Source organism: Falsiroseomonas sp. HC035 (assembly GCF_050563525.1).
Taxonomy (GTDB): domain Bacteria; phylum Pseudomonadota; class Alphaproteobacteria; order Acetobacterales; family Acetobacteraceae; genus Falsiroseomonas.
Map to the genome: position 1 here is coordinate 1 of NZ_JBNXUN010000025.1, position 41,052 is coordinate 41,052.

Below are 41,052 nucleotides of genomic sequence, written 5' to 3' on the forward strand. Positions count from 1 at the left end.
GCAGCGCGGCCAACGCCAGACGCTGGCGGACGTGGTGTGGCCGGACCTCAGGCGCCGAGCCGCGTGATCGCATCCGCGATCGCCGCATCGGCCGGGGCGATCACCACCTGGCGCAGCCCGGCCGGGTTGCCGGGCTGCGGTGGCGCGGGCTGCCACTGGCACAGGAAGGGGCGGGCGCGCTGGTTCTGGCCGCGCTCGTCGAACCGCACGCCCCAGCCGCAGGCGGTTGCGCCCTCGGCGATGTCGGTGGCCAGGATCGCGGTGCGGATGCGCTCCGCCTCCGTACCTCCGGCACGCGCCGCCTCCGTGCCGCCGGCGCGCGCCATCGCATCCAGCACCACCCGCGTGCCGGTGAAGGTGGCGAGCCCGTGGCCGGACCGGGGCTCGGCGCCGTAGCGGCGCAGATACGCCTCGGCGAAGGCTCGGGCGCCACCGGCCATGCGTTCATTCACCCCGGAAGGCGTCAGGTCCGCGCTCATTGTCCCGGTCAGGCCGGGGCCGATGCTGCGGCCGGTCTCGACCAGGCCGTAGCCATTGGCGGTGCCGATCACCATGCGGGGTCGCCAGCCGACTTCCGCCATGGCGCGGAACAGCAGCGCCTCGTCGCCTGGCGCGCCGGTGTGCAGCACCACTTCCGCATCCACCCCGCGCAGCCGCTGCACCAGGCCGTTGAGGTCGGTGGGCCGCGGGGCATAGGCGGCGCGCTGCACCTGGGTGAAGCCGAGCGCCGCGATGGCGCCCTGCTGCGCCGCGCCGACGGATTGCGACGCCGGCGCATCCTCATGCGCGATCGCCAGCCGCATCGATTGCGGCGGCCGCCCGATGGCCTGCGCCAGCAGCGCCACGCCCGCCACCGCCGTCGCGGCGTAGTCCGTGGCGCTGGGGGAGATCCGGAACACCCAGCGGAATCCGCGTTCGGTCACCGCATCGCCGAGTGCCGCCAGTTCGATGAACGGCACGCCGGCAAGTTCCGCGACCTGGGACGCCGGCAGGGCGATGGACGTGCCGAAGCTGCCGAGCAGCGCCGCGACGCGACCGTCCCCGCGCGTCAGCCGCCTTGCCTCGTTGGTGGCGGTTGCCTCATCCGGTGCATCGGCGCCCAACAGGCGCAGCGTGCGGCCGGACACGCCGCCGGCGGCATTGCGCTCCTCCACCGCCAGTTCGACGCCGCGGAAGCACTCGTCGCCGAACAGGGCGAGCGGGCCGGACAAGGGGAAGATCGCGCCAAGCCGGACTTCCGGCGCCGGGGCCTGCGCCAGTGCCTCGCCGAAATGCGCGGCCAGGGCGAAACCAGCGAGCCCGCCCAGGGCGCGGCGCCCGAATCCCTGCATCCTGCGCGCCTCCTTCGGGCTGCCGCGTAAAGTTTCCCACGTGGCAGGCCGCACGCACAACCCCGTTCCGCCTCGGCCGCCGGCCTTGACGCGCGCCGCCGCCGCGTGGTCCCTCGGGCGCCAAGTGCAAGGAGCCCGCCATGTCCAGCCTGCCCGCCGAGATGACCCAGATCGACCACGGCCAGGGCGGCGGTCCGGAGGTTCTGGTGGTGGGCCGGGGCCCGGTGCCGGCGCCGAAGCCGGACGAGGTCCTGATCCGGACGCAGGCCATCGGCGTCAACCGCCCGGACGTGGCGCAGCGTTCCGGCAGCTATCCGCCGCCGCCCGGCGCCAGCCCGCTGATCGGCCTGGAATGCGCCGGGGAGGTGGTGGCCGTGGGCGAGGCGGTGCGGCGCTACAAGCCGGGTGACAAGGTCTGCGCCCTGACCAATGGCGGCGCCTATGCCGAGTACTGCACGGCGCCGGAGGCCCAGACGCTGCCCTGGCCCAAGGGCTTCGACGCGCTGCGTGCCGCGGCGCTGCCGGAGACCTACTTCACCGTCTGGGCCAACCTGTTCGGCCATGGAAGGCTGGCCGCGGGCGAATCCGTGCTGGTGCATGGCGGCACCTCCGGCATCGGCGTCACCGCCATCCAGCTGGCCAAGGCCTTCGGCGCGACGGTCTATGCCACCGCCGGCAGCCCGGAGAAGGTGGCGGCCTGCCTGGAGCTCGGCGCCGACGCCGCCATCGACTACCGCGCCGAGGATTTCGCCGCCCGCATCAAGGAGCTGACCGGCGGCAAGGGGGTCGACGTGGTGCTGGACATGGTCGGCGCGCCGTATTTCGCGAAGAACATCCGCAGCCTGAAGCTGGATGGAAGGCTGGTGATGATCGCCTTCCTGAACGGGCATGAGGCGGAGAAGGTCGACCTGCGCCCGATCATGGTGAAGCGCCTGACCGTCACCGGCAGCACCATGCGCCCACGCACCACCGCTCAGAAGGGTGAGATCGCGGAAGCGCTGGAGGCCAAGGTGTGGCCGATGCTGGAAGCCGGCCGCGCCCAGCCGCGCATCTTCCGCACCTTCCCGCTGGCCCAGGCTGCGGAGGCACACCGCCTGATGGAAAGCAGCGCGCATATCGGCAAGATCATGCTGACGGTCGGGTGAGTCTCTGGGCGATCTTCGCCGCGGCACTGCTACTGCTCGCGGCCTCCACCCGGCTCAGGGACCGCGGCTGGCGGCGGGCGGGGCAGGGGGCGGCGGTGCTGCTGGCGCTGGCCGGCACGCTGCTGCTGGCCCGCCGGCCCGGAACCGCCTTCCCGCTGCCGGGCTCCCGCCCTCGCCCCTGGTACCAACCCTGAGGCCGTTGCCATGAACCTCCATCGCCTGCTGCTGCAGCGCCAGGCCCAGGGCCGCCCGGTGCGGGTCGCCGTGATCGGCGCCGGCAAGTTCGGCTCCATGTTCCTGCACCAGGCGCCGCGCACGCCGGGGCTGCACGTGCTCGGCATCGCCGACCTGTCCATCCCGCGCATCCGCGCCAACCTCGCCCGCATCCACTGGCCGGAGGAAGCCGGCGCCGCGCCCGATGCCGCGACCGCCGCCCGCACCGGCGCTACCTGGCTGACCGAGGACAGCCTGGCGCTGATCGGCGATCCGCATGTCGAGGTGGTGGTGGAGGCCACCGGCGACCCGGCCGCCGGCCTGCGCCACGCCCGCCACGCCATCCGCAACGGGAAGCATGTGGTGATGGTGAATGTCGAGGCCGACGTGCTGGCCGGCCCGGTCCTGGCGCGAGAGGCCGCGGCGGCGGGCGTGGTGTATTCCATGGCCTATGGCGACCAGCCGGCCCTGGTGGCGGAGCTGGTGGACACCATCCGCACCGGCGGCTTCCAGGTGGTCGCCGCCGGCAAGGGTACCAAGTACCTGCCCGCCTACCACGCCAGCACGCCCGAAACCGTGTGGGACTTCTATGGCCTGACGGCAGATCAGGCGCGGGAGGGCGGGATGAATCCGCGCATGTTCAACTCCTTCCTTGACGGCACGAAGTCCGGCATCGAGGCCGCGGCGATCGCCAATGCCACCGGCCTCGCCCCGCCCGAGGACGGGCTCGCCTTCCCGCCCGCTGGAACCAGCCAGCTGCCGGACCTGCTGCGACCGCGCGAGGCGGGCGGCATCCTGGCCCGCAAGGGGGTGGTGGAGGTGGTGTCCTCGCTCACGCGCGACGGCGCCGAGATCCCGGACAACCTCCGCTGGGGTGTCTATGTGGTGTTCGAGGGCGACACCGAATACGCCCGCCGCTGCTTCGCCGAATACGGCGTCGCCACTGATTCCACCGGGCGTTACGCCGCGCTGTGGCGGCCCTACCATTTCATCGGCCTCGAACTCGGCGTCTCCGTCGCCTCCGCGGCGCTGCGCCGGGAGCCGACCGGCTGTTCGGAGCGCTGGGCCGCCGATTGCGTCGCCATCGCCAAGCGGGATCTGCGGGTCGGCGAGGCCCTGGACGGGGAGGGTGGCGCAACCGTCTGGGGCAAGTGCATCCCCTCGACCCGGTCCAGCGCCCTTGGTGCGGTGCCGATCGGGCTGGCGCATGGCGTGACCCTGGCACGGGCGGTGCCGCAGGGGGCGTTGGTGACGGAAGCCGATCTGCGGCCGCGGCCGGCAGGGGCGGAACAGGCGCTGGAGATGCGCGCCGCCTTGCAGAGCGTGTCCAAAGATTGACCCTACGTGAAATGTCAGCGTCCTGTGGCCGCAGCGGGCTGGTCCCGGCGCGGCCTGGACGTCTAGGTTAAGCGGCAATGCCCATGGCTTCCGCCTTCCGGCTGCTTTTCGCAGCCGTCATCCTGTTCGGCGGTGCCTGGCCCATCACCAAGGCTGCGCTCGCGGACGCATCGCCGCTGTGGTTCGGCACCGGACGCTCCGCACTGGCCGCCCTGGGCGCCGCGATGCTGCTGGCGGCGCTCGGCCGGCTGCGGCTGCCGGCGGCGGAGGATCGCACGGCCGTGCTGTTCCTCGGCCTGTTCCAGTTGGGCGGCTTCTTCGCGCTGACGCACCTGGCGGTGGCGTTGGTGCCGGCCGGGCGCACTGCGGTGCTATCCAACGTGGTGACCTACTGGCTCATCCCGCTTTCGGTGCTGGTGCTGGGGGAGAAGGTCTCCACCATGCGCTGGGTTGCCGCAGGGCTGGGGCTGGCGGGGGCGGGGGTGCTGATCGGGCCCTGGTCCGTGGATTGGTCCGACCGCAGCGTGCTGCTCGGCCACTTCATGCTGGTGCTGGCCGGCCTGCTCTGGACCATCGCCATCATCGCTTCCCGCAAATGGCCGCCGCGCACGCCCATGTTCGACCTGCTGCCCTGGTGCTTCGGCATCGGCGCGCTGATGCTGGCGCCGATGGCGCTGATCGTGGAGCCCGAGGGGGGCGTCGGGCTGAGTTCCTGGCCGCACCTGCTCTACATCGGGCTGTTCGCCGCCCCCATAGGCACCTGGTGCGTGATCGAGGCCGGCCGCAAGCTGCCGGGCGCGGTCGCTTCCGTCGGCTTCCTGATGGTGCCGGCCTTCGGCGTGCTGGTCTCCACGCTATGGCTCGGCGAGCCGCTGGGGTGGGACGTGCTGGTCGGCGGCGGGCTGATCTTCGCCTCCGTCATCCTGGCAGCCCGCGGATGAGGCTCGTCGTCACCGAACAGGGCGAGGGTCCGCCGGTGGTGCTGCTGCACGGGCTGTTCGGTGCCGGGCAGAATTTCGGTACGGTGCAGAAGGCCCTGGCGGCGGATGGCTTCCGGGTGCTGGCGCTCGATCTGCGCAATCACGGCGACAGCCCGCACGGGGCGGAGGTGGGCTACGCCGCCATGGCCGCGGATGTGGCGGAGACGCTGCGGGCGGAGGGCGCCTGGCCCGCCGCCATCATCGGCCATTCCATGGGCGGCAAGGTCGCCATGGCCCTGGCGCTGGCGGAACCCGAGGGCGTCTCCCGCCTGCTGGTCGCGGACATCGCACCCGTCACCTACCCGGCGCCGCAGTTCACCGCCTACCTCCACGCCATGCGCGCCCTGGACCTGCCGCCCGGCCTGACCCGGCGGCAGGCCGATGCGGCGCTGGCGCCCGTTGTGCCGGCCGCGCCGCTGCGCGCCTTCCTGCTGCAGAACCTGTCCTTCGATCAGGACCCGCCGCGCTGGCGCATCGGGCTGGAGGAGATCGCCGCCGGCCTGGGTGACATCGGCGGCTGGCCGGACCTGCCGGGCCGGTATGACGGACCGACCCTGGTGCTGGCCGGCGAAACCTCGGACTACATCCAGCCCGAGCATTGGCCCGTCTTCCAGCGCCTGTTCCCCGCGGCGCGCCGCGAATCCATCAAGGCCGGCCATTGGCTGCACGCGGAGAATCCGCAGGCCTTCCTCGCCTCGGTGCGTCGCTTCCTTCAGCCGTAGCCGAGCCGGACCAGCGTGATTTCCGGCGGCACCCCGACCCTCACCGGCAGGATCGAGGTGCCAAGGCCGCCGGACACCACCAGGTGCTTCGCCTCCTCCACCACATGCCCGTAGGCGTAGCGGTTGCCGTAGCGGGACGGCACGTAGGGCGAGAAGCCCGCCAGCCGCACCTGACCGCCATGGGTGTGCCCGCATAACGTCAGGGCCACCCGCCCCACCGGGACGCTCGGGAAGATATCCGGCTCATGGCACAGCAGGATCACCGGGTCCTGGTCCTGCACCGCGCCGAGAGTCCGGGCCAGGTCGTTGGCGCCGAGGAAGCGGCCGTCATCGGTCTGCCGGAACGCCCACAGGCTGCCGCTGCCGGCGACCCAGAAGCCGCGGCCGCCGAACCCCGTCTTCACGACGGCATTGTGCAGCACGGAAATCCCGGCATCCGCCAGCACCCGCGCGGTGCGCGGTACGCCGCGGCGCAGGCGCTGCACCTGTGGGTCGTCCCACCAGTCATGATTGCCGAGGATGGCGTGCACGCCATGTGGCGCGCGCAGGCCGCGCAGCACGGCGGTGGTTTCCTCCACGGGGATGCCCCGTTGGAGGCCGGGCGTGCCGAATCCGCCGCCGCCGCGATAATCGCCGAGCAGCACCACCAGGTCCGGGTTCAGCGCATTGGTGGCGGCGACGATTTCCGCCACCCGCTCCAGCGGCATCTGCGGCTCGCTGGCGTGCAGGTCGGCGAGCGCTGCGATGGTGATGGGCCGCCCGGCCGGCCAGTTCGGCGGGTTCAGGCGGTACTCGGCAATCGCCAGCCGGTAGGCGGGCTCGATCCAGAAGCCGTACATCCCGGCAGCGCCGCCCAAAACGGTCAGCCCGCCGAGGGTGGTCAGCAGGGCGCGGCGCGTGGTCATCATCGGTGGGTCCGGTTGCAGGCTGGCGCGGGCGGCCAATCTGCCCGGGCATGATGAACGAGGAATTTCCGGCTGATCGAGCCGGTGCACTGCGGCTGCTGGCCGATTTCGCCCCGCGCATGGGAGCGGATTACGCCCGGGGGCGCAACAGTGACCCCGGCCCCGGCCGGCGCCGCGACGTCTCCCGCCTCTCGCCCGCGCTGCGCCACCGGCTGGTGACGGAGGCCGAGGTGGTGGGCACGGCGCTGGCGATGCATGGCGAGGCGGCCGCGCAGAAATTCATCCAGGAGGTGTTCTGGCGCAGCTACTGGAAGGGTTTTCTCGAACTGCGGCCCGCGCTGTACCAGGATTACCGCACGGCGCTGGACGCCGATCTGGCCCGGCTGGACGCCGATGCGGCCCTGCGCGCACGCTACCAGTCGGCGATCTCGGGCCGCACCGGGATCGAAGGCTTCGATGCCTGGGCGACGGAACTGCGGGAGGTGGGCTGGCTGCACAACCATGCCCGCATGTGGTTCGCCAGCATCTGGATCTTCACGCTCAGGCTGCCCTGGACGCTCGGTGCGGACCATTTCCTGCGCCACCTGCTGGATGGCGACGCGGCCTCCAACACGTTGTCCTGGCGCTGGGTCGCGGGCATCCAGACCCAGGGCAAGCCCTACGTGGCGCGGGCCGAGAACATCGCCCGCTTCACCGGCGGCCGGTTCAACCCGGCCGGGCAGCTCGACGAGAACCCGCTGCCGCTGGAGGCGCCGCCGCTGCCGCCGATCCGGCCCCTGCCACCGGCGTCCGCGATGCCGGCGGGCCCGGTCGCGCTGCTGCTGCATGAGGACGATTTGCATCCGGAAGGCCTGCTGCCACCCGGCCTGCAGGTTGCGGCCCTCGCCGGGATCGCAGTGCCGGAAGTCCGCTCGCCGCGCGGCTGCGCCCCACTGGTCGCCCGCCACGTCCGCCAGGCGCTGGCGGATGGCCTCGGCCGCGCCGGCCGGCAACTCGGCCTACAGGGCGATGAACTGGCAGCGGAGGCCATCACCGGATGGGCCGCCGGCCATGGCCTGCCGGTGGTGATGCCGCAGGCGCCGGTCGGCTGGACGGCCGATGCGCTGATCGGCCTCGGCCTGCCGCTGCACATCATCCGCCGCGACTGGGACCAGCGCTGCTGGCCTCTGGCGACGCAGGGCTTCTTCAAGTTCCGGGAGCGGATTTCCGGGCTGATCGCGGCGATGCAGCCTTCGGCACCTTCGGCTTGAGCTTCGCCGCATCCGCCGCCCGCCAAAGATACCAGGCGGCGACGGACCGCCACGGCGCCCAGGCCTCCCCGATCACGGCGAGGTCCTTCGGCTTCGGCTGCGCCTCCAGCCCGGCGGAAACACGCCAGCCCTCCCGCACCCCGAAATCATCGACGGGCAGCACATCCGGCCGGCCCAGCGTGAAGATAAGGAACATCTCCACCGTCCAGCGGCCGACGCCGCGGATGGCGACGAGGCGCTCGATCAGCGCCTCGTCCGATAGCCGCGCCGCGACCTCGGTGGTGGGCACGAGCCCGCCCACCGCCTTTTCCGCGATGTCGCGAATGGCGGCGACCTTGTTGCCCGACAGCCCGCAGCCGCGCATCGCCTCCACCGGTGTCAGCAGCACCTGTGCGGGCGGCGGGAAATCGTGCCCCGGATACAGCGCGATGAAGCGGCCGAGAATTGCCTCCGCCGCGCGGCCATGCACCTGCTGGTGGGTGATGGCGCGGACCAGCGCCTCATACGGATCCCGCACCGCAACCTCCAGCGTGCAGGGGCCGACCTTGCGGATGACGGCCTTCAGCACCGAGTCGCGCCGCAAATGGCGCAGCGCGACAGGCGGAGCAAAGGCGCCAGCCATCAGCGGAAGACCAGGTTCGGCAGCGCCATGGCGATCGCCGGGACATAGGTGATGATCAACAGGCAGCCGAAAATCACGCCGATGAACACCGGCAGGTAGCGCATCATCTTGTCGACGCTGGTGCCGGCGACCTGGGCCGCGGCGAACAGGTTCACGCCGAAGGGCGGCGTGATCATGCCCATCGCCAGATTCACCACCATGATGGTGCCAAAATGCACGCCATCCACGCCGAAGCGCGTCGCGGCTTCCTGCAGCAGCGGCGCCAGCACGATGATGGACGCGCCGGTTTCCACGAACATGCCGATGAAGAACAGGAACAGGTTCACGGCAAGCAGGTAGGTTGCCGAACTGTCGAAGGTCGCGACCAGCCAAGCCGCCGCCGCATCCGGCACGCCCTGCCGGTTCAGCAGCCAGGAGAACACCGCCGCGCAGGCAATGATGAACAGGATGACGCTGCTGCTGATTACCGACTTGCGGAAGATCGGCACCAGGTCGCGCAGCGTGATCTCGCGGTGCAGGAACATGCCGACGATGATCGCATAGGCGACGGCGATGACGCTGGCTTCCGTTGGCGTGGTGATGCCGCCATAGATGCCGCCCAGCACCACTACCGGCATCAGCAACGCGAAGCCGGCCTGCTTTCCCGCCACCAGGAAGGACAGGCGGCCGACACCGTCCTGCTTGCCCCATCCCATGATGCGGCACCAGATGAGCACGGTGGCGATCAACGCGCCGCCGATCATCAGCCCCGGGCCGATGCCCGCCATGAACAGCTCCGGAATGCTGGTCTGCGTCGTCACGCCATACAGGATCATCGGGATGGATGGGGGGATGATGACCCCGAGCTCCGCCGCCGTCGCCTGCAACGCCGCCGCGAAGGCCACCGGATAGCCGGCGCGGACCAGCGCCGGGATCATGATGGCGCCGACGGCGAAGGTGGTGGCGACGGAACTGCCGCTGACGGCCGCGAAGATCATGCAGGTCACGACGCAGGTCGCCGGCAGCCCACCCTGGATGCCGCCGACGATGGAGCGTGCGAATTCCACCAGGCGGCGGGAGATGCCGCCGACCTCCATCAGGTTGCCCGCCAGGATGAAGAACGGGATGGCGGCCAGCGGGAACTTGTCCAGCGAGACGAACAACTGCTGCGCCGCGACGATCAGCGGGAAGGATGTAAAACCCTGGATGCCGACGATGGCGGCGACGCCAATCGCGATGGCGACCGGCACGCTGAGCGCGAACAGCACCAGCATGACGGTGAGCATGGTGAGGCTCATACGGCGGACTCCAGTTCGCTATCGCGCCGATCGAGGAAATGCGCGACGGCGCCCACCATGGCGAACACGGCGCCGACCGGGATCGCGGCGTAGCCCCAGGACATCGAGACCTCGAGCCCCGCCATCTCCTGGAATTTCACTCGCCCGGCCATCAGCCAGCCAAACCAGAACATCACGCCGAGCAGGGACAGGGTGCCGGCCAGCGACGCAGCCTCGATCGCGCGCCGCATGGCGCCGCGGGACAGGCGGTGCGCCATGTCGATGGACACCACCGCGCCGGCGCGCAGCGCGACCGCCAGGCCGACGAAGGCCATCCAGATCAGCGCGGTGCGGACCAGCGCCTCCGACCAGATGGAGGGCGTCTCGGTCGCGAAGCGCGCCACCACCTGCCACAGCCCGGCGCCGAAGGCGATGACCAGCGCGCCGGCCGCGACCAGCGTGGCGAGGCCGGTGACGTAGCGGTCGACCCACAGCACGCCATTGCGCAGCGCCGCGCGGGGGCCGCCGACGTCGCCCGCGCCACTTCCGGCCCACAGCGCCAGCACCACCGTCAGCAGCGTCGCCGCGGCCGTGACCTGCAAGGGCAGCAGGTTCATCGCATTCATCGGAACGTCCCCTCGGACACGAAGAAGGGCGCGGGACAGGCCCGCGCCCCTTTCAAGGCGGCTCGGTCAGGCGCGGCTCAGTTGGCGCGCCAGTCGCGGATGCGGCGCAGCGTCGCGGCGTCCATTGTCCGCTCCCACTCGGCGAACGCCGGGGCGAGGGCGGTTTGGAAGGCCGCGGTATCCACCTGCGTCACCACCGTCATGCCGCGGCTCCGCAGCGTCGCGACGCCGGACTGCTCATCGGCCGTCACGCGGTCCCGGTTCGCCTTCTGCGCGGCGCGGGCGGCCTCGTTGAAATGCGCACGGTCCGCGGCGTTCAGGCGGTTCACCGCATCCGGGTTGCAGATCATGACGGAGGGCGAATAGACGTGGTTGGTCAACGTCATGTAGCGCTGCACCTGGTTCAGGTTGTTCGCCACGATCACCGAGATCGGGTTCTCCTGCCCATCCACCGTGCCCTGCTGCAGCGCCGGCACCAGTTCGGAGAACGCCATCGGGGTCGGCAGCGCGCCGAGCGTGGTGAAGGCGCGCATGTGCACCTGGTTTTCCATGGTGCGGACCTTCAGGCCGCGCAGGTCGGCCGGTGCATTCACCTCGCGCCGCGAATTGGTCAGGTGGCGGAAGCCGTTCTCGGTCCAGATCACGCCCATCAGGCCGCGCGCCGGGAAGCGCGCCAGCACGGCTTGGCCGATCTCACTGTCCAGCACGCCGCGGGCATGGGCGGTGTCGCGGAACAGGAAGGGCACGTCGAAGATGCGGACCTCAGGGACGAAGTTGCCAACCGGGCCGGTGGAGGTGAACAGGCATTCGATGGTGCCGATCTGGGCACTCTCGATCATCTCGCGCTCGTTGTCGTTGCGCTGCGGCACCACGCGGAAGCGGCCATTGGTCAGGCGCTCGAAGGCTTCCTTGAAGGCGGCGGCGCCGGCGCCGGTGTGGCTGTCCAGCGGCAGGGCGTGCTGCACGGTGAACTGCGTCTGCGCCGCGGCCGGTGCGGTACCGATGGTCAGGGCCAGCGGGGCGAGCAGTGCGGAAGCCAGGGCCAGGCGGCGGGACAAGGTCATGTGAAAGGCGTCTCCCCAATCCGGGCGGCCATTCGCGGCGCCCGTTAAGGCAAGTCGTATAGAAGAGTTGGGGGTTGCGCTTCAACCCGGTCCGTTGCGGGGCCGCTTCGGGCGCTACCCGGTTCGGGCCCGGAGCAGCCAGTCGCGGAACTTCCGGAAGGGGGCCTCCCGTGCCCGCGCCTCCCGATACACCAGCCACCAGCCGCTGCCCTTGGGCAGCGTCAGGGGGAAGGGCGCCACCAGCCGTCCGGCGGCGAGGTCGTCGTCGATGTAGGGCCGGATGCCCATGGCCACGCCCAGCCCATCGGCGGCCGCCTGCTGCGCCTGGCCGTAGAATTCGAACACCGGGCCCTGTGCCTGGACATCCGCGACTCCGGCCGCCGACAGCCAGCGCGGCCAATCCTCCGGCGCATGGCCGACGCGCAGCAGCGTCGCCCTGGCCAGCGCGGCGGGCTGGGCCAGGCTTGCCGCCAGGGTCGGGGTGCAGACCGGCAGCAGGTCGGCGCCGAACAGCCGCACCGCGTCCAGCCCGGGCCAGTTCCCGTCGCCCAGGCGGATGCCGCAGGTCCAGCGATCCGAGAACGCCACTGCGGCGCCGCCGGTGGTGATGCGGACCTCCAGGCCGGGTTCGCGGCGTTGCAGGTCGGCGAGCCGTGGGATCAGCCAGCGGATGGCGAAGGTGGGCCCGACACCGATCGTCAGCGCGCCGCCGCCGGCCTGTTCGGCCACCTGCTCGGTCAGCCGCGCCAGGGCATCGAGCAGGGGGGCGAGGCCATCGCGATAGGCAAGACCCGCCTCGGTCAACTCCAGCCGGTTGGCCCGCCGGACGAACAGCGCCACCCCCATGCGCTCCTCCAGCAGCTTGACCAGCCGGCTCACGGCGGCGGGCGTGACATGCAGGGCGGCGGCCGCGGCCACGAAGCTGCCGCCGCGGGCGGCCGCATCGAAGGCCCGGATGCCGTTCAGGAAGGGCGGCTGCACCATCAGGAAAACTCAGGCCAGGCTCAGGAAACGCAGTTTGTGTCCGGTGCGCGGCGGGCGCAATGAAGCGGGCGGAGGCGACCCGGCATGACGCTCGGAACAGTGTTGCTGCTGTGGACGGTGATGGTGGCGACCTCGCTGCTGTCCGGCATCTTCGGCATGGCGGGCGGGCTGGTGCTGGTCGGCGTACTGCTGGTGCTGCTGCCTCTGCCGGCGGCAATGGCGCTGCACGCCCTGACGCAGATCGCCTCCAACGCCTGGCGCGCCGCCTTCCTGATGCGACACGCGCGCTGGCGCATCGTCGCGGCCTACGCCGCGGGCTGCCTGCTGGCGCTGGGCGCCTGGTCGCTGGTGTTGTTCGTGCCGGACAAGCCGGTGGCACTGATCGCGCTGGGGCTCAGCCCGTTTCTTCTCAAGCTGCTGCCATCCGGCACCCGGGCCGACCCGGAACGGCCCGCGCACGGAGTGGCCAGCGGCGTGGCCAGCATGTCGCTGATGCTGCTGACCGGCGTCGCCGGTCCGCTGCTGGACAGCTTCTTCCTCGGCGGCCGGCTGGACCGGCATGGCATCGTCGCCACCAAGGCGGTCTGCCAGGTGCAGGGCCATGCGCTGAAGCTGCTCTATTTCGGCGGGCTGGTGGCGGAGGCCGCGACGCTGGAGCCGCTGCTGGCGGGCGGCGCGGTGCTGGCCTCCATGCTCGGCACGCTGCTCGCGCGGCCGTTGCTGGCGGCGTTGACGGAACGGCAGTATCGGCTCTGGGCCGGGCGGCTGGTCACCGGCATCGCGGCTTTCTACCTGGCCCAGGGCACCTGGCTGCTGATGTTTCCCTGAACCGGAGGACCTGCCATGGACCCCAAGGAAAAACTGATCCTCGACCTCGTCGCCTGGATCGCCGCAGCACCGCGCCCCTATGCCGAGGTGATGGAAGGCTGGCGCACCTCCTGCCCGAGGCTTCCAGTGTGGGAGGATGCGACGGATCGCGGCCTTCTGGCCTGCGAGGCGCGGGATGGCGGCCTGTTCGTGGTGGCGACGACGGCCGGCCGCGCCGCGCTCAGCCCAGCAGCGCCACGCTGAGCCAGCCGACCAGCATCACGCCCAGCAGGGACGGCAGCAGCAGCCGCCAGATCTGCGCCGGCCGCGTGCCATCCGCCAGCAGCCCACAGATCAGGGCGGTAACCGCGAAGGACATGCCGGCGCCGGCGGCGCCTGCGAAGTTGTGCACCGCCGGCGCGAGCAGCGGCGGCAGCCCCGCCGCGTGGCCGAGCGCCGCCTGTACGGGCATCAGCGCGGCGTTCGAGCCGACATTGCTGCCGGTGACCAGTCCGGAAGCGAGCCCCAGCACCGGCACCGCATAGGGCGCCAGCGTGCCGAGGCTGTCCGCCGCCGCGACGGCCAGCGCGCCCGAAATGCCGGACCCGGTCATCCAGCGCGCCAGCACGACGTACAGCAGCATCGCCAGCGCCGGCCGGCGGGCGCGTAGCAGGGCGGACCGGGCCCGCGCGCCACCCTGCGGATGCCGCAGCAGCAGGGCGCCGGCCACCAGCCACAGCACCACCGCCACATGGGTCAGCGGGAAGCCCGGCAGATCCGTGTAGGGCCGGAAGGCCGGCGCGCCAGTCCAGGCGCGGGCTAGCAGCAGCGCCGCCGTCAGACCGAGATAGGGCGCCAGCGCACGGCCGGCCCGGCGCCAGCCCGCCACATCGCGCGGCGGGTCCAGCCGCCACAGCGCCAGCAGCAGCGGCAGGCCGGCGGCGAGGATGCCGACGACCTCGAACGGGACCAGCGCGTGGCACGCCACCAGCAGCGCCGCGATGGCGGCCAGAAAGCCCATCTGCGCCAGCTTCTCAGCCGCCGGCACCACGACGCCGGCGGCGGCGCAGAGCCGCCACAGCACCGGCCCCATCAGCAGCAGCCACGCGGCGTTCGGCCAGGCCGTCAGCGCTGCCACGTCCTGCGCCGGCAGGCCGATCAGCGCCGCGCCCAGCGCGGTGCCCGGACCAAGCCCACCCCAGGGCACCAGGGTCAGCGACAGCAGCGCCATCGCACCCAGGGGCGCGCCCGCCAGCCCCATGCCGCGCAGCGCGGACAGCGCGAAGACGGCGCCGACCGCGAAGCCGGTGACGCTTTCCATGAAGGCGCCCATCAGCAGCGTCGCGACGAAGATGCGCCGTGGCGTGGCGCCCGCGCCCGCTTCCACCGCGGGTCCGGCGACCGCGGCGTGGAACAGCAGCCCGCCGATGACAACGCCGATCGGCATCGCCGCCAGGAAGGCGCCGCGCAGCGTTTCTGCCACCAGGAACGGCAGCGCCGGGCCATCCAGCGAGGCGAGCACCGCCGGCACCGTCGCGGCCAGGGCGGCCAGCACCGCCGGCACCGGCCCGGCGCGGCCGGACAGCAGCAGGCCCACCAGCAGCAGCAGCGGTGCTGCCTGCAGCAACAGCATCATCCACCCATCCTTGTCCGTGGCGGCCCATCGCGCCACCCTGCGGCGGCATGTCGCCACCCCTGATCTATGCTGCCTACGGCAGCAACCTCGACCACGCGCGGATGCGCGGCCGCTGCCGTGGCGCGGAGCCCGCCGGCACGGCCCTGCTGCCCGGCTGGCGGCTGGTGTTGCGGCGCTATGCGGATATCGAGCCGGACCCGCAGGCCACGGTCCCGGTCGGCCTCTGGCGCATCCGGCTCGGCCACCTGCCGCGGCTGGACCGGTTCGAAGGCACGGCGCTCGGCATTTACGAGCGCCTTCGCGTCCCGTTGCCCGAGGGTGGCGAGGCCTGGATCTATGCCGGGCGCCGCCTGCGGCCCGGCCCGCCGGAAGCCTGGTATGTGGAGCATCTGCGGCGCGGCTATCGGGAGTTCGGCTTCTCGCCGGCACCGCTGGAGGACGCGCTCGGCGCCGCCGGCTTCCCCGGCTGAGCCCGCCGCGCCAGCATCGATTCCCGCCGGGTGATGTACAGCGCGGAGCCCACGATCAGCGCCGTGCCGACCGCGAGCCACCGGTCCGGAACCTCGGCGAACAGCAGCACGCCGGTCGCCGCGGCGAAGACCAGCCGGACATAGGAGATCGGCGCCAGCACGCTCGCATCCACCATGCGCAGCCCGGTGATCCACAACTGCATCGCAAACGGCCCGCACAAGCCGCACAGCACCAACAGGCCCAGGTTCCCCCAGCCCGGCCAGGCCAGCCCCGGCAGTGCCACCGGCAGCGACACGGAAACCGAGACCACGCCGATCCAGAACATGATGGTGCCGGTGCGCTCCGTGCGCGACAGCGACTTGGTCGTCAGCATGATGACGGCGCCCATCAGCGCCGAGAACAGGGAGGCCGCAAGCGGCAGCCCGATCTCCACCGCGCCCGCATCGCCCGGCCGGACGATGGCGACGACGCCGCCAAATCCCACCAGCGTCGCGCTCCAGCGCCGCCAGCCCACCTTCTCCCCCAGCATCGGGCCGGCCAGCGCGGTGACGAACAGCACGGAGGTGAAGGACAGCACCGTCGCGGTCGCCAGCGGCAGGCCGGCGAAGGCCAGGTAGTAGGTGTACCAGGACACCACGGACAGCAGGCCGCGGAACAACTGCATCGGCAGCGCCCCGGTACGCGGCAGCGACGGATCGCGGACCAGGGCCGGCAGCGTCCATGCGAGTTGCCCGATCGAGCGCGCCAGCACCATTGTCGCCAGCGGCACGCCCTCGATCGCCTTCACCAGCGTGGTTTCCAGGTTGAAGACGAAGCCGGCCGCGATGGCGAGCAGCGCCGCCTGGGTGAATCGGCTCAACGCCGGCGCGCCTCGGCGATGGACACCACCATGGCGCCGCCGAGGATGATGGCGGCGCCGATCCAGCCGAACAGGTCCGGCACCTCCCCGAACAGGATCCAGCCCGCCGCGGCCACCACGACCAGACGCAGGTACTGGAAGGGCGCGATGGCGGAGGCCTCGCCGTGGCGCAGCGCCTCCGTCACCAGTACGATGATGCCGGGCATCACCGTGGCCATCACCAGCATCAGCGCGATGTCGAGGACATCGAGCGGTACCCAGGCGCGGATCGCCAGCGGCAACATGCCGCCGAAGGTCACCACGCCGACCCAGGCCAGAACCGTCATCGTCGAGTCGGTGCGCGTCAGCGCGCGGCTGGTCAGGGTGATGCCACACCAGGCGATGGCCGCGCCGATGGCGGCCGCCGCACCCAGCGCATCGATCTGCGCGCCCGGCCGCAGCATCACCGCGACGCCCAGAAGCCCCGCGATGGTGCCGAACCAGCGCCAGCGATCGACCCGCTCGCCCAGGATCGGCGCCGCCAGCAGCGTGGTGAACATCACGTTGGTGAAGGACAGTACCGTGCCCGTCGCCATGTCGAGCCGGCTGAAGGAGTAGTAGTACAGGCCCCAGCAGACCAGCGAACTGGTGCCGCGCAGCAGGTGCATCGGCAGCCGCCGCGTGCGGAACACCGCAAGCCCGCTGCCGGCGATGCGCGGCGAGACCCACAGCAACTGGCCGAAGGCGCGGGCGGCCAGTTGCAGCTCCACCGGGATGCCGCGCGTGGTCATCCAGCGGATCATCAGCACCTCCGCCGCGAACAGCACGGCGGCGGCCGACATCAGCGCCGCGCCCTTGAGGTTGCCACTTCGGTCCGGGCGCATTGACGCGGGGCTGGTCCTGTCTAGCCTGGACCCCAGGGTGGGCTGGCCTCGGCGCGTGGCGCAAGGGCGCAGGGCGCATGCCAGGGGCGCAAGCCAGGGAGCGATGACGATGGTGCAGGACCCGATCCTGATCTGGGGCGCCGGTGCCATCGGCGGCGCGGTAGGCGCGCATCTCATGCGGGCGGGGCATCCGGTGGTGTTCTGCGACGTCGCGGCGGACCACGTCGCCGCCATTGCCGATCCGGCGCGCGGCCTGGTCATCGAGGGCCCCGTCGCGCAGCTTCGCGCCACCGCGCCGGCCGCCACGCCAGCTGCGGTGCAGGGCGTGTTCCGGCGCGTCTTCCTCTGCGTGAAGACGCACGACACCGAGGCCGCGTGCCGGCAACTGCTGCCGCATCTGGCACCCGACGGCTATGTGCTGTCGCTGCAGAATGGCCTGTGCGAGCGCGTCATCGCGCAGATCTGCGGCGCCCAACGCACCCTCGGCGCCTTCGTCAATTTCGGCGCCGACTGGCTGGAGCCGGGCCGCATCCTGTACGGCAACCGTGGCGCGGTGGTGGTGGGCGAGCTCGATGGCACGACCACGCCACGCGTTCAGGCGCTGCACGCGCTGCTGCGCGACACCTTCGAGCCTGATGCCGTGCTGACGCCGAACATCTGGGGCTATCTCTGGGGCAAGCTGGCCTATTCCAGCCTGCTCTACGCCCAGGGCCTGGCGGAAAAGGGCATCGCCGATACGCTGGCCCGCACCGAGTTGCTGCCGCTGGTCCGTGCCCTGTGCGGCGAGGTGATCGCGGTGGCGCGGGCGGAAGGCGTGACGCCGCTTGGCTTCAACGGCTTCGCGCCCGACGCTTTCGGGCCCGGCGGGACGGAGGAGGCGGCGCGCAGGTCCATGCGGGCGATGGAGGCCTTCAACCGTCCCAACGCCAAGACGCATTCCGGCGTCTGGCGCGACTTGTGGGTCCGCCGCCGCGCCACGCCGGCCGATGCGCAGATCGGCGCGGTGCCGCCGATCGGTCGCACGCATGGCCTGGCCTGCCCGACGCTGGAGCGCCTGATCGCCATGATCCACGAATGCGAGCGCGGCACGCGCCCGATGTCCGACGACAACCTGACGGAGCTGATGCGGTGAACATCCAATTCGAGGGCGTGGTGGTTGCCGTGACCGGCGCGGGGCACGGCTATGGCCGCGCCATCGCGCGCGGATTTGCCCGGCTTGGCGCCCGGGTTTTCGCCTGCGACCTCTCGGCCGAGGAGTTGAAGGAAACGGCCGAAACGGAAGGCAGCATCACCACCGCCGCCTTCGACCTGACCGCCAAGGGCGCCGCCGCCGGCTGGATCCGCGACATCGAGACCGCCGGCGGCGTGCCGGTCGGCGTGCTGGTCTGCAATGCCGGCGGCGTGCGCGGCCAGTCCAACCGCCCGATTGAGGAGGTGCCGGAGGAAGACTGGCACGCCATCTTCGACATCAACGCGCACAGCGCCTTCAACCTGGCGAAGGCGGTGGCGCCGGGCATGAAGCGCGCGAAGGCCGGGCGCATCGTCACCATCAGCAGTGGCGCTGGGCTGAAGGCGAGCCTCACCGGCATCCAGGCCTACTGCGCCAGCAAGCACGCGCTGGTGGGACTGACGCGGCAATTGTCGCGCGAATTCGGCCCGTACGGCATCACGGTGAACTCGGTCGCCCCCGGCTTCGCGCTGTCGAACGCCGCGACGATCCGCCAGTACGAAAGCTACGGCGCGGCCGGCCAGAAGGCGCTGCTGGAGCGCATCGCCATGCGCCGGCTGGGCGAGCCGGAGGATATCGCGAATGCGGTGATGTTCCTCGCCTCCGCCCAGGCCGGTTGGATCACAGGGCAGGTGCTGCCGGTCGATGGCGGCACCTGACGGCGGCGCGTGATCGGCGTAGCATCGTTCCGCCCTTGGGCGGAGGATGCGCGCTTGGCCCGGATTTCCATCGCCGATGCCGAGGTGCGGGAGCCGGTCCTGCCCTCGCTGACCGCCATGAGCTTCCTGGTGACGCTGGATGCAGCCGCGACGGAGCCCCTGACCGTCGCCTATCGCACCGAGGAGGGCGGTGGTCCTCACCCCGCCCTCGGCTTCCGGGAAGTCCTCCTGATCGACGGGACCTGGATCCGGAACGACAGCGGCAGCGCGCGGCAGTACGACGCCTTCTATGCTGATTTCGTGCATGCCAGCGGCACCCTGACCTTCGCGCCTGGCGAGACCAGCCAGACCATCGAGGTGATGGTGCGCTCGGGCCCCTTCCTGCCGGATGATCCCTACGAGACATTCCTGGTGGTGCTCGACCAGCCGATCGGCGGCAGCATCCTCGATGGCGAGGCGATCGGTACGATCATCGACTCGACCGTGCCGCTGGATGGTCTGCCCACCATCAGCCTGACCGATGCGGAAGGGTTCGAGCCCGTCGGATCCGCGCCTCTCGCCATGGGCTTCCTGATCTCGCTGAGCCACGCCTCGGCGGATCCGGTCACCGTTTCCTATGCAACAAGTGACGGCAGTGCGGTCGCGGGCGACGACTTCGTCGCCACGACCGGCATGCTGACCTTCGCACCCGGGCAGACGATCCGCAGCATCGATGTCGACATGCTGGGCGATGCCCGCACTGAGCAGGTCGAGCGCTTCACCCTGACCCTTTACGATCCCATTAACGGCCTGCTTGGGCGTGACGTGGCAACTGGCCACATCCTCGAGATGCCGCGGGCGCCGCAGCCGCCGGAGGGTGATTATTTCAGTGTCACGCGCGCCGGCATGCCGAGCTATCCCTCGGCCGAGACCTATTCCGGCCCGGTCGGACACCTGGATTACGCCTGGCTCGGCACCGATCTGCCCGAGGTGGTGGCCGGCACGCTGCGGGACGACTTCATGAGCCTGCTCGGAGCGGATGATGCGGCCAACGGCCTGGATGGCGACGACGTCCTCGATGGCGGCGCCGGCTCGAATTTCCTGTCCGGCGGCGCCGGGCACGACGTTTTCTTCCTGGACGGCCGCGGCGGCGAACTGACCTGGAGCACGATCGCGGACTGGACCTCCGGAGAGCAGGTCAGCCTCTGGGGCTGGCGGCCCGGGACCAGCCGCATTGTCTGGCGCGATGCCGATGGCGTGGTCGGATACCAGGGGGTCACCCTGCACGCCGACCTGGACGCCGATGGCCGCATCGACGTGTCCGTCACCTGGGCCGGCGTGACGCGGGAAGACCGGCCGGTCGCGCAGGAATCGCAGGGATTGCTCTGGTTCGCCTAGCGATCAGCGCGGCGGGCGCTGGCCCTGCTGGCGGGCCCGGTCGCGCGCCGCGGCCTCCGCGGCCTGCCGGCGCAGGCGCTCGGTCCGCGTCAGCGGCACGCCGTCGGTCGAGGTGGGGGAGGACAGGTCCTGCCGCATGTCCCAGGTCTGGCCATGCACCGCGCCGCCGGTCGGGCCGTTGATCGGCGAACTCTGCGCCACGGCCAGGCCCGGCGCAGACAGGAAAAGGATCATCGCGAGTCGCAGCATTCCGACAGCCCCATCTCAATTAAGAGTAGGCTATCACGATTGAGGAACGTTTCGCCAATCTCAAGAAAGCCGCTCCAGCAGCCCCGCGAACAGCCGTGCCCGCGGCACCAGGCTGCCGATCGCGATATGCTCGTCCAGCGTGTGCGCCCCGGCCCCCGCCACGCCCAGTCCATCCAGCGTCGGGACGCCCATCGCGCCGGTGAAGTTGCCGTCCGACCCGCCGCCGGAGGATTGGTGCGCGATGTCGAAGCCCAGCCCCTGCGCGATCTCCCGCGCCAGGCCGTACAGCGCCATGGTGCCGGCATCCGGCTCCCACACCGGCCGCGTCACGCCGCGCTTCACCTCCAGCCCCACATCCGGCGCCGCCGCCTTCAGCGCCAGCATGCGGGTGACTCCGGCATCGAGGTCCGGCTGGCGCTTGGCCATGCTCAGCACTTCCGCGTCGCAATGGGTGGCCACGCAGTTCACCCATTGCCCGCCATGGATGACGCCGGCGGAGAAGGTGCAGTCCTCCGTCGTCATCGCCTCGATCGCCAGCACCTGACGGCACATCTCCCGGATCGCGCTGCGGCCCTCGCCCAGCGTTGCGCCGGCATGGCTCGGCCGCCCGGTGGTGCGCAGGCTGAAGCGGGCGATGGCGTAGCGGCCGGTCACCACGCCGCCATCCGGCCGCGCCGGTTCCGGCACGAGCACATAGCGGGCGCGCGACGCCTCGGCCTCGATCAGGTCGCGGGTCGAGGGGCTGCCCACTTCCTCGTCCGGCGTCAGCAGGAAGGTGACGGGTAGAGGGGTGGCGCGGCCGGCGCGGCGCAACTGGCGCAGGGCCTCCACCGCCAGGTAGGTGCCGCCCTTCATGTCGAAGATGCCGGGGCCCCAGCAGGTACCGCCATCCCGCCGCCAGGGCAGCTTTGCCAGAGTGCCGATGGGATGTACCGTGTCCAGGTGGGCCAGCACCAGGATGCCGGGCGTGGTGTCGCCGGACGGGTGCGGGAAGCGGGCGCGGACGCAGTCGCCAAAGCCCATGCGGCCAGCAATTCGCTCCACCCGCGCGCCCATCAGCGCCAGGTCGCGGCCGGCCAGGTCCATCATGCGGTTTACGGCGGCGGCGTCGAAGGTGGGGCTTTCGCATTCCACCCAGCGGCGCAGGCCCTCCAGCATCGACTCCGCGTCGAAGGACAAATCCATGGGGGCGGCGGTCGGGCTCGGGGCGTCCATTGGCATGCTGTCTCCGGCAAGGGGTGCAGCCTGCGGGAAGCCGGGCGCCGAAGGCAAGATGGCGGCTTCGCCGCAGGCTGTTAGTATCGCCGCCATGAGCGATAGCCACACCCCCACGATCGGCACCCCGCGATCCCGCCTGGTGCCGCAGGCCGGCCCCGCCGCCTGGCGTGCCGCCGACCTCCGCCCTTCCGACTGGATGATCCCGGTGGGGTCGGAGGACGTGGCCGAACTGGAACAGGCCTTGGCCGCGCTTGGCGGCCGCGCGCCGGCCACGGCGGCGGAGGCGCCGCTGCCGCGGCTCGGCGCCGTGCTGCGCGGCGCCGGCGCGCGCCTCGATACCGGCCGCGGCTTCGTCGTGCTGCGCGGCCTGACGCTGGACAAGGCGGGCGACCGCCTGGGCGAGGCGCTGGCCGAGCCGCTGCTGATGGCGCTCGGCACCCATCTCGGCCGGCCGCTGCCGGGGGAGGGTGGCGCGGTGCAGCGGCAATCGAGCCCCGCCGGCAGCGCCCTGCGCTGGCGCTTCCACGCCGATGCGGCGGATGTCGTAGCGCTGCTGGTGCTGCGCCAGCCGCCGGATGGCGACCCGGCCATGCTGGTCGCCGCCGCCACCGTGCACAACGAGATGATGAAGCGTGACCGCGGGGCGCTCGAGATCCTGCACCGGCCGTTGCCGCATGCCGCACCGGGCGGCGCGGTGCTGGACCTGCCGGTGTTCAGCACCGCCTCCGGCGCCTTCGTCGGCCGCTACTCCCGCGACGCGATCGATGCGGCGCAGCGCCTGCCGGAAACGCCCCGCCTGACCGGCGCGCAGATGCAGGCGCTGGAATTGCTGGACGCGATCTGCGCCGAGCCCGGCCTGGCACTGCGGCTCGATGTGCGGCCGGGCGACGTGCTGCTGTTCAACCCGTTGCAGGTCTGGAAGCGCCGACCGGAGGCTTTGGAAGAACCCGCGGCCGGCGAGGCGGCGGCGACGCGGGAGGCGCTGCGCCTGCTGCTGCTGACCGAAACCTCCCGCGCCCTGCCGCAGGGCCTGCTGGCGCTGAGCACCGGCCGGCCGGAGGATGCGGCGCCCGATGCCGGCGTAACCCCGCCCGCCGCCGGCGCCACGATGGTGGGTGGCTGAGCCGATGCGCATCCTGGTGGTGAACGCCAACACGACGGAGGCGATCACCGAGGCCTGCGTCGCCGCCGCCCGTGCCACCGCGGCGCCCGGCACCGAAATCATCGGCGCAACGCCCGGCTTCGGCCCGGCGGTGATTTCGACGCGGGTGGAGAACGCCATCGCCGGGCATGCGCTGCTGGCGACGCTGGCGGACCATGCCGGGCAGGTGGAGGCCGCGATCCTCGCCGTCAGCCACGACACGGCGCTGGAGGCGGCGCGGCAGATGATGCCCTGCCCGGTGATCGGCATGACGGAAGCGGCCTGCCTCACCGCCTGCCTGCTCGGCGGCCATTTCGGCGTGCTGACGCTGGGGCAGGCGCGACCCTATGAGGAACTGGTCGCGCGGCATGGCCTGGCCAGCCGCTGCGGCGAGGTGCGCGGCCTTCCGCTGACGCCACAGGAATCCTTGCGCGACCCGGCGGCGGCGCGCGCCCTGGTGCTGGAAGCCGCGGCCGAGATGGCGGCGCGCTGCGATTCAGTGGTGCTGGCCGGCGCGGCGCTGGCCGGCATGGCGGCGGAGTTGCAGGACCGCGCGATGGTGCCGCTGCTGGACGGCATCGTCTGCGCCGTGAAGCTGGCCGAAGCGCTCGTGCCGCTCGGCCTGCCCAAGCCGCGCGCCGGCAGCTACGCGGCGCCGCGGGGGCGTGAGGCGCTGGGCCTGTCGCCCGCGTTGACGCGGCTTCTGCACGGCGGCTGAAACTTCTTCCTCCACCGGACGTTGCCACGCCGTCACGGAGGGTTCGGCATGCGGCTGGGTGGTGGGCGCGAAAGCGGCAATGTCGAGGATCGGCGCGGCCGTGGTGTCGGACGCGGCGGTCTCGCCGTAGGCGGCGGGCTTGGTGGCGTGGTGCTGGTGGTGCTGGCGCTGCTGTTCGGGATCGACCCCTCCGTCATCCTCCAGGGCGATCCGGGGCTCCAGCAAGCGCAGGTCCAGCAGCGCCAGGGCGCGCCCGGCGCGCCGGCGCAGGATGACGGTGCGCGCTTCGTCCGCCGCGTCCTCGCCGAGACCGAGGATGTCTGGACCCCGTTGTTCCGCGAAGTCGGCCGCAGCTACGAGGCACCGACCCTGGTGCTGTTCACCGGCGCAGTGCAGAGCGCCTGCGGCACCGCTCAGTCCGCCGTCGGGCCGTTCTATTGCCCGGCGGACCGGCAGGTCTACATCGACCTCGACTTCCTGGCCGAGATGCAGCGCCGCCTGAATGCGCCCGGTGACTTCGCCGCCGCCTACGTGATCGCGCATGAGGTCGGCCACCACGTGCAGAACCTGCTTGGCGTGCTGCCGCGCGTGCAGCAATTGCGCCAGCGCGCCGGGGAAGCCGATGGCAACGCGCTGCAGGTGCGCGTCGAGTTGCAGGCGGATTGCCTGGCGGGGCTCTGGGCGCGCCGCGCGCAGGATGCGCGGCAGATCCTGGAGGAAGGCGACATCGAGGAAGGCCTGGGCGCCGCCGCCGCGGTGGGCGACGACCGCATGCAGCGCCGCGCCGGCGGCCAGGTGCAGCCGGACAGCTTCACCCATGGCAGCTCCGCCCAGCGCGTCCGCTGGTTCCGCGCCGGCCTACAGCAGGGCACGCTGGAAGCCTGCGACACCTTCGCGGCGGAGCGCATCTGACATTCCCTGCCCTCTCTACAGGGGCAAGGTGTTGCGTAAGGGGCCTGGGCGCGGCCTTCCCGAAGCCGCGCAACCTGCCTAGGCTCCGCACATGCCGAAGATCGCCGCCGCCCGCCTCTGGTTCGAGGGCAACTCCTTCACGCCGGTGCCCACGGGGCCGGAGGCTCTGCGGTCCCGTGAGTGGGTCGCGGGCGATGCGGCCCTGGCGCGCTATGCCGGAACCGGCACGGAGCTGGGTGGGCTGGCGGCGTTCCTGGCCGCACGGCCGGATTGGCAGGCCACCATCCTGCGCTGCACCTCCGCCCAACCCGGCGGGCCGCTGACGACCGAGGCCTTCGAGGGCTGGCTGTCGGAGGTGCTGTCAGGGCTGGCGGCCGGTGCGCCATGGGATGGCGTGTACCTGTCGCTGCACGGCGCCTGCGTGGCGGAGCACGAGCCGGCCGCCGACCTCGCCATCATTCGCCGTGTCCGCGCCGCGATCGGCGATACGCCGCTGGCCGCCAGCTTCGACTTCCACGGCAACATGGCGCCCGAGATCGCGACGCTGCTGGACGGCGCCAGCGTTTATCGCAGCTACCCCCATATCGACATGGACGCGACGGCGCTGCGCACGCTGGCGCTGCTGGAACGCCGCATGGCCGGGCCGCGCCTGCATGGCGCCATCGCCAAGCTGCCTGTGGTGCTGCATTCCTTCCACATGCGCAGCGCCGCCGGGCCGATGGCGGAGGTCTGGGCCGAGGCCGCGGCGCTGGAGGATGCGACGGTTTTGGAGGCGGCGCCCTTCGGCGGCTTCTCCTGGGGAGATACGCCGCATGCCGGACCCTGCGGCATGGCCTGGGCGACGACAGCGGAGGCTGCGTCGCGCGCGGCGCGGGCCGTCGCGGATGCCATCTCGGCGCGGCTGCCGAGCTTCGCGGTGACGCTGCCAGGGCCGGGGGCGGCCCTGGCCACCGCGCTCGCCGCGCCGCCTGGCCTGGTGGCGCTGCTCGACCCCGCGGACAACCCGCTGTCGGGCGGCGTCGCCGACACGCCGGACATGCTGCGCGTGCTGATGCAGGCCGGCCCGCCGGTGCCGACCGTCTTCGCCTTCCTGCACGACGCGGCAGTTGTGGACGCGGCGCGCGCGGCAGGGCAGGGCACGCGGATCGATGTGGCGCTGGGTGGGCAGACCACCACGAAATTCGGTCCGCCCGTAGCCGCCACCGTGGTGGTGGAGCGCCTGACGGAGGGCCGCTTCGTCAACGAGGGCCCGATGGAGCGTGGCGCCCCTGTTGATCTCGGCGCCACCGCCGTGCTGCGCTTGGGCGAAACCCTCCGCATCATCGTCACCAGCCGCAAGGAGGCGGCGGTGGACCCTGCCTTCTTCGCGCTGCACGGCATCGACCTCGGCGCAACGCGGCTTCTGGCGAACAAGGCAAAAAACCATTTCCGGGCCGCCTTCGCGGAGCGCTGCGTCGCCATCGTCGAATGCGACTGCCCCGGCCCGGCCGCGCTGGATCTCGCCGCATTGCCGTTCCGGCATGTGCCGGCGGCGTGGCGGAGCTGACAGGCTGCGGACATTCGCCGAAAGCCCTCTCCCCCTGCGGGTTGAGAGGGCGTATTCCGCAGCCCGCTAGATCAGCCGCGCCACCGCGTGCAGATCGGGCGCAACGCCGATGCAGAGCGTGGCGACCTCGTCTGTCGCCTCCAGCAGGTCCGGCACCATCACCGTCATCATTCCGGCCGCGGCGGCGGACCGCACGCCGTTGTGCGAATCCTCCAGCGCCAGGCACCTCGCCGGCGCCACGCCGAGCCGCTCCGCCGCCAGCAGGTAGGGGTCTGGTGCCGGCTTGCCGCGGGCATAGTCGCCGTACGCGATGATGTGGTGGAAGCGTCCCGCCAGCCCATGCGCCGCCAGGTGATGCTCGGCGGTCGCATGGGAGGAGGAGGTGGCGATGGCGCGCGGCAGGCCGAGCGCATCCAGCCGGTCCAGCAGCGCGACCACGCCCGGCTTCAGGAATTCCCGGTGCAGGACCAGCGCCTCGAAATGCCTTACCCAGTCGTCGCGGAACGCCTCCACGGCGAAGGCGTTGCCGAAGGCCGCCAGCAGCAGGGCGCGGTTGCGCGGCCAGGGATTGCCGACCAGCGAGAGGAACAGCGCTGGCGTCATGGCCTGCCCGGCCTCCGCCGCCGCCGCGAAGATCGCCTCCCGGTACAGCGTCTCCGTGTCGAAGATCAGGCCGTCCATGTCGAAGACGAGCGCGGCCGGCTTGTGCGGCAGCGCAAACGCCGGCGGAAGGTCGTCAGTCAAGCCGCGCGCCGGACAGGCGCACCACCTCGCGCCACTTGTCGTTCTCGGCGGCGATGAACGCGGCGAATTCCTGAGGGCCGAGCGGGTTGGGCTCGGCGCCGAAGCCGCGCTGGCGTTCCACGATCTCCGGATTGCGGGAGATCTCGGCGATGGCACTGGCGTAGCGGGCCAGGATCGGTGCCGGCACCCGCGCCGGCGCCTGCACGCCGAACCAGGCCACCGCCTCAAAATCCGGGATGCCGGCCTGCTGCACCGTCGGCACCTCCGGCACCGCGAACCAGCGGTTGCGGCTGGTCACCGCCAGGATGCGGATGCGACCGTCCCGGGCGTGTTCGAGGTAGGCCGGCAGGTTGTCCACGGCGACCTGGATCGTGCCGGACAGCAGGTCCGGCACCACGCCGCCGCTGCCGCGATAGGGCACGTGCGTCATCTCGAAACCGCCGCGCACCTTCAGGTATTCACCCGTCAGGTGGCCGGAGGTGCCGTTGCCCGGCGTGCCGAAGTTCAGCCGGCCCGGGTTCGCCTTCGCATAGGCGATCAATTCGGCCAGTGTCCGCGCCGGAACCGACTCATGCACCATGACGCCATTGGCGACGAGGTTGACCAGCGCGACCGCCGACAGATCCTCCGGCTTGAACGGCATCCGGCTGTACAGGAACTGGTTGATGCTGGCGGTGCCGATCGTGCACAGCAGCAGCGTGTGCCCGTCCGGGTCGGCCTTCGCCACGATGTCGGCGCCGAGGTTGCCGCCGGCGCCGGCGCGGTTGTCCACCACCACCGGCTGGCCGAGCATCGTGGTTAGCCGTTCCGCCAGCAGCCGCGCCGTCAGATCCGTCGCGCCGCCGGCCTGGAACGGCACCACCAGTCGCACGGGCCGCGTCGGCCGCCACGGCGTCTGGGCACCGGCTGCGAGGGCGGGCAGTGCCAGGGTGGTTCCGAGCATGGCGCGGCGGGTCAGGGTCATGTTGCTTTTTTTCGCTGTCATGACCGCCCTTTATGGCGCCGCGCCAGGGGCAGACAACCCTTCCGGGCGGCTATTCCACGCGCGCGCCTGACCGGCGCACGACCTCCCCCCACTTCGTGATTTCCGCCTTGACGAAGGCGTCAAAAGTTTCCGGGCTGGTGCCGCCATCCGGCGTCAGGTTCGGCGCCATGCCGCCAAGGTCGGCCAGGCGGCGCTGCATGTCGGGCTCGCGGATGATGACGTTCATCTCGTCCGAAATGCGCTTCACGATATGCGCCGGCGTGCGCGCGGGCGCCTGCACGCCGAACCAGGCGGTCGCCTCGACGCCGGGCAGGCCGGCCTCCGCCGTGGTTGGCACCTCCGGCATCGCCGGGCTGCGTTCCTTCGTCGTCACCGCCAGGGGCCGCAGCCGGCCGTCGCGCAGGTGGCCGATGACGGAGGGCAGGTTGTCCACGCCGACCTCGACGCGCCCGGCGATGATTTCCTGGAGCATCGGCCCGGCGCCGCGGAACGGCACATGGGTCATGTCGATTCCGGCCTCCAGCTTCAGCAGCTCCCCGGTCATGTGCAGGGATGTGCCGGCGCCGGAGGAGCCGTGGTTCAGCACGCCGGGCCGCGCCTTGGCATAGGCCACCAGCTCCGCCAGCGTGGTCACCGGAAGCTGCGGGGTGACGAAGATGGCGTTCGGCACCCGCAGCATGAGGGCGACCGCGGCCAGATCCTCCGGCTTCACCGGCATCCGCGCGCCGTACAGGGCGTAGTTGATGGCGCCGCCGCTGATCGTCTGCATCAGCAGGGTCAGGCCATCCGGCTCGGCCTTGGCGACCACGTCGTTGCCGATGTTGCCGCCGGCGCCAGGGCGGTTTTCCACCACCACCTGCGTGCCCAGCCGCCGGCCCAGCGGCTCCGCCAGCAGGCGGGCCGCGATGTCGGTGGTGCCGGCCGGCGGGAAGCCGACGATGAGGCGGATGGGGCGCCCCGGCGCCCAGGCCTGGGCGCGGGCGAGGCCCGGCAGGAAGACGGGGGCGGCGAGGCTGGCGCCCAGGATGGCGCGGCGGCTGGGTGACATGGTCCGAAGATCCTCCGATGCACGGCGCGGAAACTTCTGCTCCGCTCTGCCGCTTGCAGCGTGTTCCTGCCGCATTCGAGGCGCAGCTTGCAAGCTGGCCGGTAAATCGCTGACGTTGGGATGATTCCCCCGAACGTCGTCGACTCGGGATGCGGGGGAGGGAAAGGTCTGTCGATGCGGTTCTTGCGGCTCTACATGCGGGTGCTCCGGCTGCTGGGTCCGGATCGATGGATCGCCTATGGGCTGGCTTTCGCCTCCCTGGCCCTGGCCGGCCTGTCCTTCCTGGAGCCGGTGCTGTTCGGCCGGGTGATCGACCTGCTGGCGAGGTCCGAACGCATGTCCGCCGCCTCCCTGTGGGCGGAGGCCCTGGCGCTGCTGGTGCTGTGGGCGGCGGTCGGGCTTTCGGCCATCGGCGCCAATGTCGCGACATCGCTGCTGTCGGACCGGATGGCGCACCGCAACCGCCTGACTGTCATGGCGCGCTACTTCGAACACGTCATGTCCCTGCCGCTGTCCTTCCACGGCGATACGCAATCCGGCCGGCTGATGAAGGTGATGCTGGTGGGATCGGACAATCTGTTCGGCCTGTGGCTGTCCTTCTTCCGCGAGCACCTGACCACCTTCATCGCGGCCCTCGTGCTGCTGCCGCTGACGCTGGTGATGAACTGGCGGCTCGGCCTGCTGCTGATCGTGCTGGTGGTGCTGTTCGCCATCGTCTCGGCCTGGGTGATCCAGAAGACCGAGGTGGCGCAGGGCGAGGTGGAGTCCCTGCAATCGCGCCTCGCCGGCAATGCGCAGGATGCGCTGTCCAACGTCGTGGTGGTGCAGTCCTTCTCCCGGCTGGCGTCCGAGACGCGGCTCTTCGGCGACATCGTGCGCCAGGTGCTGGACCATCAGTTCCCGGTGTTGAACTGGTGGGCCGTGGTCGCCGTGCTGACGCGGGCGGCCTCCACCATCACCGTCATCGCCATCTTCGTGCTCGGCACCGTGCTGCATGTGCGGGGCGAGGCGACGGTCGGCGAGATCGTGTCCTTCATGGGCTTCGCCACGCTGCTGATCAGCCGGCTGGAGGGGGCCGTTGGATTCGTCTCCCGCCTCGTGTTCCAGATGCCGTCGCTGGAGGAGTTCTTCGCCGTGCTCGATGCGCGCTCCTCGGTGCCGGAGAAGCCCACGGCGCTGACGCTGGCGCGGGCGGAGGGCGCGGTGCGGTTCGAGAAGGTCGGCTTCGCCTATCCGGGCGGGCCGGCCATCCTGAAGGATGTCGACCTCGACGCGCCGCCGGGCCGCACCATCGCCCTGGTCGGCCAGACCGGCGCCGGCAAATCCACCGCCATGGCCCTGCTGCAACGGCTGTGGGACCCGTCCGAGGGGCGCATCACCTTGGATGGGCATGATCTGCGCGACCTGACGCTGGACAGCCTGCGCCGCAACGTCGGCGTGGTTTTCCAGGAAAGCCTGCTGTTCAACCGCACCATCCGCGCCAACCTGCTGATCGGCCGGCCAGACGCGACGCAGGAGGATCTGGAACGCTGCTGCCGGATGGCGGAAGCGCATGACTTCATCACCGCCAAGCCGCAGGGCTACGACACGCTGGTGGGCGAGCGTGGCACGCAGCTTTCCGGCGGCCAGCGCCAACGCCTGGCCATCGCGCGGGCGCTTCTGAAGGACCCGCCTGTGCTCATTCTGGATGAGGCGACCAGCGCGCTGGATGCGGCGACCGAAGCCCGGGTCCAGCGCGCGCTACGCGCCCTGATGTCCGGCCGCACCACCTTCGTCATCGCCCACCGCCTGTCCACGGTGCGTGATGCCGAGGAGATCCTGGTGTTCGAGCAGGGGCGCGTGGTCGAACGCGGAAGCTTCGCAGAACTCGTCGCGCTGGAGGGACGCTTCGCGGAGCTGGTGCGGACGCAGCTCACCGGGGCGGAAGCGGCCGCGGCATGAACCGGCGCGGCCACTCATTGGAATGTGATCCGTAACGGTTGCGTCCGCGGGCTGGCGGGCGCGTTGCAGGCTTCAGAACGCCTGTCGCCAAGGAAGCCCGCCATGCCCGCCGAACCGGCTCGCCTGCGTGCCGTCGACCCATCGCCAGCGCCGCAGCACCGGCGCGACCCGTTCAGCCCGCCGGCCGGCGTGCCGCAGTCCCGCCCCATTGCCAAGCCGGAGGAAGGCGAACGCAGGGGCGAGGGGCTGACCGCGATCGGGTCCTTCCTGGTGATCATCGGCGCCGCCGCGCTGGTCGCCTGGCTGCTGTATCTGGCCTTCGGGTGATCCTCGCGCGCATCCTGCCAGGCTGGGGTAAGTCCAGGATCGGAGGATGTGATGGGAGCAAAGCCGGTGATGCTGGTGACCGGCGCCGGGCGCGGCATCGGGGCGGCGGTGGCGAAGCTCGCGGCCGCCCGCGGATACGACCTCGTGCTGACCTGGCGCCACGGGCAGGCGGCCGCGGAGGCGACGGCGGCCGCTTGCCGCGAGGCCGGCGCCACCGTCGAGCTCATCCAGGCCGATGCCGGCGACCCGGCCGCCAACGCCCGCTGCTTCGCCGCGCTGGATTCCCGCTTCGGCCGGCTGGACGCGCTGGTGGCCAATGCCGGCATCACCGGCCCGGCCTCCGATTTCCTCGATTCCACCGATGCCACCTGGGCGGAGGTGTTCCGCGTCAACGTGCTGGGCTTGGCCGCCACCTGCCGGGAAGCGTCGCGGCGCATGGCGACGGGCCATGGCGGGCGCGGCGGCGGCATCGTCGCGCTGTCCTCCCGCGCCGCCGAGATCGGCTCTGCCTTCGAATTCATCCACTACGCCGCGACCAAGGGCGCGGTCGATTCCATGGTGGCTGGCCTGTCCAAGGAACTGGCGGGGCAGGGCATCCGGGTGAATGCCGTGGCGCCCGGCATGATCGACACCGACATTCACGCCAGCGCCGGCATCCCGGAGCGTATCGGCCGCATTGTCCCCAACATCCCGCTGCGCCGCATGGGCACGCCGGAGGAGGTGGCGGAGGTCGTGCTGTTCCTGCTCTCGCCCGCCAGCGCCTATGTCACCGGCGCGATCCTGCCGGTCGGCGGCGGGCGCTGAGGCGGAACACATCGGAGCGAGACCAAACCGGAACGGGTCCGAACTTCGCCTGTCGCGTTTGCAACCCTGACCTCGCTTCGGTATTTCATGCACATGGACATCGCCCGCCGGCCGCTCCTCGCCGCAGCCTTCGCCTTCGCCGCGGCGCCCGCCGCGGCCCAGGTCCTGCGCCCCGCCATCCAGCCTGTCGCCGCGTCTGTCCCTCAGGGGAACGGCCTGACGGCCGGGGAGGCGCTGCTGCGCCTTGTCGACCGCCTGCTGCGGCTGGAGGAGGACGGGCTCGACCCGCGCCACTACAACATCCCGGACAGCACCCTCGCCGCGAGCGATCCCGCCGCTTGGCGTGCCGCCCTGCATGTCTCGGCGGCGCTTGCGTTGCAGGACCTGGTCGCGGGCCGGGTGCGGGAGATGCCGGGGCGCGCCGACCTGCGCCGCAACGCCGCGGCGCTCAACCTCAATGCCTGGATGGCGGAACTGGCGACGACGCCCGACCCGGCCGGCCTGCTGGACCGCGCCGCGATGCTGCCGCGCGGCGCCGCGGCGCTGAAGGCGGAACTCGCCCGGCAGCGCCGCTTGGCCGCGAATGGCGAATGGGCGCAGGTGCCCGGTACCGCCACGCTCGACCCCGGCATGGTGGACCCGGACCGGGTGCCGCTGCTGCGCGCCCGGCTGGCGGCGGAGGATCCGGTGCTTGCCGCCGCGCCCGATGCCGGCGCGCTGTACGACCCGGTGCTGGAAGCCGCGGTGCGGCGCTGGCAGGCGGCGAATGGGCTCGAGGTCGATGGCCGCGTCGGCCCGATCAGCATCGGCCTGCTGAACCGCCCGATCGGCGCGCGCATCGACCAGCTTCGCGTCGCGCTCGATATGCGCCGCGGTGCGCCGACGCCGCCGGCCGAGCGCCGTGTCGAGGTCAACGTGCCGGATTTCAGGCTCCAGGTGATGGAGGGGGACCGGGAGATCCTGGCCATGGCCGTCATCGTCGGCCGGCCGGATCGCGCCACGCCGATGCTGAACGTCCGCCTGACCGCCTTGCAGTTCAACCCGCCCTGGGGCGTGCCGGAGCGCAATGCGCGGGAGGATCTGCTGCCGCGCTTCCGCCGCGACCCGCAGGCGATGATGGAGCGCGGCTTCCGGGTGTTCTCCGTCATCGGCGGGGAACGCGTGGAGATCGACCCGCGGACCATCGACTGGTCCAGCATCAACGGCCAGCGCTTCCCGTACTTCGTGCGCCAGGACGCCGGCGATTCGAGCGCCCTCGGCCGGCTCAAGTTCATCATGCCGAACAACGACGACATCTTCCTGCACGACACGCCCGACCGGCACCTGTTCCGTCGCCCGGACCGCGCCTTCTCCTCCGGCTGCATCCGCCTGGCGGATCCGGACGCGCTGATGGCGACGGTGCTGCAGGGCACCGCGGGCTGGGACGTGGCGCGGGCGAACCGGGCGCTGGCCAGCCGCGGCACCAGCGTGGTCACGCTCGGCCGCAGCCTGCCGCTGCGGCTGCACTACACCACGACGGTGATCGAGGCCGATGGCCGGGTCCGCATCCGCCCCGACATCTATCGCCTGGATGCCGCCTATGCCCGTGCCATGGCGCTGCCCAACCGCGCCGCCATGGCCAGCGTTGCGCGGATGCAGCAGGTTACGGCGCGCTGATGGCCCGAATGTTCGGCTGCCCCTGCTGCCAGCCCGGCGCGGACCTGCCGGAAGGCTTCGTGCCGGATCATCCGGTGGCGCGGCGCGGCGTGATGATCGCGGCCCTGGCAGGACTGGGCGCCAGCGTCGCCGGCCCGGTGCTGGCGCAGGGCGCGACGCGCAGCCTGCGGGTGCGGCGGCAGGTGACCGGCGACAGCTTCAGCGGCGTCTATTTCCGCAACGGCCGCTACGACCGCCCCGCGCTGCGCCAACTGGACTACGTGTTCCGCGACCTGTCCAAGGCCGAGACCACGCCGATGGACCCGCGCCTTTTCGACGTGATGTCCACCGTGGCCAACCGGATGGACAGCGACGAGCATTACGAGGTCATCAGCGGCTACCGCACGCCGGAAACCAACGCGCAGAACGCCAGCCGCAGCCGACGCGTCTCTCAGGTGTCGCTGCACATGTCGGGCATGGCCGCGGATTGCCGGCTGCCCGACCGAAACAGCCGGGAAATGGCGCGACTGGCGGCGGAACTGCGGCTTGGAGGCGTCGGGCTGTACACCAGCAACGGCTTCGTCCACCTGGATTGCGGGCCGGTTCGTCGCTGGTAATCAGGCGGCCAGCACGACCCCTGTGGTCTCGGCCGCGCGCCGAAACCCTTCCTCGATCGACTGCGCCAGGGCATCCACCGCCGGCACGCCAAGGCCGGAATGGTGGCGCAGCAGCAGGATGCCCATGTCCGGCAGCGGCGGAAGGCCCTCCAGCTCGCCAAGCCAGGCAAGCCCCTCCGGCAGGGTCGTGGGCGTGCTGACGGTAAGGGCGAGCCCGGCCAGGGCGACGGTGAAGCAGCCGGTCTGGGTGGCCGAATTGTAGGTCACCCGGCTGCTCCGCCCCGCGCTGCGCAGAGCTTCGAGCGCCGCTTCGCGCCAGGCGCAGGCGAATTCCGGCCGTGAGGGATGCATGTTGGGGCGGGACAGTGCCAGCGGCAGCGGGTCCCGCCGGTGCAGCCCATGGGTCGGGCTGCCGACCCAGCGCAGCGGTCCGCGCCAGACCCGCTGCGCCGTGACGCCTGGCGGTTCCTGCCCCTCGCTGACCAGCGTCAGGTCGAGATGCCCCTGCCGGAACTGCTCCACCAGCACATCCGAATTCAGGCAGGTGACGTCGAGTTCGACGGCCGGATGCGCCTCGGCGAAGCGCGCCAGGATGCCCGGCAGCCAGTTCAGCGCGTAGTCGTCCGGCGTGCCGAGCCGCACCGAGCCGACCATCGGCGGCGCGCGGAAATTGCCGACGATCTCGTCGTTCAGCGCCAGCAGGGCGCGGGCGCGGTCCAGCAGCCAGGCGCCCTGCGGTGTCGGCTGTACGCCCTTCGAGGTGCGCACCAGCAGTGGCTGGCCCAGCACCTGTTCCAGCCGGCGGATCTGCATGGACACCGCGGATTGCGTACGCCCAACCCGGTCCGCGGCTCGGGTGAAGGACCGCCCCTCCGCAATCAGGACGAAGGCGCGCAGCAGGTCGGGATCCAGGCCGGGGGGAAGGGAAGGCATAAGTGGAGCATCAAGGATGATGATGCGCCTCGTCAAGATTACTCGTTTTACTGATGCGGGTTCCGGACCGATGTTCGCTGCGGATGGTCCAACAGAAGGAACCTCAGCGATGTCCGGCTTCCTGCTTTCCCCCGGCGGCATGCGTCAGGCCGGCCAGGCGAGGCTCCGCCGCGACGTTCCGCAGCAGCGCGGCGGCACATGGCTCGAATGGCTGGCGGTGACGCTGCGGGTCGTCACCACGCGCCGGCAACTGGCCCAGATGGATGACCGGATGCTGAAGGATATCGGCATCACCCGGTCCGAGGCGCTGCTCGAATCCGAGCGCGCGCCCTGGGACATCGGCCTGCCGCCCGGCACGAGGTAGGCCAGGGCGCTTCAGTCGTCCTCGCCGAGCGGCCGGATCTCGACCCGCGCCAGCCCCGCGCCGCGCATGCCGAGTTCCTCAGCGATGCGCGGCGAGACGTCGATGATGCGGCCACGGATATGCGGGCCACGATCCTCGATGACGACGCGCCGGCTCTCGCCGGTATTCAGGTTGGTGACAACCGCTTCTGTGCCCAGCGGCAGGGTGCGGTGGGCTGCGGAGTTGGAGCGAGGGTTGAAACGCTCGCCGTTGGCCATGGTGCGGCCTGTGAAACGATGCGGGTGGTAATAGGAAGCGAGTCCGCGCTGCGGTGCGAAGTCATGCGCCTCTGCGGTGGTTGCGGTCGGCACGGAAAGCCCGCTCAGAAGCAGAGCAAGGGCCATGGGGAGAGGCAGCGGCAGCAGCCGCATCCAGCTCTTCGGCAAGTTCAGTCCTCCTTCACGCCGTCCCTTGCGGGGCGGCCTGGGCGGCATCTTCACCTATCGCGTGTGACAGGCTCACGATCCCCGAGGGCGGTGCCAAGGGTCCGTGGTGCCGGTGATTGTCGGAGCGGCGCACCGGGGGGTGTGACGCTGTGGGGGTCGCCCGCCATGCCTGGGCGGACGGCTCATGAGCCGCAGCGACCGCCGACTGGTCAAGTTCTACCTTGGCTCAGCTCCGGCAGTCGGTGCGATCCGCTCGGATTCGGCCAGCGCCTCGGCAATGGATAGGACAAAAACCTCACGTTCCTCGCGATTTCGTGTCATTCCGCTGAGGTCTATGCCGGTGAGGGCGGCGAGGAGCGGCGCCATGCCGGGCCGGAGCAGGGCCGTTACCAGACCCCGCAGGCGGCCCTGGTCATCCAAGGCGGGGCCACCCGAAAAGCCCATCAGCGCCCCCAGCCGCGCCGCCATGCCGCGTCCGGTCCCCGGCAGCAGCGCATCCGGCAGGCGGACCACGCCGTGCGCCAGCGCCGGCCCGGCATTCGGCGCGCCGAGGGCGACCAGCGCAGCGCCTACGGCGACGGGGCCGACCTCGATGGGCACCGGCCGGAAATGCCCGGGAGCGACGCCAAGTACCGCCAGGTCCATGGCCTGGCTGCGCGCCAGCACGACCGCCGGGACGACAGGTCCGCCATCGCCCCGCTGCGCCTGCACCTGGAGCAGGCCTTCGGGCAGGATATGTGCGTTGGTCAGCAGCCGGCCGGGCGTGACGGCTACCGCGGAGCCAAGCGGAAGGCCGTGCGCCGAGATGGCTGCGAAGCCCTGCACAGCGCCGGCGGCGGAGGTGAGGCGGGCTTCCTCCCCCGGAAGCCGCGCGCACCCGCCAAAGCCGATGGCGAGCACCAGCAGGAGCAGCCACGGGCGGGATCGCATGCCGGATCTTCCATCGAAGCGCCGGGTCGTTCTGGCATTGCGCAGGTGAAGGACGCCTGAAGATCGCGCCATTGATTATTTGCGAATGACTCGCAACTGCGGTATCGGGGATCCCGACAGGCAGGAGCGATTCCATGGCGACAACCGGCCTCCCCAACTGGCCCTGGAGCAACGCGGAGGCGGATGCCCTGCCACCGGCCGAGCGGCTGGCCATCGATGCCACCCGAGCCTGGGCCGCCGCCGAGCGCCGCGGCGAGTCGACCTTGCTGGCACTGCGGCGCTTGCTCTCGACCGAGGATGCCGTCGCCGCGGCCGAGCCACTCGATGCGCTGCTCCGCACCCTGGCGCAGCACCCGCTGACCGTCGGCTGTCCGCTCTGCCCGCGCCTGGTGGGGGAGGAGCCGGCGCTATTGCTGGCCATCGCCTGCGCCCAGCGCGGCCCGCGGCGGGAGGCGCTGGCCTTCCTGCTGCGCCGATTGCCGCCGGCGCAGGCCTATGCCGCCACGGCCGCCGCCATCGCCTTCGGCTGCGCCTTCCGCCGCGCGGGCCTGCGCCTGCGCGACCCCTGGTCGAACTGACCGCGCGCGCCCAGATGGTGCCGCGGCGCTACCCGGATAGGATGCGGTCCTGCGCCCGGGAGAGGACATGGACCGCCGTATCTGGCTGCTGGCCTGGGCCCAATTCGCCTCGGCCACCGGCGCCTACGCCTTCACCGGATTGATCGCGCGGCTGGGCGCCGATCTGGGCGTCAGCCTGGCCACCGCCGGGCAGCTTGCTGCCGTCTATGCCCTGACCTTCGCCATTGCCGGCCCGCCGATCGCGGCCCTGACCGCGCGGGCGGACCGGCGCCTGCTGCTGACCCTGGGGCTCGGCCTGATCGGCGCGCTGAACCTGGCCACGGCGCTGGTGCCGGATTTCGGCACGGCACTGGTGCTGCGCGTCGCCACGGCGCTGGCCGCAAGTCTGGTGCTGCCGGCGGTCGCGGCTTCCATGCTGGTGCCGGTCGAACAGCGCGGGCGTGCCATTGCCACCGTGATGGCGGGGCTGACCCTGGCCTTTTCCCTGGGCATTCCATTGGGCACCGCGATCGGCGGCGCAGTCGGCTGGCGCGGCACCTTTATCTTCTCAGGGCTGCTGGCGCTGAGTGCGGCGCTGGCGGTGCGCGTTGGGCTGCCGGCCTTGCCGAGCACGGATCGTGGTGGCGCCGGGTCGCTTGGCATCGCGTTCAAGCCCGCGATCCTGCGGGTGCTGGGGACCAGCTGGCTGGCCTTCGCCGGGCTGTTCTGCATCGCCGCCTATCTCGGGCCGATCGTCACGGCGACGACGGAAATCGAGGGCTCGGGTATCGGCGCCATCCAGGTCTTCGTTGGGCTCGGCAGCATCCTTGGCATCTGGTTCGGCGGCCGGCTGGCGGAATCAAGCGGGGCGCGGGTGCCGGTGCGGCTGTTCCTGGTGCTGGCGGCGGCGCTGGTGGGTTATTCCCTGCTGCTCGGGCTGCCGCCGGCCCTCTGGCACGCGGTGCCGCTGAGCCTGCTGGTCTTCGCCGGCTCCGCCTCCCTCTTCGCGCTGGCGCCGCTGGTGCAGGCCCGACTGATGGGCCTGGCACCGCAGGACCGCGCCGTGGCGCTGGCGCTGAACGGCGCGGTGATCTTCGCGGGGCAGGGGACGGGGGCCGCCTATGGCGGGGCGATCATCGCCGGCTGGGGCTTGGTCTGGACCGGGCTGGCCGGGTCCATGCTGGCGCTGGCAGGGGCGGTGCTGGCGGTGCGCGCCTTTGCCAGGCCCCCCGCCAAAGCCATCGCCTGACGTTTCGGTGCTTGATCGGCGCGACGCATCATGCGGCAATGGAAAAAATCACGGGAGACGTGACTCCATGAAGCGCCGCACGCTGCTGATCGCGCCCTTGGCCACGCCACTGATCCTGCCCGGAATCGGCCGGGCGCAGGAAGCCTGGCCGAATCGGCCGGTCCGGATCATCGTGCCGTTCCCGCCCGGCGGGTCGAACGACACGGTGGCGCGGATCCTGCAGCCGAAGCTGACCGAACTGCTCGGGCGGCCGGTGGTGGTGGAGAATCGGGCCGGAGCCTCCGGCTCGGTCGGATCGGGTGAGACGGCGCGCGCGGCGCCAGATGGCTACACGTGGCTGCTGGCGAACGACACGCTGGCGACGAACGAGACGCTGATGCAACTGCCCTATCGGGTCATGCAGGCGTTTTCCTTCTGCACCCTGGTCGGCACCTGCCCCTATGCGCTGGTGGCGCACCCGAGCACGCCGTTCCAGACCTTCGCCCAGATGGCGGAGGCGGCGAAGGCACGGCCCCAGACCCTGAATTACGCGACAACAGGCGTTGGCAGCGGCGCGCATATCGCAACCGTGCTGCTGCAGCAGCGTGGCAGCTTCAAGCTGGAACACGTGCCTTATCGCGGCGGCGGCCCGGCGCTGCAGGACAGCCTGGCGGGCCATGTGCCGCTGTTCATGTCCAATATCGTGATCATCCTGCAGCACATCCGGTCCGGCGCGCTGCGCCCGCTGGGCCTTACCCAGAAGACCGACAGCCGCTTCCTGCCCGGCGTGGTGCCCTTCGCCCGCCTGGGCTTCCCGGATTTTGAGGCATTGACCTACTGGCAGCTTGTCGGCCCCGCGGGCATCCCGATGCCGATCCTGGAGCGCATGCAGCAGGCGGTGAAGCAGGTGCTGGGCGAGGCCAACGTCCAGGCCCGTATGGCCGAGCAGGGCGCCGAGATCGTCGGTTCCACCCCGGCCGAGACCGAGGCCTTCGTGCGCGCCGAGATCGAGAAGTGGGGCGCCGTGATCCGCGACAACAACATCCGCGCCGATAGCTGACGCCTTTTCAGGGCTTGGCGAGTGGAGTGCCGCGCCCCTAGGGTCGCGCGTCGAATTCTGGGAGGAAATCTGCAGATGATGCAGCGTCGGACATTGATGGGCGCGGTGGCAGCCGGCCTTGCGGCACCTTCGATCGTGTCGGCGCAGGGCGCCTGGCCGAGCAGGCCGATCCGCCTGATCGTGCCATGGGCTCCGGGCGGGTCCACCGATACGGTGGCGCGGCTGTTTCAGCCGCGGCTGGCGGCAATCCTCGGCCAGCCGGTGGTGATCGAGAACCGCGGCGGTGCCTCGGGCTCCATCGGCGCGTCTGAAATGGCCCGCGCGCCGGCGGATGGCAGCGCCTGGATGCTGGCTTATGACAATGAGGCACCGAACCAGACCCTGCTTCGCCTGAACTACAAGACCCTGGAGGACCTGGTGGCGGTCAGCCTTGTGGCGACCGGGCCACTGGTGATGACGGCGCACAGCTCCACCCCCTTCCAGAACTTCGAGGAGGTGGTGGCCGCGGCGAAGCGGAACCCGGATGCGCTGAACTACGCGACCTCCGGCGTCGGCGGCTTGGCGCATATCTCGACCACGCTGCTGCAGCAGCGCAGCGGCTTCAAGCTGACGCATGTGCCCTATCGCGGCGGCGGGCCGGCCGTGACGGCGGCGGTGGCGAACGAAATCCCGCTGTTCATGACCAACGTGGTCATCGTCTCCCAGCACATCCGGGCCGGGACGCTGCGGCCGCTCGGCGTGACGACGCGGGGCGAGACGCGGCATGTGCCGGGCACCCGTTCCTTCGCGCAGCAGGGCTTCGGGGACTTCGAGGCGCCGACCTGGTGGGCGTTCTTCGGCCGCGCCGGCACGCCACAGCCGATCGTCGACCGGATGCATGCCGCGTTGAAGGAGGCGCTGGCCGACCCGAACGTAAAGGCGCGGATCGAGGAACAGGGCTGTGACATCGTCGCCTCCGATCCGGCCGAGGCACGTCGCTTCGTCGGCTCCGAGATCGAGCGCTGGGCCGCGGTCATCCGGGACAACAACATCCAGATGGACAGCTGACGCTTTTTCCCAGGAAAAATGCAGATCGATGACAGGGGGCGGCCTCCAGGGGCCGCCCCTTTTTCGTCTTTAGGCGAGGGTTTGCCTGGGTTTCCCGGGCATGGGGCAGGGCACCGGGGTCCATTTGACAGGAGCCGGCCCCGCCACTAGAAAGCGCCCACCGACGACGAGGCAGCCACTTGAAAGCGAACGGGTTTCCCGCTAGCTTCTACGGCCCGCCAAGGCGGAGGTAACGGGTTCCTGAGGCTGTCGCTTCTGACGAGGCGCCGGCCGATTGGTCCCACCGC

The 41,052-nt window shown here is 71.3% G+C and carries 44 protein-coding genes; 26 read left to right on the forward strand and 18 right to left on the reverse strand.

Going from position 1 to position 41,052, the window contains the following annotated elements; genetic code table 11:
- Positions 1-47: 47 nt before the first annotated feature.
- The gene (locus tag ACLF3G_RS26865) at positions 48-1,331 is read right to left on the reverse strand and encodes an ABC transporter substrate-binding protein (RefSeq protein WP_430672460.1); all 1,284 of its coding nucleotides are present in this window, start codon (positions 1,329-1,331) and stop codon (positions 48-50) included.
- 140 nt (positions 1,332-1,471) lie between these two features.
- Between ACLF3G_RS26865 and ACLF3G_RS26870 the strand changes: the two genes are divergently transcribed.
- From ACLF3G_RS26870 to ACLF3G_RS26890, 5 genes are all read left to right on the forward strand, one after another.
- Positions 1,472-2,476: an NAD(P)H-quinone oxidoreductase gene (locus ACLF3G_RS26870; protein WP_430672461.1), complete on the forward strand. Its 1,005-nt coding sequence runs from the start codon at positions 1,472-1,474 to the stop codon at positions 2,474-2,476.
- Positions 2,473-2,670, forward strand: coding sequence for a hypothetical protein (locus tag ACLF3G_RS26875; protein WP_430672462.1), 198 nt, complete (start codon positions 2,473-2,475; stop codon positions 2,668-2,670). Before ACLF3G_RS26870 ends, ACLF3G_RS26875 begins: the two co-directional genes overlap by 4 nt.
- A 10-nt stretch (positions 2,671-2,680) precedes the next feature.
- A complete protein-coding gene (locus ACLF3G_RS26880; protein WP_430672463.1) occupies positions 2,681-4,027 on the forward strand; it encodes an NAD(P)H-dependent oxidoreductase in 1,347 nt (448 codons plus the stop codon).
- Between the two features lie 83 nt (positions 4,028-4,110).
- Positions 4,111-4,968 carry a DMT family transporter gene (locus ACLF3G_RS26885; RefSeq protein ID WP_430672464.1) on the forward strand — a complete coding sequence of 286 codons (858 nt, stop codon included), beginning with the start codon at positions 4,111-4,113 and terminating at the stop codon, positions 4,966-4,968.
- Complete coding sequence (locus ACLF3G_RS26890) at positions 4,965-5,729, forward strand: alpha/beta fold hydrolase (RefSeq protein WP_430672465.1); 765 nt, start codon at positions 4,965-4,967, stop codon at positions 5,727-5,729. The genes ACLF3G_RS26885 and ACLF3G_RS26890 overlap by 4 nt, the downstream gene beginning before the upstream one ends.
- Here the strand turns inward: ACLF3G_RS26890 and ACLF3G_RS26895 are convergent.
- The gene (locus tag ACLF3G_RS26895) at positions 5,720-6,637 is read right to left on the reverse strand and encodes a metallophosphoesterase (RefSeq protein ID WP_430672466.1); all 918 of its coding nucleotides are present in this window, start codon (positions 6,635-6,637) and stop codon (positions 5,720-5,722) included. The two genes, ACLF3G_RS26890 and ACLF3G_RS26895, sit on opposite strands and share 10 nt — an antisense overlap.
- 47 nt (positions 6,638-6,684) lie before the next feature.
- On the opposite strand from ACLF3G_RS26895, the gene ACLF3G_RS26900 reads away from it, so the two are divergent.
- Complete coding sequence (locus tag ACLF3G_RS26900; protein WP_430672467.1) at positions 6,685-7,884, forward strand: FAD-binding domain-containing protein; 1,200 nt, start codon at positions 6,685-6,687, stop codon at positions 7,882-7,884.
- Here the strand turns inward: ACLF3G_RS26900 and ACLF3G_RS26905 are convergent.
- The 5 genes from ACLF3G_RS26905 to ACLF3G_RS26925 form a co-directional block, all read right to left on the reverse strand.
- Positions 7,820-8,506, reverse strand: a complete 687-nt coding sequence (locus ACLF3G_RS26905) for a DNA-3-methyladenine glycosylase family protein (RefSeq protein WP_430672468.1) — start codon at positions 8,504-8,506, stop codon at positions 7,820-7,822. The genes ACLF3G_RS26900 and ACLF3G_RS26905 overlap by 65 nt on opposite strands.
- Positions 8,506-9,783, reverse strand: coding sequence for a TRAP transporter large permease (locus ACLF3G_RS26910; RefSeq protein ID WP_430672469.1), 1,278 nt, complete (start codon positions 9,781-9,783; stop codon positions 8,506-8,508). Before ACLF3G_RS26910 ends, ACLF3G_RS26905 begins: the two co-directional genes overlap by 1 nt.
- Positions 9,780-10,388, reverse strand: a complete 609-nt coding sequence (locus tag ACLF3G_RS26915; RefSeq protein WP_430672470.1) for a TRAP transporter small permease — start codon at positions 10,386-10,388, stop codon at positions 9,780-9,782. Before ACLF3G_RS26915 ends, ACLF3G_RS26910 begins: the two co-directional genes overlap by 4 nt.
- 77 nt (positions 10,389-10,465) lie before the next feature.
- Positions 10,466-11,452, reverse strand: coding sequence for a DctP family TRAP transporter solute-binding subunit (locus ACLF3G_RS26920; RefSeq protein ID WP_430672471.1), 987 nt, complete (start codon positions 11,450-11,452; stop codon positions 10,466-10,468).
- Between the two features lie 114 nt (positions 11,453-11,566).
- The gene (locus ACLF3G_RS26925) at positions 11,567-12,436 is read right to left on the reverse strand and encodes a LysR substrate-binding domain-containing protein (protein ID WP_430672472.1); all 870 of its coding nucleotides are present in this window, start codon (positions 12,434-12,436) and stop codon (positions 11,567-11,569) included.
- 84 nt (positions 12,437-12,520) lie between these two features.
- On the opposite strand from ACLF3G_RS26925, the gene ACLF3G_RS26930 reads away from it, so the two are divergent.
- On the forward strand, positions 12,521-13,264 hold the full coding sequence (locus ACLF3G_RS26930) for a TSUP family transporter (RefSeq protein WP_430672473.1): 744 nt from the start codon (positions 12,521-12,523) through the stop codon (positions 13,262-13,264).
- Positions 13,265-13,279: 15 nt separating this feature from the next.
- Positions 13,280-13,507, forward strand: coding sequence for a hypothetical protein (locus ACLF3G_RS26935; protein WP_430672474.1), 228 nt, complete (start codon positions 13,280-13,282; stop codon positions 13,505-13,507).
- Here ACLF3G_RS26935 and ACLF3G_RS26940 read toward each other — a convergent pair.
- Positions 13,485-14,879 (reverse strand): L-lactate permease, encoded by a 1,395-nt coding sequence (locus ACLF3G_RS26940; protein WP_430672475.1) that lies wholly within the window; start codon positions 14,877-14,879, stop codon positions 13,485-13,487. The genes ACLF3G_RS26935 and ACLF3G_RS26940 overlap by 23 nt on opposite strands.
- 47 nt (positions 14,880-14,926) lie before the next feature.
- Between ACLF3G_RS26940 and ACLF3G_RS26945 the strand changes: the two genes are divergently transcribed.
- Positions 14,927-15,349: a gamma-glutamylcyclotransferase family protein gene (locus ACLF3G_RS26945; protein WP_430672476.1), complete on the forward strand. Its 423-nt coding sequence runs from the start codon at positions 14,927-14,929 to the stop codon at positions 15,347-15,349.
- Here the strand turns inward: ACLF3G_RS26945 and ACLF3G_RS26950 are convergent.
- Together ACLF3G_RS26950 and ACLF3G_RS26955 are read right to left on the reverse strand one after the other, a co-directional pair.
- Positions 15,280-16,209 carry a DMT family transporter gene (locus ACLF3G_RS26950; protein WP_430672477.1) on the reverse strand — a complete coding sequence of 310 codons (930 nt, stop codon included), beginning with the start codon at positions 16,207-16,209 and terminating at the stop codon, positions 15,280-15,282. The two genes, ACLF3G_RS26945 and ACLF3G_RS26950, sit on opposite strands and share 70 nt — an antisense overlap.
- On the reverse strand, positions 16,206-17,072 hold the full coding sequence (locus tag ACLF3G_RS26955; RefSeq protein ID WP_430672478.1) for a DMT family transporter: 867 nt from the start codon (positions 17,070-17,072) through the stop codon (positions 16,206-16,208). The genes ACLF3G_RS26950 and ACLF3G_RS26955 overlap by 4 nt, the downstream gene beginning before the upstream one ends.
- Positions 17,073-17,181: 109 nt before the next feature.
- Here ACLF3G_RS26955 and ACLF3G_RS26960 point away from each other — a divergent pair, with 109 nt between their 5' ends.
- From ACLF3G_RS26960 to ACLF3G_RS26970, 3 genes are read left to right on the forward strand one after another with little or no spacing between them, the layout of a single operon-like run.
- The gene (locus ACLF3G_RS26960; RefSeq protein ID WP_430672479.1) at positions 17,182-18,204 is read left to right on the forward strand and encodes a ketopantoate reductase family protein; all 1,023 of its coding nucleotides are present in this window, start codon (positions 17,182-17,184) and stop codon (positions 18,202-18,204) included.
- Positions 18,201-18,959 (forward strand): SDR family NAD(P)-dependent oxidoreductase, encoded by a 759-nt coding sequence (locus ACLF3G_RS26965; protein WP_430672480.1) that lies wholly within the window; start codon positions 18,201-18,203, stop codon positions 18,957-18,959. Before ACLF3G_RS26960 ends, ACLF3G_RS26965 begins: the two co-directional genes overlap by 4 nt.
- Positions 18,960-19,013: 54 nt before the next feature.
- The gene (locus tag ACLF3G_RS26970; protein ID WP_430672481.1) at positions 19,014-20,336 is read left to right on the forward strand and encodes a Calx-beta domain-containing protein; all 1,323 of its coding nucleotides are present in this window, start codon (positions 19,014-19,016) and stop codon (positions 20,334-20,336) included.
- A gap of 3 nt (positions 20,337-20,339) precedes the next feature.
- On the opposite strand, the gene ACLF3G_RS26975 is transcribed toward ACLF3G_RS26970, so the two are convergent.
- Entirely contained in the window at positions 20,340-20,570 is a 231-nt protein-coding gene (locus ACLF3G_RS26975; protein WP_430672482.1) for a hypothetical protein, read from the reverse strand.
- A gap of 75 nt (positions 20,571-20,645) precedes the next feature.
- Positions 20,646-21,806 carry a M20/M25/M40 family metallo-hydrolase gene (locus ACLF3G_RS26980; protein ID WP_430672483.1) on the reverse strand — a complete coding sequence of 387 codons (1,161 nt, stop codon included), beginning with the start codon at positions 21,804-21,806 and terminating at the stop codon, positions 20,646-20,648.
- A gap of 88 nt (positions 21,807-21,894) precedes the next feature.
- Between ACLF3G_RS26980 and ACLF3G_RS26985 the strand changes: the two genes are divergently transcribed.
- From ACLF3G_RS26985 to ACLF3G_RS27000, 4 genes are all read left to right on the forward strand, one after another.
- Positions 21,895-22,926 carry a TauD/TfdA family dioxygenase gene (locus ACLF3G_RS26985; protein ID WP_430672484.1) on the forward strand — a complete coding sequence of 344 codons (1,032 nt, stop codon included), beginning with the start codon at positions 21,895-21,897 and terminating at the stop codon, positions 22,924-22,926.
- A 4-nt stretch (positions 22,927-22,930) separates the two neighbouring features.
- The gene (locus ACLF3G_RS26990) at positions 22,931-23,662 is read left to right on the forward strand and encodes an aspartate/glutamate racemase family protein (RefSeq protein ID WP_430672485.1); all 732 of its coding nucleotides are present in this window, start codon (positions 22,931-22,933) and stop codon (positions 23,660-23,662) included.
- Positions 23,663-23,710: 48 nt separating this feature from the next.
- Positions 23,711-24,574, forward strand: a complete 864-nt coding sequence (gene ypfJ, locus ACLF3G_RS26995; RefSeq protein ID WP_430672486.1) for a KPN_02809 family neutral zinc metallopeptidase — start codon at positions 23,711-23,713, stop codon at positions 24,572-24,574.
- A gap of 91 nt (positions 24,575-24,665) precedes the next feature.
- Positions 24,666-26,120, forward strand: coding sequence for a M81 family metallopeptidase (locus ACLF3G_RS27000; RefSeq protein WP_430672487.1), 1,455 nt, complete (start codon positions 24,666-24,668; stop codon positions 26,118-26,120).
- Between the two features lie 66 nt (positions 26,121-26,186).
- Here ACLF3G_RS27000 and ACLF3G_RS27005 read toward each other — a convergent pair whose 3' ends face one another.
- From ACLF3G_RS27005 to ACLF3G_RS27015, 3 genes are all read right to left on the reverse strand, one after another.
- On the reverse strand, positions 26,187-26,864 hold the full coding sequence (locus ACLF3G_RS27005) for an HAD family hydrolase (protein WP_430672488.1): 678 nt from the start codon (positions 26,862-26,864) through the stop codon (positions 26,187-26,189).
- On the reverse strand, positions 26,857-27,828 hold the full coding sequence (locus ACLF3G_RS27010) for a Bug family tripartite tricarboxylate transporter substrate binding protein (RefSeq protein WP_430672489.1): 972 nt from the start codon (positions 27,826-27,828) through the stop codon (positions 26,857-26,859). The genes ACLF3G_RS27005 and ACLF3G_RS27010 overlap by 8 nt, the downstream gene beginning before the upstream one ends.
- 70 nt (positions 27,829-27,898) lie before the next feature.
- Positions 27,899-28,897, reverse strand: coding sequence for a Bug family tripartite tricarboxylate transporter substrate binding protein (locus ACLF3G_RS27015; protein WP_430672490.1), 999 nt, complete (start codon positions 28,895-28,897; stop codon positions 27,899-27,901).
- 174 nt (positions 28,898-29,071) lie between these two features.
- On the opposite strand from ACLF3G_RS27015, the gene ACLF3G_RS27020 reads away from it, so the two are divergent.
- The 5 genes from ACLF3G_RS27020 to ACLF3G_RS27040 all read left to right on the forward strand — a co-directional run bounded on the left by ACLF3G_RS27020 (position 29,072) and on the right by ACLF3G_RS27040 (position 34,221).
- Positions 29,072-30,838: a glucan ABC transporter ATP-binding protein/ permease gene (locus tag ACLF3G_RS27020; protein WP_430672491.1), complete on the forward strand. Its 1,767-nt coding sequence runs from the start codon at positions 29,072-29,074 to the stop codon at positions 30,836-30,838.
- Between the two features lie 102 nt (positions 30,839-30,940).
- Positions 30,941-31,165: a hypothetical protein gene (locus tag ACLF3G_RS27025; protein WP_430672492.1), complete on the forward strand. Its 225-nt coding sequence runs from the start codon at positions 30,941-30,943 to the stop codon at positions 31,163-31,165.
- Positions 31,166-31,216: 51 nt separating this feature from the next.
- On the forward strand, positions 31,217-31,969 hold the full coding sequence (locus ACLF3G_RS27030) for an SDR family oxidoreductase (RefSeq protein ID WP_430672493.1): 753 nt from the start codon (positions 31,217-31,219) through the stop codon (positions 31,967-31,969).
- A 93-nt stretch (positions 31,970-32,062) separates the two neighbouring features.
- Entirely contained in the window at positions 32,063-33,625 is a 1,563-nt protein-coding gene (locus ACLF3G_RS27035; RefSeq protein ID WP_430672494.1) for a L,D-transpeptidase family protein, read from the forward strand.
- Positions 33,625-34,221 (forward strand): DUF882 domain-containing protein, encoded by a 597-nt coding sequence (locus tag ACLF3G_RS27040; protein ID WP_430672495.1) that lies wholly within the window; start codon positions 33,625-33,627, stop codon positions 34,219-34,221. Before ACLF3G_RS27035 ends, ACLF3G_RS27040 begins: the two co-directional genes overlap by 1 nt.
- On the opposite strand, the gene ACLF3G_RS27045 is transcribed toward ACLF3G_RS27040, so the two are convergent.
- The gene (locus ACLF3G_RS27045) at positions 34,222-35,154 is read right to left on the reverse strand and encodes a LysR family transcriptional regulator (protein ID WP_430672496.1); all 933 of its coding nucleotides are present in this window, start codon (positions 35,152-35,154) and stop codon (positions 34,222-34,224) included. It abuts the gene before it with no gap.
- Positions 35,155-35,170: 16 nt separating this feature from the next.
- Here ACLF3G_RS27045 and ACLF3G_RS27050 point away from each other — a divergent pair, with 16 nt between their 5' ends.
- Positions 35,171-35,518 (forward strand): DUF1127 domain-containing protein, encoded by a 348-nt coding sequence (locus tag ACLF3G_RS27050; RefSeq protein ID WP_430672497.1) that lies wholly within the window; start codon positions 35,171-35,173, stop codon positions 35,516-35,518.
- Between the two features lie 11 nt (positions 35,519-35,529).
- Here the strand turns inward: ACLF3G_RS27050 and ACLF3G_RS27055 are convergent, their stop codons facing one another.
- Together ACLF3G_RS27055 and ACLF3G_RS27060 are read right to left on the reverse strand one after the other, a co-directional pair.
- A complete protein-coding gene (locus ACLF3G_RS27055) occupies positions 35,530-35,928 on the reverse strand; it encodes a septal ring lytic transglycosylase RlpA family protein (RefSeq protein ID WP_430672498.1) in 399 nt (132 codons plus the stop codon).
- 231 nt (positions 35,929-36,159) lie between these two features.
- Positions 36,160-36,873: a S1 family peptidase gene (locus tag ACLF3G_RS27060; protein WP_430672499.1), complete on the reverse strand. Its 714-nt coding sequence runs from the start codon at positions 36,871-36,873 to the stop codon at positions 36,160-36,162.
- A 134-nt stretch (positions 36,874-37,007) separates the two neighbouring features.
- On the opposite strand from ACLF3G_RS27060, the gene ACLF3G_RS27065 reads away from it, so the two are divergent.
- The 4 genes from ACLF3G_RS27065 to ACLF3G_RS27080 all read left to right on the forward strand — a co-directional run bounded on the left by ACLF3G_RS27065 (position 37,008) and on the right by ACLF3G_RS27080 (position 40,765).
- Positions 37,008-37,451: a hypothetical protein gene (locus ACLF3G_RS27065; RefSeq protein ID WP_430672500.1), complete on the forward strand. Its 444-nt coding sequence runs from the start codon at positions 37,008-37,010 to the stop codon at positions 37,449-37,451.
- Between the two features lie 67 nt (positions 37,452-37,518).
- Positions 37,519-38,679: an MFS transporter gene (locus ACLF3G_RS27070; protein WP_430672501.1), complete on the forward strand. Its 1,161-nt coding sequence runs from the start codon at positions 37,519-37,521 to the stop codon at positions 38,677-38,679.
- Positions 38,680-38,746: 67 nt separating this feature from the next.
- A complete protein-coding gene (locus tag ACLF3G_RS27075) occupies positions 38,747-39,718 on the forward strand; it encodes a Bug family tripartite tricarboxylate transporter substrate binding protein (protein WP_430672502.1) in 972 nt (323 codons plus the stop codon).
- 75 nt (positions 39,719-39,793) lie between these two features.
- The gene (locus ACLF3G_RS27080; RefSeq protein ID WP_430672503.1) at positions 39,794-40,765 is read left to right on the forward strand and encodes a Bug family tripartite tricarboxylate transporter substrate binding protein; all 972 of its coding nucleotides are present in this window, start codon (positions 39,794-39,796) and stop codon (positions 40,763-40,765) included.
- Positions 40,766-41,052: the final 287 nt, after the last annotated feature.

Coding starts and splice junctions, on each gene's coding strand:
- ACLF3G_RS26865 (WP_430672460.1), bottom strand. CDS start 1,331: ATGCAGGGATTCGGGCGCCGCGCCCTGGGCGGGCTCGCTGGTTTCGCC.
- ACLF3G_RS26870 (WP_430672461.1), top strand. CDS start 1,472: ATGTCCAGCCTGCCCGCCGAGATGACCCAGATCGACCACGGCCAGGGC.
- ACLF3G_RS26880 (WP_430672463.1), top strand. CDS start 2,681: ATGAACCTCCATCGCCTGCTGCTGCAGCGCCAGGCCCAGGGCCGCCCG.
- ACLF3G_RS26885 (WP_430672464.1), top strand. CDS start 4,111: ATGGCTTCCGCCTTCCGGCTGCTTTTCGCAGCCGTCATCCTGTTCGGC.
- ACLF3G_RS26890 (WP_430672465.1), top strand. CDS start 4,965: ATGAGGCTCGTCGTCACCGAACAGGGCGAGGGTCCGCCGGTGGTGCTG.
- ACLF3G_RS26895 (WP_430672466.1), bottom strand. CDS start 6,637: ATGATGACCACGCGCCGCGCCCTGCTGACCACCCTCGGCGGGCTGACC.
- ACLF3G_RS26900 (WP_430672467.1), top strand. CDS start 6,685: ATGATGAACGAGGAATTTCCGGCTGATCGAGCCGGTGCACTGCGGCTG.
- ACLF3G_RS26905 (WP_430672468.1), bottom strand. CDS start 8,506: ATGGCTGGCGCCTTTGCTCCGCCTGTCGCGCTGCGCCATTTGCGGCGC.
- ACLF3G_RS26910 (WP_430672469.1), bottom strand. CDS start 9,783: ATGAGCCTCACCATGCTCACCGTCATGCTGGTGCTGTTCGCGCTCAGC.
- ACLF3G_RS26915 (WP_430672470.1), bottom strand. CDS start 10,388: ATGAATGCGATGAACCTGCTGCCCTTGCAGGTCACGGCCGCGGCGACG.
- ACLF3G_RS26920 (WP_430672471.1), bottom strand. CDS start 11,452: ATGACCTTGTCCCGCCGCCTGGCCCTGGCTTCCGCACTGCTCGCCCCG.
- ACLF3G_RS26925 (WP_430672472.1), bottom strand. CDS start 12,436: ATGGTGCAGCCGCCCTTCCTGAACGGCATCCGGGCCTTCGATGCGGCC.
- ACLF3G_RS26930 (WP_430672473.1), top strand. CDS start 12,521: ATGACGCTCGGAACAGTGTTGCTGCTGTGGACGGTGATGGTGGCGACC.
- ACLF3G_RS26935 (WP_430672474.1), top strand. CDS start 13,280: ATGGACCCCAAGGAAAAACTGATCCTCGACCTCGTCGCCTGGATCGCC.
- ACLF3G_RS26940 (WP_430672475.1), bottom strand. CDS start 14,879: ATGATGCTGTTGCTGCAGGCAGCACCGCTGCTGCTGCTGGTGGGCCTG.
- ACLF3G_RS26945 (WP_430672476.1), top strand. CDS start 14,927: ATGTCGCCACCCCTGATCTATGCTGCCTACGGCAGCAACCTCGACCAC.
- ACLF3G_RS26955 (WP_430672478.1), bottom strand. CDS start 17,072: ATGCGCCCGGACCGAAGTGGCAACCTCAAGGGCGCGGCGCTGATGTCG.
- ACLF3G_RS26960 (WP_430672479.1), top strand. CDS start 17,182: ATGGTGCAGGACCCGATCCTGATCTGGGGCGCCGGTGCCATCGGCGGC.
- ACLF3G_RS26975 (WP_430672482.1), bottom strand. CDS start 20,570: ATGATCCTTTTCCTGTCTGCGCCGGGCCTGGCCGTGGCGCAGAGTTCG.
- ACLF3G_RS26980 (WP_430672483.1), bottom strand. CDS start 21,806: ATGCCAATGGACGCCCCGAGCCCGACCGCCGCCCCCATGGATTTGTCC.
- ACLF3G_RS26985 (WP_430672484.1), top strand. CDS start 21,895: ATGAGCGATAGCCACACCCCCACGATCGGCACCCCGCGATCCCGCCTG.
- ACLF3G_RS26990 (WP_430672485.1), top strand. CDS start 22,931: ATGCGCATCCTGGTGGTGAACGCCAACACGACGGAGGCGATCACCGAG.
- ypfJ (WP_430672486.1), top strand. CDS start 23,711: ATGCGGCTGGGTGGTGGGCGCGAAAGCGGCAATGTCGAGGATCGGCGC.
- ACLF3G_RS27000 (WP_430672487.1), top strand. CDS start 24,666: ATGCCGAAGATCGCCGCCGCCCGCCTCTGGTTCGAGGGCAACTCCTTC.
- ACLF3G_RS27010 (WP_430672489.1), bottom strand. CDS start 27,828: ATGACCCTGACCCGCCGCGCCATGCTCGGAACCACCCTGGCACTGCCC.
- ACLF3G_RS27015 (WP_430672490.1), bottom strand. CDS start 28,897: ATGTCACCCAGCCGCCGCGCCATCCTGGGCGCCAGCCTCGCCGCCCCC.
- ACLF3G_RS27020 (WP_430672491.1), top strand. CDS start 29,072: ATGCGGTTCTTGCGGCTCTACATGCGGGTGCTCCGGCTGCTGGGTCCG.
- ACLF3G_RS27025 (WP_430672492.1), top strand. CDS start 30,941: ATGCCCGCCGAACCGGCTCGCCTGCGTGCCGTCGACCCATCGCCAGCG.
- ACLF3G_RS27030 (WP_430672493.1), top strand. CDS start 31,217: ATGGGAGCAAAGCCGGTGATGCTGGTGACCGGCGCCGGGCGCGGCATC.
- ACLF3G_RS27035 (WP_430672494.1), top strand. CDS start 32,063: ATGGACATCGCCCGCCGGCCGCTCCTCGCCGCAGCCTTCGCCTTCGCC.
- ACLF3G_RS27040 (WP_430672495.1), top strand. CDS start 33,625: ATGGCCCGAATGTTCGGCTGCCCCTGCTGCCAGCCCGGCGCGGACCTG.
- ACLF3G_RS27045 (WP_430672496.1), bottom strand. CDS start 35,154: ATGCCTTCCCTTCCCCCCGGCCTGGATCCCGACCTGCTGCGCGCCTTC.
- ACLF3G_RS27050 (WP_430672497.1), top strand. CDS start 35,171: ATGATGATGCGCCTCGTCAAGATTACTCGTTTTACTGATGCGGGTTCC.
- ACLF3G_RS27055 (WP_430672498.1), bottom strand. CDS start 35,928: ATGCGGCTGCTGCCGCTGCCTCTCCCCATGGCCCTTGCTCTGCTTCTG.
- ACLF3G_RS27060 (WP_430672499.1), bottom strand. CDS start 36,873: ATGCGATCCCGCCCGTGGCTGCTCCTGCTGGTGCTCGCCATCGGCTTT.
- ACLF3G_RS27065 (WP_430672500.1), top strand. CDS start 37,008: ATGGCGACAACCGGCCTCCCCAACTGGCCCTGGAGCAACGCGGAGGCG.
- ACLF3G_RS27070 (WP_430672501.1), top strand. CDS start 37,519: ATGGACCGCCGTATCTGGCTGCTGGCCTGGGCCCAATTCGCCTCGGCC.
- ACLF3G_RS27075 (WP_430672502.1), top strand. CDS start 38,747: ATGAAGCGCCGCACGCTGCTGATCGCGCCCTTGGCCACGCCACTGATC.
- ACLF3G_RS27080 (WP_430672503.1), top strand. CDS start 39,794: ATGATGCAGCGTCGGACATTGATGGGCGCGGTGGCAGCCGGCCTTGCG.